Raw genomic sequence first — 57,671 nt, forward strand, 5'->3', positions numbered from 1 at the left:
GATCAATTTGTCAAAGAGCTCAATCAGGGGTTACACCCTGATTATCGCGTCAACATTTGGTCGAAGTTAACTTCGACCAAAATGTTATATGTTAACTAAAAACGTCAACCATATTCAGGCATCTACAGGTGCAGGGTGCAGTAAGCTGTTTGTGAACTGTTTTAATATCAAATTTATTAGTAGTCTATGAGATTTAATTATACTCAAGACTCAAGACTCAAGACTCAATACTCAAAAAAATGAGCCTCTCCATCAAAACCATTTCCGGGAAAGAGATTGAGCCATATCTGGAGGATCTGGCGCATCTTCGCATCGGTGTTTTTCGCGAGTTTCCCTATCTCTATGACGGTTCGATGCAGTATGAGGAAGCGTATCTGCGTACATACACAGAATCGGGAGATAGCGTGGCCGTGCTGGTTTTCGAAAAGGACACACTGGTGGGTGCCTCTACAGGCGTACCGATGAGCGATGAATCGGAAGAGTTCAGGCGTCCATTTGAACAGAACGGCTACAATACGAACGCTATATTTTATTGTGCGGAATCGGTGCTGAAGAAAGAGTATCGGGGCCGGGGTTTATACCATACTTTTTTTAGTGAACGGGAACGTCACGCACAAAAGCTGAACCAGTTTAAACTGATCAGTTTTTGTACCGTTTTACGGCCTGCCGATCACCCTCTGCGGCCCGAAAATTACACCCCCCTTGATACCGTTTGGAGAAAATTCGGCTATCAAGAACGATCCGAACTCAGAACGGAATATTCATGGAAAGATGTGGATGAAGACTCCGAATCAGTAAAGAAAATGGTGTTCTGGATGAAGCGTATCTAGGTGGGTCAGGGTTTCCCGAGTTCCCGGGACTGCGAATGGCGCAGCAGGTTCAAGGTTTCCCGAGTTCTCGGGACTGCGAATGGCGTGCAGCAGGTTCAAGGTTCAAGGTTCAAGGTTCAAGGTTCAAGGTTCAAGGTTCAAGGTTCAAGGTTCAAGGTTCAAGGTTCAAGGAAAATTTGCCAATCTTTATGTTCTATATCAAAATATATCAGTATTTTATGGTCTTATTTTTTATTGCAACCCGCAACCCATAGACATTGCGCACTGAAATAGAGATTTTCCATTCATGACTTCACAAATCCCGTTTGCATTCGATGTACCCTCGGTTTCCGATCTGACCAACCGCATCAAAACCCTTCTTGAAAACAATTTCAGGGATATACTGGTTGAAGGCGAGATCAGCAATGTATCTCAAAGCCGAAACGGGCACTACTATTTTACCGTGAAGGATGATGATGCACAGCTACCCTGCGTAATCTGGCGCGGCATGGCCCAGCGATTGAACGTGGATCTTCGTGATGGTCAGCAGGTGGTTCTGGGCGGCGACCTTCAGGTTTATCCACCTCACGGACGATACCAGATGATTGTATCGCTGGTTCAGCAGGCAGGCACGGGCAAGCTTCAGCAAAAATTTGAGCAGCTCAAGCATAAGCTGGAAGCGGAGGGGCTTTTCAGGGATGACCACAAAAAACCCCTGCCTCCCTACCCCTTCCGAATAGGAGTAATCACCTCCTCCACCGGGGCAGCATTTCAAGATATCCGGTCTACGTTTGAGCACCGATGGCCGGCTGCCACGCTCTATCTCTACCACGCAAGCGTTCAGGGACTCAATGCGGCCGGCGAACTGGTCCGGGGCCTTGATTACTTTGCTAATGAGCCTACCCCTGTTGAGCTCATTATTATCGGGCGCGGCGGGGGATCTCTCGAAGATTTATGGCCTTTCAACGAAGAACCTGTTGCCCGGGCCATTTACAACAGCCCCATTCCTGTTATCAGTGCCGTTGGCCATGAGGTAGACTACAGTATCAGTGATTTTGTGGCAGATGCACGCGCGGCCACCCCTACACAGGCGGCCGTAATTGCCGCTCCTGACATAGACGAGCTGCGCTATCAGATTGAGGACTATACAGAATTCCTTGGTACCTATATGGATCAAAAATTTTCAAGGTACAGAGAGTATATTTCAACACTTGCAAAATCGCATGCGCTGCTTGTGGTACAGGAGAAACTGCGATACCATAGAAACAGGACAGACTCTCTTGCTGAAAAATTATCAAGATCCATCGAGAGAAAAATGAATGCTGAAAAAAATCGTCTTGGGATGTTTCAGGCCGCCCTGAGTCAGAATACTCCGGAAAGAGATATCCGGACGGCCCTGGATCAAGTTGAGCGCCAGGAAGAGAGGCTACGTTCGCACATCGACCGGCTGCTTGTTCGTAAGCGGACAGCTTTGAGGGAGATGCACTCACATTTAAACGGGTTAAACCCAAATGCCCCTCTCGAAAGGGGATTTGCCAGGGTCCATCAGAATGGTGTTTGGATTCGATCCTCAAATAATTTTTCACCCCAAAAACCGACGGAAATTGAATGGGGTGACGGAAAATTGAGCCTGGGCAAAACCTGATCTGCGGAGTATCGGCATCCTTCAGGATTTATATGTGGTTATCTTCTTTATTTATTAGATTCAAGCCGTCGAGACCATCCTACAATTCTACCAGTACATGAATACACTCCTGGCCGGATATAAAGGCGAATCATATACGATTCTGAAAAATGCCCTCAAGCGACGGCAGCACACCGTTACATCCGGAGAACCGGATGAACAGTTGTTGGAGGAGCTTTCCCGCCGGAATTACCCCCTTATTATTTTAAGTGACTTTTCGGAAGAGGCCCTGCAGTTCAGCCGGAATATCCGCGCTCTCGAAAGCGGTAAGCGATACACCATTATTGCCGTGATATCGGTTGATCATCTGGATCAAATACACCGGCTGCTTGACGCAGACGTGGATCAGTATATTGTGGAGTCTCTGTTTGACGAGCAGAGGCTGGATGTAAGGCTTGCTTTCGCCGAGAAGATGGCCCGAAACAAGGAGGGTCAGTATCTCATTGAGCAGAAGTTGAAGGAGAGTGAAGCCCGGTCGCGAAGTATCCTGCGCACCACCGTGGACGCCATTATTACAATTGATGACCGGGGAACGATCCGTACCTTCAATCGTGCGGCCGAAAAGCTTTTTCAATACACGGCATCCGAAGTGATAGGTAAAAATGTTCATGTTCTCATGCCGCAGCCTTATCGCCGTGAACATGATGATTATATGGAGAACTATCACAAAACGGGTAATCGAAAGATTATCGGAATCGGACGCGACGTAACAGGAAAAAGAAAAGACGGAAGCACATTCCCGATGTACCTGGCCGTAAGCGAGGTAAATGTGAACGGACAGCGTCTCTACACGGGAATCATTCGCAATATCACTGAACAGCGAAGGCTGGAGCAGGAAGTTTTGCGTATCAGTGAGCATGAACGGCGGCGGATCGGCCAGGATCTGCACGATGGCCTCGGCCAGATGCTAACCGGAATAAGCCTGATAAACCGCAATATTGCTCATTCCCTGCATGAAGAAAACCATCCGCTGGCCGGTGAGATCGATGAGATCACAAATCTTATTAAAGAGGCGGATGAATTTGCAAGAAATCTATCGCGCGGCCTGATCCCCGTTGAATTTGAAGGAGATGGTTTTAATGCAGCGCTTGAACGACTGGTGCAAAATGCGGAAAGGCTGCTGAATATTTCGTGTACACTGACCCTGGGCAGCAACATTCATTTTGATGACAACACCAGCCTGACCCATCTTTATCGGATTGCCCAGGAAGCAACCAGTAATGCGGTAAAACACGGAAATGCCAGCGAGGTTCACATAACGCTCCGGGCCAACGACGAAAAACTTACGCTTCGTATCGACGACAACGGTACCGGATTTGCTCCGGACTGGGATGAGAAAAAAGGTCTCGGCGTTCGGATTATGATGTTCCGTGCACGCCTGATCGGTGCAAATGTGGAAATCAGTGACAGCCACCTGGGCGGGGCTTCCATACTGGTTACCCTGCTGCATGTAGGATCAACTTATTCTATTAAAGACTAACAACCATGAGCACAAACAAGCTAATATATATCGTAGATGATCATCCCCTGATGCGCAAAGGCCTGGCGATGACACTGGAAAAAGAGGTAGGATTTGAAGTTTGCGGCCAGGCGGAATCAGCTGAAACAGCCCTTACCGAGATTCTGAAACTTAAACCTGACGCAGCGGTCATCGATATCAGCCTGCCCGGAATGAACGGCATCGAACTGGTTAAAAACCTCCTCCACCAGATGCCCGAACTCAAGATATTGATTGTATCGCGGCATGATGAAGAGCTCTACGCTGAACGGGCACTCCGTGCGGGAGCAAAAGGATACCTGATGAAACTGGAAGCTGTAGAGGTGCTTGTAAGCGCTGTACACCAGATATTGAACGGAGGTATTTATCTGAGTGAAAAGATTGGCAATAAGCTGCTGATGAAGCTGGCTACCGGCAATGCTTCAAAAAGCGACAATCCTCTCGATCTGCTCAGCGACCGTGAGCTGGAGGTGTTCGAAATGACCGGAAAAGGCCTCTCTACGAAAGATATTGGGGAGAAACTGCATATTTCCGTCAAAACCGTTGAAAGCCATCGGGCCAATATCAAGGAGAAACTGCATATCGACTCCGCCAATGAACTGATGAGGCATGCTGTGAAATGGGTGGAAGAAAGCTCAAAATAATTCATAAAGAACCGTGATTCTCATCATATCATGAATCTAACCCGGTTCGTGCCCTTTATGGTACTCGCTTTACATCGCCAATTACCCGGATAATTGTTCCATTGGTTGCGATATACTTGTCCTTGTGCCGTTTTTGATCCTTTTTGTACAAAAAGAATCTGAACCGTTCTTGCAGCAGACCGGCAACGCCCAACGTTACCCACCCGTAATTTCCACTATCACGGTATTACCTGCACTTGAAATAGGTCAATAAATTGATTTTATTGTTTTTAACAATGCCAATATACCCCGATAATACTCAATTCCACCATTCCTCTGCCATGTTTCTCTAGGGGAAATCCCTACCGCCATCAGGAAACTCCCCACTCCCTGATCAGAATCTAACCGCTAACCGCGAGCCAATCTTCTGTTGATATTGACACCGTTGGCTGCAGCCGTTGCAGCCGGCTGCTATTACCAACAACCAAACAACAAAAGAATTTCTACCTAATAAACTTTATTAACTATAAATAACAGAACAATGAAAACAACATTACTCTCTTTATCCGTGCTGCTAATGGCTCTCTTTATGTTTGAGACTACCAATGCGCAGCAAACCAGAGACCTCCAATATTACAGATCTCCGGACAAAACCGGAATTAACGTTTTTGAAACAAGCAAAGAAACTGACGTTGAATTCGACGGACTCAAAGTTCGCATCGGCGGTGCTAATACATTACAATTCCAGGCTTTACAAAATGACGATGACATTCCTTTCCAGCTTGAGCCCAATTTCAATCTGGCTACGTCAAACCTGGACATTGATGTTCAGCTCGAAAGAGGACTGAGAATGCACCTCAGAACCTACCTCTCATCCAGACACCATCCTGAAGCCTGGGTGAAGGGCGGATATCTGCAGGTAGATCGGCTTGATTTTATCAGTGAAGGATTCGCGGAAAACCTGATGGATAAAGTAACCATTAAAGTGGGCCATATGGAAATCAACTATGGTGACGCTCACTTCAGAAGAAGTGATAATGGACAAGCCATATACAATCCTTTCGTAGGTAACTACCTTATGGATTCCTTTACGACAGAAGCAGGTGGTGAAGTGTACTATCAAAGCAACGGATTCCTTGCAATGATTGGAGTTACCAATGGTAAACTGAATCAATCAACAATAGCTCCCGATCCTGCACTCGATATTGGAACCAATCCCGCCTTTGTAGGTAAATTGGGATATGACAGCCAGATAAATGAAGATCTGCGTGTTCGTCTGACCGGTTCTATCTATACCAACTCTCAGGCAGAAAGATTCTACCTTTATGCAGGTGACCGTGCCGGTGGAAGATACTATAACGTAATCAGCGGATCTGATTTCAATGCTCGGGTCGTACCTGGCTTTGCACTTTCAGGACGCGCCCCCGGTGGCCCTATCGGCGGAGAGATGACAGCAATTATGATTAACCCGTTCGTTAAGTTCCAGGGCCTTGAGTTCTTTGGAATCTTTGAAAATGCCAGCGGTAAGCGTAATTCAGAAACAGACACGCGCACATTTAATCAATATGCTGCTGAAGTACTCTATCGCTTTGGAGAAAATGAAAACGTATACATCGGTGGTCGTTATAACGCGGTATCCGGCGAATTGCCAGGAGGAGAAGAGATCGACGTTACCAGATTTAACATCGGTGGTGGTTGGTTCCTGACCAACAACGTACTCACTAAGGTCGAATACGTAACACAGAATCAGGATTATTCTGGTGCAACAACCGATCTGGGCTTTAGCGGATTAGTTATTGAAGCAGTAGTTAGCTTCTAACACCAAAACCAAGAAAAAAGCACAAAGGATTGCGGGGGCCGACCTCGCAATCCTGTTTTTTAACAATCCTAAATACCGGATTCATGTATTTCAAATTGATTACAACCACACTTCTCGCATTCGTTTTCCTTACGGGATCATTACTTGCACAGAATGCATCAGATACAACAGATACCCAGGAAAGAACCCTGACCGTTCAGGGCACTCCGCAAATGAAAATTGACGGTACGTCCAATATCCGTGATTGGGATGCAGATATCACTGAGATGGATGCAACCCTGGTGCTACAGGACGGAGATGAGCTTTCACTCGAAACCCTGACACCGGAATCCTTCAAAAGCCTGGAGATAACCATACCGGTTGAACATATTGAATCGGGCTCACGCGGTCTTACAAAGAATATTCACAAGTATCTGAAAGAAGATGATTATCCGAATATCACCTTCACATTAAGTCGTATTACCGATATCGTGCGTGAAAACGGTACAGCTCTGATCACCGCTGAAGGTGTGATTACCGCTGCCGGGAAAGAGAACCCTGCTACTATGACCGTTACTGCCAGCATGAACCCTGACGGATCCATCAATTTCAGCGGAGAACAGCAGCTGCTGATGACAAGCTTTGACATTGATCCGCCTACTGCAATTTTGGGAACCGTTCGTGCCGATGACGAATTTCTTGTTCTATATGATGTGAGCTTCAATTGAACTGGATCGACGTAGGTTGAATTCCTTTGTCAATCAAGCAAAGTCGGTCGACGTTGAATATTTAACCAAACAAACATCATGAAATACCGGCTTCAATCTGTCCTGTTTTTTGCGGTTCTCTTTTTTGCCGCAGGTACTATAAACGGGTCGCTTATTGCGCAGATCGAATATGTTCCGCAGGACAGCAGCCGGCTTTGGATTGCAGGGCAATCGAACGTGAATCAGTTTGAATGTGAATCACGTGAGCATCGTGGTGAAGCCATCATCTTTCAAACCACAACAATCACCGGGGATACGGTAACTGTGGATGAAGACGCCACGAAAATCATGCTCGAAATAGATGTTGAGGGCATTGAGTGCGGACGCAACAGAATGAACCGTGATCTTCGCAATGCGCTCAAAGCGGATGACTATCCGAATATCACCTTCGTGTTTAATGAAATTGTAAGCATTAGTGAAAACGGGCATTCAAATTCCGTTGAGCTGGAGGTGAACGGGTTACTGACGATAGCGGGTGTAACCAGGGAGGTGAATGTGCATCTCACCGGATATACACTCGATGATAACAGAGTCCGGGCCGAAGGCAGCAAGGAGATTCTTATGACAGATTTCGGAGTTGAACCGCCTACGGCGATGTTGGGACTGGTAAAAGCTGACAATGAATTAACCGTGCATTTTGATCTTATCGCCGCAAGAAAAGCTGATTGAAAAGTAAACCGGAATGAGACGATTAAAAAAATGGATTGATGAAATCCGTGCCGAGAATAAAGAATACGCAGCAGCCAACTGGATGTGCCGTTACTCGGGCGACACTGCTGAATTTATTGTACACCCGCATGTGGTTTACAATTCAGGCCGCTTCAAGCATACCGTAATCCGAATCGGCATGATTCTTACGCGGCTTTCAAAAAAAATGGAAGAAACTGGATACGTTTTTCACGTTCAAACTTTCCCCTCTCTTGAAGATCTGAAAATTGTGGCTTCCATCAGGCTGAACGTAAATCTCTCTCAGGGAAATAATAACAGCAGCCACTTAAAAAAGCCGTCCGCTGCGGAGGAGAAAAAAGCACCTTCCGCAGCTGAACTTCTGAACAGAAGGGCACGTCACCACAGGTTGGATGTTACCCCGATTGGCAACGAAAAGAAGCTCCCCGAACTCGATTCTTCATCACACAACAACAGCAAATGGTACCTGATTGGGAGCAGCAATGATAACCCCTTTACATGGCTGCATGTGGGTTTCTTTGCTCAAGAAATTTTCCTTTCATCCGGCTTTTCCGACCCCGGAGAATCTCCACTTATTATCAGCGGACCTGAGCTGAATGAAATACGTGAAGAACTGGAGATCGATGAACCGCCGACATTCTTCCACGCCTGTATTGCCATCATCGCGGCCCTGCCTGAACCCAACGGAAACAGGTAACCGGGCCTTTCTAAGCAGGTTACTGTGATTTACAAGGGGTCATCTTTCCTTTCGAAGCATCTTTACAGTTCGGCAGATGCTCATTTCGTTTGTCATCCGGATTCAATAACCGAATCGATCTCCATCTGTCCAAGCAATGTTTTGTGAACCGGACATTTTTTGGAAATTTCCAGGAGCCTGTTTAACTGATCCTGATCCAGATCTCCCTTTATCGTAATCTCTTTCTCAATCTTGTCGATTTTAGCCTTGGGATCCTTACAGTCGGTACAGTCTTCCGCATGATCCTTAAAGTGCCTTAACTCCACATACATATCCTCAACCGGCCATCCTTTCCGATCGGCATACATCTTGAGTGTAATTACCGTACATGAACCGAGCGACATCAACAGATAGTCGTACGGATCCGGCCCTTCATCGCCACCCCCTTTTGATTCCGGCTCATCAGACAAAAGCTCATGATTTCCCGCAGTAAGAGTGGTTTTATAGTTTTCCCTGCCTATGTGAACATGTACAATCTTTTTTTTATGATTTTCTGCCATTGAAATCTTTTTAATGGATTGGTTTTACTTGATTCTCCGTATCGAATGAAAAAGCTATAAAAATCTACCCTAAATCTGAAGGTTCGGCAGAATAGAATAAACTGCAACCCATAGCGGCAGCTGCAGCATCAGACTAAACCATACAGACCCGATTTTTTACTGCCTCACAAACCAATGTATCGGCGAGCAGATAACAGTTTACTAACAATTGTTTCATCCAGACCTAATATTACAGGAATAATGTGATAACAGTTTGTGCTTTTCTTCTTATAAATAAATCATCTGCACATGAATAAACGACCTCTCGATATTGCGGTAATATCCGATGTACATCTTGGCACGGTCGGCTGCCATGCACTCGAACTGCTTCAATACCTGAATTCCATTGATCCAAAAATGATCATCCTTAACGGTGACTTTGTGGATATCTGGAACTTCCGAAAGTACTACTGGCCCGAATCGCATATGATGGTTCTGCGAACCCTTCTCACGATGATGACAAACGGCACCGACATCTATTATCTCACGGGTAATCATGACGAAGTACTCCGGAAAGTTTCCAGTCTGCAGCTGGGCCCCTTTTTCATCAGGGATAAACTCATCCTGGAACTAAAGGGAGAAAAAGTCTGGATTTTTCATGGCGACATATTTGATATCACCATGAAGCAGAGTAAGTGGATTGCCAAAGCGGGAAGCCATGGATACGACCTGCTCATTCTGCTCAACCGTTTCATCAACAAAATTTCTGAACAAATGGGCCGCGGAAAGCTCTCCCTGTCGAAAAAGATTAAAGACAGCGTAAAAAAAGCAGTTCGTTTTATTGATGATTTTGAAACCACCGCGATTGATTTGGCGATAGACCAGGGCTATGATTACGTAATATGCGGCCATATTCATCAGCCAAAGATACGGGGTTATGAAAATGAAAACGGGTCCGTGATCTACATGAACTCGGGCGACTGGATAGAAAACCTGACCGCACTCGAATATGACGGAGATGAGTGGAATCTCTATAAATACAACGAAGAGGAGTTTCTCGGCCAGCAGCGCATTGAAAAGTGGCTGGAGCGAAAACGTGACAGCAGAAGCAAGGAGGTGATTATAGGATGATGAAGATACTCTATGGCATTCAGGGCACCGGCCACGGACATATCAGCCGGGCGCGGGAAATTGTGCCACTGCTGGCAGAGAAGGCAGAGCTGGACATCTTAATCAGCGGCACCAACTGCAAAATGACCCTGGATGGGAAAACGGCAATCCGAAAGCAGGGTATCAGCCTCGCCTATAATTCAAAAGGTAGTGTCTCATATCTGAAGACCGCTTTGGGTATTCAGCCCATTCGTTTTTTGCAGGATATCTGGTCGACCGACCCATCACATTATGATCTGGTCATATCCGACTATGAGCCTGTCACTGCGTGGGCATCGCGAACCTGCGGCACACCCTCGATTGCGCTGAGCCATCAGGCTTCATTTCTGTCTGAAAAAAGTCCCAGGCCTTCAAAAAAGTCCGTTTTGGCTGAACAAATATTGAAGAATTTTGCTCCCTGTGACATTCCGATCGGATTTCATTTCAGAAGATACGACTCGTTTATTTTACCACCCGTAATTCGAAGCGAAGTGAAGGAACTGCAGCCTGAAGAGGGAGATCATATTACCGTTTATCTTCCTGCATTCGACCCGGATGAACTTACCGGAATACTTGGCAAAATACGGGAAACCAAATGGCACCTGTTTTCACCCGCTTGTGATAAGCCGTATCAAAACGGAATCGTAAACGTTTTTCCGGTTGGCAATAAACCCTTTCTTGAAAGCCTTGGGAAAAGCCGCGGTGTGATAACAAGCGCCGGTTTTGAAACCTGTGCGGAAGCCATGTACCTGGAAAAGAAGCTGTTTGTAATCCCAATCAGGAATCAGTACGAACAGCTCTGCAATGCTGCATCATTGAAAGAGATGGGTGTAACGGTGGCCGACACTTCTGATAGCGGATTTGTGAGTACGCTGCGGAATTGGCTCCGATCGGCAACATCAGTAGCACTGCCCGAAGCGGCAGATATTCCCGACCTGCGCAATACTCTCTTCGGTTTCGCAGACGCGCCGCCTGTTTCCGGACAGCAGGTCAGATTGGATTCAGTGGCTGCGGATGCAATCTGACCCGGAGCCCTTCGCCCCGGGTGAGAGAGCCGCAAATAGCTAGTACCTCGGGAATTTGATCACAAACGCATCCACATAGTCTGACTGTATTCCGCTCAATAGAGTTCTTGCCTGTGACGCATTTCCAAACGGACCAATCAGAACTCGTCTGAATTGCTTGTACTCGTGGATAAAAACACTATTTGAGGGATTTACGATAACACCTTCCAGAGTGGCAACCACTTCGTGCCACTTCTCCTCCGCTACCGTGTCATTCGGGAAGGAGCCGATCTGTATGTAGGTGCCGTCGGGCGGAGATGCTGCTCTGCGAATCTTTGTTTTTGCCGGTGCAGGCGATATGGCCGCAGCCGCAAGCCGCTGGCGCTCCTGCTCTAATCTGGCCTGTTCCGCAGCCATAGCTTTTGCCTGCAATCTGGCCTCTTTCATGCTTCGGGCAAATTCAAGTGATTTCAGAACAAATTCCGGGTGACGAGCAGCCGGACTCTCCATGAACGTTCCAAATTCGGTTAGCCAGGCCATGTCGGCTGGCTCAGATGAAGATGATTCCATTTCGGATTCCGCCTTTTCATTGACGTCGGCAATGCCAGTTTCAGGTGACGGTGTTGCAACGGAAGCCGGTAATGGCAGCATTGACGAGCGGCTTGCACGAGAGGATGGGGCACCGGACCAGGACGCCAGTTTTGTGCCTTTTCTGCCAAAGTTGAATCTCAACCCAACTTTCACCGCCGCAAATTTATCGGAACTGGCACTGCCTGAGAACCCGTCCAGAAGATTGCTTCCCGCCAGATTATAGTCGTACTGAACAAATAGATCTGCGCCGTTAAACAGGTAAAAGAGTGCACCGGCACTGCTGCTCAATACCAGCGACATATCCTCGCTATCCAGTCCATCGGCAGACAGCCGGCTCCTCATCAGACCCATTCCAATTGCAAAATAGGGGTTTACATACCTGCTTCCGGCCCAATTGAGGTCCAGGAGCCCGTTCAGGTGGGATACACCCCGAAACGTGGCGTATAGATAATCTGTAGTAAATGCAGGATCATCCACAAACTGGTTTTCAAAACTGCCCGTATTAAACGCCGCCTCAAAAGACCATGCGGGATTGAAAGCGTACTGAATTGCGGCTCCGTAAACTGATTTCTGATTGGACTCAACATCAAATTGCCCCATCAGCGGCCCCAGTGTACCACCGCCTGATGATGCAAAAGTATATCCGCCATTCAGCTTAATACTGAAATTCCGGACCGGACTCTCGGTCATCTGGGCATTTGCAGAATGGGTAACGCCCATGAGCAGATATGAAAAGAGCAGGGAAACAGTGATAAGGAACAGGGAAGGTTGGATCTTCTTACACATGATAAACATTGCCTTAGGTTACATACTGGAGCTGTCAGGCCTGCTTAATGGCCTGGTGATTTTCTCACTGACCCCATCAAAGGATCAGCAGATTGAGACGTATGCCTAAAGATTATCCGGAACCCACTCTGTTACAGAATAAAAATCGGTATTCAGAGTCGGTCCTGAATGGTTTTTACCAGTTTATCGGGTTCATCAGTTCCTATTCGCGTCGTTTTTCCATCTTTTCTCAAAATTTCGACATTTTGAAGGCCGGAAACATTGTACAGCATCCCTTTCCATGGATTCCAGCGGATGCCAATGCCTTCAAGAGGATGCGAGTGCCCTTTGCTTACATTTTTCACTTCACTCAGTTTAATCCGGTACTTCCATAAACCGGGCCCGAAATACCATACAATCTCATCCTCATTCACTTTAACGGTAAGTGACGAAAATATGATTGTTGCCACGCTCATGAGCACAATTGTGAGCTGAATAATTACTTTTTCAGCTTCACCAAACACTCCATTCAGGTACACCGCAATCAAAAAGATGATTGCCGGAATCATCAGTGAAAGAATAAAATACCCGGTTTGTGTGTGGCGATATCCCAATTGTGGTGATTACTTATATATCAGATATGGTTCGCGTTGTCTCAGAAAAGGTTCGATTTCAAAATCAAGCGTAACCGGGTCCAGTTCTCCAGTCAAAATACGGTCGATCTTGCGCGTGCCGGCCAGCCTGTACAAAAACGGGTTTACTTCGGCATCCGGCGTTGCTTCCATGAGGGTTGCAAAGATCTTTAAACCTGTCCGCACCGGATCAAACTGATAGGAGTGCAGCTCCACATATAAACCCCTGCACTGTTCGCCTTCATGTTTAGGGTTTGATGCAACACCCGGTATGGATTGCGGCGTGAAGCTGTGCGGTAAGAGATGAACCCCGTTTAATAACGAAAGCTCATCCCAGTCCATATCGTCAAGGTCCGTTTGCGGACTCCCAAGCGTTAGAAAAGGATTGTCGGTACCGCGTCCTTCCGAAAGTGTGGTTCCTTCAAAGAATACCGCCCCCGGATAAAAAAAAGCGTTGTCAAAAGCCGGCAGGTTGGGTGAAGGCGGGATCCATTCCAGTCCGGTATCAGGCCACTTCATAAGCCGCTTCCACCCCTCCATTTTAATAACCCGAAGCTCCGGTTTCCGCTCTGAATCCATCCAGCCTTCGCCGGCGATCATCATGGCCATTTCTCCGATGGTAAGTCCGTGCGCAACCGGTATGGGATAGGGCCCTACAAACGATTCAAATTCCTCTTCCAGAGTCCATCCGCTCACATAATTGCCACCGAGCGGATTGGGCCTGTCGAGCACCCATATGTCAACCTCATTGTCTGCAGCCGCTTCCATCACCAGGCCTAGAGTTGCAATATAGGTGTAGAAACGTGCCCCTACATCCTGTATATCAAACAGCAGCAGGTCGATGCCTGACAACATCTCAGAGTTTGGCTTTCGGGTGGTGCCATACAGTGAATAGACAGGCAGGCCCGTCGCCGTGTCGATGTTATCCTCAATGAGATCACCCGCTCCCGCTTCACCCCTGAAACCGTGTTCAGGTGCAAAAAGGGCCCTGACATTCACACCATGTGAGAGCAGCGTATCGAGCATATGGGTATCGCCGATCCTGGACGTGGGATTCATGACCAGTCCGACACTGAGCCCTTCCAGCTCGTCAAGGTAGTTATCCAGCAGAACTTCAGAGCCTGTCTTAACCCTGTTATCCAAAAGGGAGATCGCTGATGGGCGGTCGCATGAATGAAGAAGCATGGATGCTGCAACCAGGAGCATCAGAATGATTAAACGGTACCGATAGAATATCCTATTCATCATGATTTTGTAAATATACAGAAATAAAAAAAGGCGAAGATAACTCTCCGCCTTTGATTGATGTGCTTCAAATCGAACCGGGTCTGTACTATGCCTTATTGGCAACAACTTCAGACTCTGAAAAGAAATAAGCGGACTCAATTTTGCCGTTCTCAACCGAATCGGATCCATGTACGATGTTTTCTCCAACGCTGTCGGCGAAATCGGCACGGATTGTACCTTCATCTGCTTCTGCGGGATTGGTGGCACCAATCAGTGTACGGAAATCGGCTACAGCGTTCTCTTTTTCAAGAACCATGGGTACGCATGGCCCGCTGCTCATAAATTCAACAAGTTCACCAAAAAAAGGTCTTTCCCGGTGAACTGCGTAAAACCCGCCGGCTGTGTCGCTCGTTAAACGGACCATCTTCATAGCCACAATTTTGAATCCTGCTTCCTGAATCCTGCGGGTTACTTCACCGATCAGGTTCTTTTTAACACAGTCGGGTTTCAGAATAGTTAGTGTACGTTCTGCTGCCATTCTATAAATTAATTTTTTGTAACAATTGCTGGTTTGAATTCTCTTATAAAAACAGCCGTCAAGATACGGTTTCAGGGGTACAAACACGAACTAACGCTTAAGAAAACTTCGAATCAGACCATCATGAGCGACCGTGCTTTTTCTTTTGAGTGGGTAATCAATTCCGGGCTGGATGCCGGAAAATTGTGGAATATCATTTCGGACACGAATTACCTTTTCAAAGCAATTGGCCACATTTCCGTAAAAGAAAACAGCTTATCGAAACACCAGAACAGCACCGGTTCGTCACGATATGTTACCTACGACCAGCTACACAGACCCGAAGTATGGAGTGAGGAGATCTGCGAATGGGAAGCCCCGTTCTTTCTGACTCTGAAGAGAAGCTATGTTCGAGGTTACCTCAAAGAGCTTACCTGTTCAGCCCGGGTATCTGAAAGCATTACGGGTTCGCGGGTCACATTCTCCTTTTCCGGGTCATCAAGAGGCCTTGTTGGATACATTCTGACCCGCGCAGAGCTTATCTGGGGTATGAAGCGGCGTCTTAAGAAGATGATATCAGGATATGAACGCGCCATCAGGGAAGAGCGATTCATGCGCGAGTCGGAGCCGCTCGGTTTTATTCCGAAAAAGTTTCAGAGAAAGGAGTTTACCCGGAAGCTCTCGGAAGCATCAGAATTACCCGCTCTTTCCGGAAAACTGATCTCCTTGCTGATACAAGCCGATGAACAACTCATAACCGGGCTCTCACCGGTTAAGCTGGCCCGACTGTGGAAAGAGCCTGTTCACAAAATCGTGGATCTGCTTATTCACGCCGCCGGCCTTGGCATTCTTAATTTCAACTGGGAGGTGTGTTGCCCGGAGTGCTCAGGTCCTGTACAAGAAGCTATCACACTTAAAGAGGTCACGGAACCGGTATACTGTAAAGATTGTGGTACCGGCGTTCATGTCGACTTCCACAGCACACTACATCTCACCTTCAGTCCGGCCCCCACTTTCCGGCGTGTATCCGGCAAGAAGTATCATCTGAACAGCCCGGCAGACCGGCCGCTCGTTAAACTCCGCACCGTTTTGCAACCCGGTGAAAAGCGGTTTGTTCGGATCAATCTTGATGAAGGAAACTATCGGATTACCTCGAACGGTACAAAAGGTGCGGTAAACGTTACCGTTCAGAAAGACGGCGCCCCCCATGCATCCATAGTGTTTTCGAACTGGGACCTGGAAGATCAGCGGCTAACGCTCATTAGTGAACCGTACCTGATACTCCGAAACAAGACGGAAGAGCCGATCACGGTGATCTGTGAGGATGTTCATCCCGACAATTATTATGTGGCTGCCAGTGAGGTATGTTCACTGCCTCAGTTTCGCCATCTTTTCCCTGCAGAGCTGATTCGGGATAAGGAGAGCATTTCCGCCAATAATCTTACGGTTCTCTTTACCGATCTGTTCAACTCCACCGACCTGTACAGCGCCAATGGTGATCAATCGGCTGTGAGTCTGGTTATGAACCACTTTGATGTTCTACAGCAGGTTATTTCAGAGGAGCGCGGATCGATTGTGAAAACCATTGGTGACTCCGTGATGGCTGTATTTCCACGCCCTATTTATGCATTGCGGGCATTTAACCGGGCACAGGACATTTTCAGCCACAGCGACAGTACAAATAGCTCCATTCACCTTAAGGGCGGTGTACACAGCGGCAACTGTGTGGCCGTTACATTGAACGACCGCATCGATTATTTTGGCAATACGGTAAATATTGCCTCAAGGCTGGTGGATCACGCACGCGGTGACGAGATTGTAATTTCAGATGAGGTATATACCTGTCCGGATCTGAGAAGCTTTCTGATGACCAAACGGCGGAATGTAAGGATCCATCATTTTGATGCTGAATTGAAAGGATTTGATGAGCAAACGTTTGAAGCCAAGCGCATATCCCTGAAGAACTTTTTGTTCAGCTGACATCGAACCTGGCCGCCCGGTCACACCGCTCGTTGTCAATGACATACTAGTCATACTCACGAGCAGCTTTCCTGTACGTATTTTGTTCACAAATACATTACGTCAAAGACCATCATCTCTGCCTGCTGTATCTAAAAGGGCTTTTATCTGCAGAATTCACGCCGATCTTTTCTCAAATTATAGCCATATTGTTCAGGTAACCGTAAACCGGAGTAGAGACGTCAACCACTATGATGCAATCCCCAAAACCTCACCCAAGTATCGCTTCGAAAACCGTATTGATGGGCGAAAAGAAGCGAATCGGGCTTGTAGCCCATGATTATCGAAAAATTGATCTGATCGATTGGGCCGACTATAACCGCGACATTCTGATGCAGCATGATCTGTATGGAACCGGAACCACCGGCGGGCTGATAGCCGAGAAGCTGCAGCTGCCTGTTCATCGATTTATGAGCGGTCCGCTCGGCGGCGACCTGCAGATCGGTGCGGCTATTGCGGAAACCCGTCTTGATATTCTGATTTTCTTCTGGGATCCTCTCCAGGCGCAGCCGCACGACGTGGATGTGAAAGCCCTGCTGCGAATCGCCATCGTCTATAACATTCCACTAGCCTGTAACCGATCGAGCGCTGATTTTCTCATCACATCCGAACTGATGGGCGAAAATTACGAGCGATACCTGGTCGACTATGGAGACAGACTGAAAAGCCTCAGCAAGGAAGAGTAAAGTTGCGCCGGAAAATCCGGGGTGCATCAGAGCGCGTAAGTAAATACCTGTTCAATGCAAACACTTGCTTCAGACTGCAGGCATCAGCCACAGGTATCAGTTATCAGGCTGCCGTGATTAATGACAGTGCTGGTGGGCATCCGACCATACCGTGCCCTCCGGACACTGGGTTCCGCCCGAACCGCCGGTTATTGCGATTCCCACAAATACGAGCCCAAGAATGACTGCTGCCACAATGGCAATCATGCCCAGTTTGGACGAGCTGCCTGACTGATCTTTCTCAAAACAGCAATTCTTGTATTTTTTGCCGCTTCCGCAGTGGCAGGGTTCATTTCGTGCAGGTTTATGCGCCATGATAAGTTCGCTTTAAGTTCACAATAAAAGAGTATACCGATTTATTTGAAATTTGGATAGTCTGAACTATTCTGCTGTGTGATAACCGTAGAAGCAATTATGATGTGTTAGCATGGCGTTTCCAAAAACTATTTCATTTTCAGGAACCTGATGCCCGCCTGCTTTTTCCTTACCTTAGGGCAAGACTTCATAAAATTCCTGCAAAAAAGATCTGAAAAGCAGTTATGAATCAACTTGGCCGCGAAAAATCCCCTTATCTTCTGCAGCATGCCGATAATCCTGTAGAGTGGTATCCATGGGGGGAAGAGGCCTTCGAAAAGGCGCGCAATGAGGATAAGCCTGTATTTCTGTCTATCGGTTACGCCACCTGCCACTGGTGCCACGTGATGGCACATGAGAGTTTTGAGGATGATGGTGTCGCAGAACTGATGAACCGGACATTTGTGAATATCAAGGTGGATCGGGAGGAGCGGCCCGATATCGACAACACCTACATGACGGTCTGCCAGATGATTACCGGTCAGGGCGGGTGGCCGCTTACCATCATTATGACGCCGGAAAAGGAGCCTTTTTATGCCGCCACCTATCTGCCCAGGCATTCCCATCCCAACCGTATCGGTATGTACGACCTGGTTCCTGCCATTAATAAAGCATGGAAAGAGGACCGTGACCGTATTCTGGAATCTGTGGATCGAATCAAAAAGGGATTCAGCCGCAGCCTTGAGCTGGGCCGCTCAGGGGGTTCCCTCACGGAAAAGATTGAACAAGAAGCATTTGATTCACTGAAACAACGATATGACCGGGTTCACGGAGGATTCGGGGGTTCGCCCAAATTCCCCTCCCCTCACAACCTTACCTTCCTGATTGATTACAGCCGGCTCACCGGTAATGATGAGGCGTCTGAGATGGCGGCCCATACCCTGGAACAGATGAGGCTGGGCGGAATCTGGGATCATGTCGGCGGCGGTTTTCACCGCTATTCAACGGATGAGGAGTGGCTTCTCCCCCACTTCGAAAAAATGCTCTATGACCAGGCGCTCATGCTTAGGTCATATGCAGAAGCTTTTAAGCTGACCCATAAGAACCTTTTCCAGAAAACGTCTGAAGAGATTGTGCAATATCTGGACGAATGCCTCACCTCGCCCGGGGGTGGTTTTTATTCCGCCGAGGATGCAGACAGCGAGGGTGAAGAAGGCACATTTTACGTGTGGAGGAAGGGCGAAATCGAGGACATTCTGGACCCCAAAGATGCCGCGATTTTCTGTGATCTCTATGGAGTTCAGGATGACGGCAACTATTATGACGAAGCCACACGGCAGAAAACCGGCTCCAATATTCCGCACCTCTCCGGTCCGATACCCCGGGAGCTTGAAGAGCAGGTGAGCGGGATGCTGAGAAAGCTTCATGAGCATCGAAGGAACAGAGAGCGGCCGCTGCTCGACGATAAAATCCTCACAGACTGGAACGGACTGATGATCGGGTCGATGGCCCGTGCAGGCATACTTCTGGAAAATCCTTCATTCATTGAGCGTGCAGAAAACGCCTGTACCTTTGTGATTCATCAACTAACGGACGAAAATGGCAGTCTGCTTCACCGCTACCGAAACGGCGATGCGGGAATAACAGGGATGGCCGATGATTATGCTTTTTTTATACACGGGTTGATCGAGCTTTATCAGGCAACCTTCAACCCTGATTACCTGGAGCGTGCCGTTCGGCTGCAGAAAGAGTTTACGCGCGATTTTTACGATGACAAACACGGCGGGTTCTTCTTCACACACGCTGGGGCTGAAAAACTGCTGGGGCGCCAGAAAGAGATCTACGACGGAGCCATACCCTCCTCCAATTCGATGGCTGTCATGAACGGCTACATCCTCTCACGCCTGACTGGAAACATGGACTTTGAAAGGCAGGCTTCTGCTACCCTGAACGCATTCTCGGAACAAATGTCGGATGCTCCAGCCGGCTATGCGCACGCAATCCATGCACACATGCTGATGGGCCATGACAGCCGTGAAATTGTGATCTGCACAGAAGAGAGGGGTGAGATCAGTGATCGGTTGATTCAGATCTGCCGCGAATATTCAGGGCCGGGAAGCACCATACTGCTCAAAACGAAGCAGACACAAAATATTCTCAACCGGGTTGCACCCTACACGAAACCTTATCCCGTGAAGAGAGAGATTGCCGTGTATGTATGCAGCGGTTTTGCCTGTAAAGCCCCTATACACACACCCGAACAACTGATTGAGATTTTATCCGGTTAGCATGATTAACCTTCCCAAATAAATTTTATTTTCATGAATATTACTTGTTGTCGCAATCAACATTCTATCATCCAAACAGACACCAGTTACCAGACATGAGCAAAAAAGAAAACGGTTCCATTACCTATTCAGTAACTAACAAGATCGGAACCATTGAGTTCTACCATCCTAAAGGAAATTCGCTGCCAGGCGTACTGCTTCGGAAATTGGCTGATACGGTTCAGGAGGCCGGTAAAGACGGTAACGCAAACGTGATTGTTCTGCGAAGCAAGGGCGATGGAGCCTTTTGTGCCGGGGCCTCTTTCGATGAACTCCTTGCGGTTACCAACATGGATGAAGGCAAGGAGTTTTTTATGGGATTTGCCCAGGTACTGAATGCCATGCGTACATGCCCGAAACCTATTATCGCACGAATACACGGAAAAACGGTGGGCGGCGGAATCGGAATAGCTGCAGCCTCCGATTTCACTTTTGCCCACACTGATGCCTCCATCAAATTAAGCGAACTGGCGCTGGGTATCGGTCCATTTGTGGTGGGGCCTGCCGTAGGCCGAAAAATCGGGGTTTCCGCGTTTTCCACACTCGCTTTTGATGCACGCACATGGTACACGTCCGAATGGGCACGTCAAAAAGGGCTCTATAATAAACTGCTTGCCACCATCGACGATCTTGATGATGCAGTTGATAAGCTGGCCCGTGAACTGGCAGGCAGCAATCCGGAAGCCATGCGGGAGCTCAAGGAGATCACCTGGCAGGGTACCGGCCACTGGGATGCTACCCTGGAGCAGCGTGCAGAGATCAGCGGACGGCTTGTTCTCTCCGACTTTACGCGCGAATTTATCAAGGAGTTTAAGAAGAAGTGAATTAGGAGTTAGGAGTGCCTGGAGTACTTGGAGTATTGAGTAGTGAGTAGTGAGTATTTAGATACAAGTAACAGGATCGTTTGACGTTTCACGTCTGACGTCTCACTTCTCATCCACCAGGGCGGGATTCTCGGTCATTTCGTCCTTGGGTTCTTTTACGAGGAACCAGGCCAGGGCTGAAAAACCAACAGTTACGCTGCAGATGATCAGAAGCACGGTTTTATTTGGTGCTGCATTCATGATGTCGCCGACTGCAAAGCTGGAAACCAGCTGCGGCAGCACAACCGAGAGGTTGAAAAGCCCCATGTAGAGCCCCATCTGGTTCTGGGCAATTTTTTGCGACATAATCGCAAACGGAAGGCTGATGATGGACGCCCAGCCCACACCGACGACAATCATCAGGATGTAAAGGGTCCACGGTGAGTTGCCCAGCGCCCACATCGCGGCGTACCCGATTGCCATAATAACCAATGACGATGCGTGAGTCTTCACCCTGCCGAACCGGTTGGCCAGCGGTTCAAGCGCCAGCACCGGGATGATGGCCGCAACCAGGTTCAGCGAGAAGAAGCTCCAGTTCACCACGCTTCCTACCTGATCCGCAATCAGGTCGGGCATCTGGTAACTCACAAAGGCAAAAAAGTAGATAAACATGCTCTGAACGCCTATCCAGGAAAAAGAGTGAGCCGCCAAAACCTTCTGAAAGCCAATCTTCCCTGCTTCCTCTTTTGACTTCCCTTCTTCAGATTTCAGCAGGGCCTGTAGAATCAGAATGACGGACAGCCCCAGAGCAAACAGTTCAAAATAGTAGCCGGGTATTTCAAAACCGCTCAGCCGTTTGATGATGGCGTAGATGCCATAAAGCAGAAACCCCCAGAGTGGCCGGATGCTGATCAGGATCTGTTTGAGCGATGCATCATTCACGCTGCCGGGCAGTGAGGATTCATCGGAATTCTGCTCTTCCATCGCAATCGCATCTTCATCCTCTCCATAGCGGCCAAGGTACTTTGGCTCTTTGATGAAAAAGGGCGGAATCACCGAAAAGAAGAAGACGAGCACCACGCCAAAATAGATCAGCTCAATGTTCCCGAATACCGCGCCTATGAAATAGGAAAGCACGCCGAACGTCCCGGATACCGTCTGCATCCAGGTGTACCCTTTGGTTCGCGCCCTTCCCTCAGGCGTAACATCCGCAATAATGGAGCGGGTAGGGTTGAATGAGACGTTGATCGAAAGGTCTAGGATCATGGAAATGAGCACCGCAAGACCCAGCACCGCTTCCAGCCCCAGGCCCGCCTGAATCACCCCGATGTTTGGAAGCGCCAGGAGCATGAGGGACGCCAGGGTACCGCCGATCACGATAAAAACACGGCGCCGGCCGTTCCAGACCCAGACGTTGTCGCTGATGATCCCGATAATCACCTGACCCACGATACCCGCAATCGGACCGGTAGCCCAAACCAGGCCTATATCAGAGATATCCAATCCGTACTGATAGGTCAGCAGCCAGCTCAGGGCGGCAATCTGCACGGACAGGGCAAACCCCATCGCCGTAGCGGGCAGTGCCAGCAGCGCATAAAACGTGTTTGAAAGCTTTTTCTGGATATCAAGCATGGTTCAATCCCCTCAGTGATTGGTCAGTCAGTTTTCAGAATGCAGAACAATAGGCAAAGAGTAGTAAAAAATACAGTGGATTTATAATGGTGCAGGATGCAGTCTACTACGCTATCTACTACGCTAAAGCTTCGCAGATCAGGAAAGCTTCCTAGACCAGGGGGTTCAGGGTTCAGGGTTCAGGGTTCAGGGTTCAGGGTTCAGGGTTCAGGGTTCAGGGTTCAGGGTTCAGGGTTCAGGGTTCAGGGTTCAGGGTTCAGGGTTCAGGGTTCAGGGTTCAGGGTTCAGTTATGAAATTGTGTTTTTACAATTGTCCTTTCAAAATTAAATTCGAAATGGATTGAGGCATTTTTCTAAAGAAATGCGCATATGTTACAAAAGATGCAGCACTCTCTTTGTTGACGTCTCAGCAACAGATTTCAAAGGAATTCTCACATTATTTTCAACACTGTAAAACATGCCGGGAGGCCTTTTATGAAAAAATGGTTCACTCTATTCATCGCACTTATCACCACGCTTGCCTTTGCGTCGGAGGCTCAGTCACAAATCCTCAAGCGGTTAAAAGACAGGGTTCAGCAAAAGGTGGAAGACAAGGTTGAACAGAAAGTAAATCGCGAAATTGATCAGGCTGCGGAGGAGATGGTTGAAAAATCCTGGAACTCCATTTTTGGAGAAGGTTTCAGTGCGGGAGACAGCAGCAGCGGCTTTTCCTTTCCGATGAACAGCAATGTAAACACGGAGGAGTCGTACAGGTTTGATGTGGTAACGACCATGGAAATTGAAAACACAGACCCAAATGGCGACCGTCAGCCGCCCGTCACCATGTATATGCACTTTAATGAAAACGAGAACTACAGCGGTACACGTTTTCGCGGTGAAGAGATGGATCAGCAGGAGGGCGATGTGTTTATGATCTACGATGTGAAAAACGAAGCACTGGTGATGCTGATGGAGAGTGAGGACGAAAAATATGCCCTGGCCTACAATTGGGGCGCCGCAAATGAATTTGCTGAAGAGTTGGAGGCGGCGGCCATGGATGGAGGCAGTGACTATGAAACAGATGGAGATGCTGAGTATGAACAAGAGGACGAATGGCCCGGCTATGAAAAAATAGGGACGAGAACCATTGCGGGAAGCGTCTGCGAGGGGTATCGATCCGAGTCAGACTATGAGCGAACGGAGATATGGGTTTCACAGGATCATGACGCCGGCCTACAGCGAATGTTCCGGGCAAACAGCGGCACCAAGCATCTGAAAGGGAAGGTGCCGGATGACTACCCCATGGGCATGATCATGGAGATGACGCACGAAAACCTGGAGACCGGCGAAACCACCGTTATGCGGGTAACCGATGTAGCGCGCAATGCAAATGTAACACTTTCGATGAGCGACTATCCCATGCTCAGTTTTGGCGATATGATGAATCAGCAGTAAGACAAGGTGCAGAGTACAATCTACTACGCTATCTACTACGCTAAAGCTTCGCAGATCAGGAAAGCTTCGTAGACCAAGGGGTTCCAGGGTTCAGGGTTCAGGGTTCAGGGTTCAGGGTTCAGGGTTCAGGGTTCAGGGTTCAGGGTTCAGGGTTCAGGGTTCAGGGTTCAGGGTTCAGGGTTCAGGGTTCAGGGTTCAAATAAGAAGATGATATAATCTGAGATCCAAGTAGCAATGTGATAATTCATGTTTCACATTACCAGTCCGGAGGACGACACAGACGAGCGGGGAATTTATTCCCCGGGGTAAAGGCTTCAGGCTATCCCGAAGTCTCGGGTCTGCGAACCACACGCAGCAGGGCTACAGGCTACAGGCTACAGGCTACAGGCTACAGGCTACAGGCTACAGGCTACAGGCTACAGGCTACAGGCTACAAGGGTAATGTAGTAGTCATTTTTACATCCCGAAGTTTGCGACCACGCCCACACCCCCACTAAGTGCCGCAGGCACGAACCATGGCCGATCTTACCAAAGCATTACACCTAAAATCAATCCATAAACCAACCGAAAAACAACCTTCCACTGACCACTAACCACAATCAAAATCCCACTGACACACTGTTCACTGACACACTGATAAACTGACCTCACCCCCTCCAAGATATTCCGCTCAAAGCTCCCTATATTTAAGGATGAAAGAAATCTGCCAATCCTAAAAAATCTATTGCGAGCTATGTCGAACGCCTATTTTGAAATCCGGGAACCCATTAATGAACCCTACCTGGGTTATGCCCCCGGAAGCGCTGAGCGCGCTGCGCTGAAAGAGCGCCTGAAAGAACTAAAATCCGAGGAAATTGAAATTCCCGCCATCATCAACGGGGAAGAGGTAAAAACCGGCCGGACGGCCGATGTGGTAATGCCCCACAATCACGCCCACAAGCTGGGTACCGTTCATTATTGCGGCGAAAAAGAGGTAAACCAGGCCATTGAAGGTGCCCTGGAAGCACAGAAAAAGTGGGCGGATACCCCCTGGCAGGATCGCGTGGCAATATTTCTGCGCGCAGCCGATATCATCACCGGGCCGGAGCGTTTCACCATGAACGCAACTACCATGCTGGCCCAGTCCAAAACGCCTCAGCAGTCGGAAATTGAAGCCGTGGGCGAACTGGCCGACTTTTTCCGGTTCAACGCCTGGTACCTCACCAAAATCTACCAGGATCAGCCCTACTCCCCCGACGGTATGTGGAACCGGGTGGAGTATCGTCCGCTCGAGGGATTTGTCTTTGCGGTAACCCCGTTCAACTTTACCGCCATTGCAGGCAACCTCCCCGCAGCACCTGCCATGTGCGGCAATGTGGTGCTCTGGAAGCCGTCGCCGGAATCGATCTACTCCAGCTGGTATGTAATGCAGGTACTAAAGGAAGCAGGCCTGCCTGATGGTGTTATTCAATTCCTTCCCGGCGAGGGCGCAGACGTGGGCGATCCGGCTCTGGCCAGCGAGCATCTCTCCGGCCTGCACTTTACCGGTTCAGTGGGCACCTTCAACCACCTCTGGAAGACGATCGGTAACAACATTGAAAAATACCGCACCTACCCCAGAATCGTAGGTGAAACCGGCGGCAAGGATTTCATTTTTGCCCATAAGAGCGCCGATGTAGACCGGCTCGTGATCGCCGCCCTGCGCGGTGCCTTTGAGTACCAGGGACAAAAATGCTCTGCGGCATCCCGCATGTACGTGCCCAAATCGCTATGGCCGGAGTTCAGCGACAAGCTGGTGGCCGAAGTGAAGAAGATCAAGGTGGGCGATGTGGAAGATTTCTCCAATTTCATGGGAGCCGTGATCAGCAGGAAAGCATTTGAAAAAATCACCGGCTACATCGACTACGCCAAAGAGGCAAAGGATGCAGAGATCATCGCAGGCGGCACCTACGACAGCAGCAAGGGCTGGTTTGTGCATCCGACCGTGATTCACACCACCGATCCGCATTTCAAAACAATGGAAGAGGAGATTTTTGGCCCGGTGCTGACGGTGTATGTGTACGAGGACAAGGATTTTGAGAAAACCCTCGACCTTTGTGACAACACGTCGCCCTATGCCCTCACCGGTGCAATCTGGGCACGGGACCGCTACGCCCTGAAGCAGATGGCCGACCGTCTCCGTCAGAGCGCGGGCAACTTTTACATCAACGACAAGCCCACCGCGGCGATCGTGAACCAGCAGCCGTTTGGCGGCGCACGCAAGTCGGGCACGAACGACAAGGCCGGCAGCATGGTCAATCTCTTCAGATGGTTATCCATGAGATCCATGAAAGAGACCTACCAGGCTCCGCTCGACTGGACCTATCCGTACATGGGTAAGGAGTAAAAGTATTCCGGGGTTTCCCGGAAAAACCCATCGGTTTCAAAACCTGGCAGCGTGACTGATTTTTTACAGTGCGCTGTCAGGTTTTTTTGTTTGCTCAAACACTTCATCGGATGATTCTTTTACGAAATAACATTCCAACTTATCAAATACCACTCCATTCCGCAGAAAGTCATCCGATGAATTTTACGGTTCTCATCCTATCGGTTTCTCGTGCCGAAGGCATCCCTTTGGGGCAGATTCACGCTGATGAACCGCAGATAAGCGCAGATTAATATTAATACTCTGCGAAAATCAGCGAATAACTCAGCAAAAATCTGCGTGAAACCATAAGAGCTTTTTAAATCAATTCATCGACTCTCTTCAATACTTACTCATAATGTGTACGGGTATATCAGTCCGTTGCCCCGTTGCCGGTTTGCAGCTCTTTCCAGATGCTCATCCGCAGATCATATGGGTTTGGTTTGGGTCCGCGGAATATGCCAAGGGCATCCTTGCGGGGTTAAAGAAATTCCCCCCATTCCAAAGTGCCTTAGGCACGATCCATTTCCGCTTCCATCTAATTCAACCCATTTCGCTCTCAGGATGGGGGCCCTCTCACATGAAAATGTGATAGCCCTTTATTTATATAAACTATCCTATTAACAATGCTTTAATGGTATTCCAGACCCCGGCAACCCGCAACCCGTTCCGCCGTTGAAATAAGTAGTTCATCAAACAAAACCACAGAAACCAACCTGCCATGAAAAAGCTGATTAAATTTATATTTGCCGCCGTTTCCATCTTTCTGTTGCTCACATCCTGTGGTCCAAGGGGACCCGTAGGACCAGAGGGGCCACGCGGACCTCAAGGACCAGCCGGACCTACCATTCTACCCACATCTTTTGAGTTTGAAGTGGACCTGCTGCAGTCCAACGGCTTCGAGTTCTTCCAGGATATCCCCTCACAGATTGAGATGCTGGAATCGGATGTGGTTCTCGCATTTGTGTTCGAGGATTATATCGAAGAGCAGGACCTGGAAGTATGGAGAAAGCTGCCGGTCATCGAGTTTACTCAAAACGGTACACAGCTGCTCGACTACGATTTCACCTTTGTGGATCTCAGAATATTTCTGGATGCCAATTATCCGCTGGGCGCTGCAGACGAGTATGCGGGATTGCTGATTCGGGGCGTGCATGTTCCTGCCGACTTCGTGAATGCAGGCAAGATGAAGAGCGCGAAGGATGCAGACACCTTCCACGAGCTGGAGTCGCTGCTGGGTGTGGAGATTCAGGATCTTGGAAAAATAAACTAGCTTACTTAAAACGAAGATTAATTGAACTAATACTCCCCTCCTTTTCAAGGAGGGGTCGGGGGTGGTTAGACAGAATTTTTACTGATGATTGAGTACGGAATTAGTTGATAGGCCTTGTTCAACCACCCCTAAATCCCCTCCTTGAAAAGGAGGGGATTTAATTAATCACCTATTTTTAACAGACGGCAACCATCAGAGATGAGACGCTGGCTTGACGGGGAAAACTGAGAACACCAGAGCAAAGCCCCTCCGTGATGCAGTTTGGTCATGGAGGGGTTTCTTTATTTACCGCCAGGTCGCGGAGGGCGCGGAGTTTTTATAATCCTGTAGATAATAAGGTGAATTGACGCTCCCCTCCTTTGTAAGGAGGGGCCGGGGGTGGTTACAGATATTTGAACATGATACAAACTGAAAAATTTGCTCATAAACCTGACTCAACTACGCCTTCATCCCCTCCTTGAGAAGGAGGGGACTTTTCGCTGCCAATGTCACTGATTTTTAAATCGAACTAACCTTCACTTTAACCAACAAACCGGATTCTATACCTCAATCAATCTAAAGACAGAATTCGTAAACGGTAATCTTGGTTCCTTCTTCGCCGGTTCTTACGGTATACATTCTGTCGCTGCTTACGTGCAGTATTTCTTCGTCCTCACCGGGGAGGTCAAAGCTGCCCAGGGGATTTCCCTCGTTATCAAGAACAAGGTATTCGGGGGTATCATACGTATGCAGCCAGAAGTTTCCTGCGGGATCCACCTTCATGGAGGCGGCTACCGGTTTGGTTTCAGGCATATGAGTTGAGGCGAGGGACCGGAACTGCGGCCCTGCAGCTTCCAGTGCGGCGCTTCGCTCCTCCTGCGTCACCGGCTGGTTGGGAACCGGAGCCCTCACTGAATCGACCAGGTTCAAGCTCATATCGTACACCTCCACGTTAAAACTGTCGTTCCAGGCCATATAATATCTGCCGTCCTTGCCTGCGGCCAGCAGCGTGGTTCGCCCGAATGGAATTCGCCGCATCGTCAGCTCGTCCGTAACCAGGTTGTTCATCTCCCTGAACTCCAACCGTTTATCGCCGGTTAATCCGGAATCCAGATGGGCCGGTGCCAGTTCGTGAATGTACCAGTACACACCGGGTTCCGGCATCTGGTTTTTGCTCTGCCGGACAATGACATTGCCGGCGGCATCCACCGCCTCGGCTCCGAATCGCGATCCCTCAATGGTCATAAACGATTCAGGCACCCAGGTATCCCCGGATTCCTCATACACCGCGGTGCGATTGTTGAACATGTCAAAAATGATCAGGCGGTCGTTCTCATCAATCATAAAGCGCAGAATCGCCCGAAAATCCGCAGGACCCGCTCCTTCCTGCCCGAATGCAGTCAGAAATTGCCCGTCGCGGCCGTAGACGTAAATCCTGTGGGCTCTCTGATCCACCAGAAAGATCCTGCCCTCTGAATCTGTATCTATGGCGGTGATATATTCAAAAAATTGACCCTCCGGCTCATCGATGGTGAAGAGCCGTTCCAAGCCAACCCCCGGCAGCTCATCCGTTCGGATCTCTGCTGCACTGTCCATATCCCGATCCGAACTGCAGGATATGAATAACGGGATGCTTAAAATGATGAGTAACTGTTTCAGAAATCGATTCATAAATCTCAGGCTTCGTTCAAAATTTATTTCACCTCAGAGGCGCGGAGGACGCTAAGGAATAATGTTCTCTTATCAATTAGAAATATTTCTTTTAGAAAAAAGAACGAATCGAACCCACCTCAACTCCATAGAAATTATGATAAAAGCTTCCTTAAACTTTCTCTGCGCTCTCAGCGTCTCCGCGGTGATCCTTCTCCGCGGCCTCTGTGGCTCCGCGGTGAATAATCTCTTTGGGTTCCGCTTTCTCCCAGATGCCCATTGTGAGGAGGATCAGCGTGAGGCTGGTGCCCAGGCCCCAGAGTACCACCACGGCCAGGTCGGTCCAGAAGGCGTTGGTGCCGATCAGTATCAGCGGGAGCAGTCCGCCCATGGTCGTCAAGGATGTAATCAGCACCGCACGCATCTTGTTGCGGTACACCTTCACCCAGCTTCGAAGTCCGTGGATACCCGCCGCCCGGCAGCGCTGTTTTTCATGAATGAGCAGAATGGAGTTGTTCACCACCACGCCCACGGCAAGCAGCGTGCCCGCGATTGCACCCTGGTCGAAATTGATGTCATGGAACAGGGCTCCCGCCATCACCCCGATCAGACTCATCGGTATGGCCAGCAGAACCACGAGCGGATCGCGCCAGCTCTCCAGAAGGGCCGAAACAATCATCCAGACGCTCAGAATGGTCAGCATCAACAGCAAAAGGTAGTTCTGCAATTTCTCATCCTCACCCCACGACCAGAAACCGGATCCAAACTGAATGGACGCACCCACCGGAACGGGAACCTCCTCCAGCACCGATTCGATGTAGTTGGAAGCAAGCCGGGGCGGACCCAGAAAATCGACCGTGAGGGTGCGGCTGTAGGACTGATCCTCCCGAATGATCTGCGACATGGTTTTCTCGCGGGTCAGGTCGGCAATCTCGTCAATCTTGAAAAGCTTCTCACCGGATATCCGTGCCCGGTCGAGGAAATCGGATTCGTACTGTGTCTGTGCCTGGTTGGTGCCGATCAGATACATCCGCTCACCGTTCAGCTCCACCTGTCCGCGCACGTTGGTCGGGTTGATATCGAGCTGGAGCGACTCCAGCACATCGCGGCGGTTCAGATCGCGCATCGAGAGCCGCTCATCATCCAGATTCAGTACATACTGAAACAGATCACTTCGGCCCCACCCCACGCTGTGGATGTCCACCTCCTGCACGCGCTGATTCTGCATCAGCCGTGCGGCGATGTCCTCTGCCAGAAGCAGCAGCTCATCATAGGAGAAACCCCTGAGGGTTACGCGCTGTCCGGAGATGCCTCCTCCGAATCCGGTGCTGTGTCCGTCGCCCAGGCCGCTCACCGAGATGCCGGAGTTCCCGATTTTGGTAGCCAGAAAGATCGCTTCCGAATAGAACTGGTACGGTTCTGTACGGTACAGATATTCATCCTTGAGATGGAATTGCAGGCGTGCACCGGAATACTCCGAAATATCCGCTTCAAAATAGGTAAACGCCTCCTGGTAGGGGATGGCGGTAAGTTCAAAATCCCGCACCATCTTGTCGATCTCTTCAATCGGTGTGCCCTGGGGAGTCCGGATACTCACAAAAATACGCTCCCCTTCAGATCGGCTCCAGGGTGTTCCGAAGTAGGTTTCATTGAAGAATTTATAGGTGAGTCCGCCCACCCAGGGATCGATATTGCTCCGATTGTCAAAGTAAGTGCGCGTGAACTCTGGCCACCAGGTCTCCTCCCAGTCCGGTTCGGTGATCGTAAAAAGCGGAATGCCGAACAGCGCCACGACGCCGACATAAAACAGCCAGCGAAGACGGTACCGAATATAAAAACCGCGGATCATGACCCGGTTTAAAATCTTGCTCACTTTTCTCTTGAAGGCCCCATCCCGTTTAACCGATTCCGATTGCACCAGCCAGATCAGTGAATAGGGAATCCAGCTCAGTGCGATCAGGACCGATGACACGAGGGTGAGGGTGAGTGCGACGGCAAGCGGCACCAGGAAGAGCTGGAGCTCCTCCATCGCAAAAAAGAGCGGAATGAAGATCCCCACGGTGGTAAGCGTGCTGCCGAATACCGGCACCAGCGTGTAGGGCAGCTCTTTTCGAATGTGATTCAGCCTTTCGGACCGACCGGCCGGCAGTTTCGGGTTGAGCTGCTCAAACACCACAACGGCATTGTCGATGATCATACCAAGCGCAACCGTGAGCCCTGCAAGGGTCAGTACATTGAGGGTATAATTCATAAAAAAGAGAATGCTCAGGCTCATGAGCAGGGAGAAGATGATACTGCCCAGAATCACAAAAGGCGCCCTCAGGCGGCGAATAAAGAGCAGCAGGATGATAAATACAAACAGCAGGCTGAATGCCGACTGGTACTGGAGGTCGCCGAATTGAGCGCGCAGGTCGTCGGTGGAGTCCCGTTCCAGCTGGATGGTGATATCGGGCGGAAGATTGGATGAAATACGCTCCATTTCCGTCCGCACCTGTTCCGCAAGGCCCATCGCGTCCGCACCGCTTTCGCGAACAAAAATGAGCGTGAGCGCCGGCTTGCCGTTCAACCTCTTGATGCTTTTAACGGGATAGTCCTCTATCCCTATCTCTGCGATGTCGCCAAGCAAAATCTGTCGGCTGCTGCCGGGAACGGTCAGCTTCATCTGCCGGATATCGCCGATAGACTCGAATTGCGGGGGAATAAGCATGCTCATCCGGCTGCTGGTTTTCTCCACAAATCCGCTGGATCGCCAGTTCAGCCGTTCCCTTATCGTGTTCATGATGGAGGATGAATCAAATCCGTAGCGCTCGAGAAGGGTGGTATTGAAGCGCAGGGTCAGGGCCGGATCCATCGCCCCCTGAATCTCTACGTCTGCCAGCCCTTCCAGTCCCAGCAGCTGCAGGCGGATCTGCTGAACGGCCAGCTGGTAGAGGTCGTTGGTGGGCCGCTCACCGCTCACCGAGTAGGCCATGAACGTTTCCTGGTCCTGCAGCTCACGCGGAATCGACCGGCTGATACGAGGCTGCAAAATCTGTGGCGGGAACTCCTCCCGGAGCCCATAGAGATACTCCTGCAGCTCAAGCACCCTGTACTCCACGGGTGTTCCCTCTTCAAAGGTGATGGTGACGCTCGAGCGTCCCTCCTGCGACACCGACCGGATTTTTTCCACATTACGAAGGCGCGTGGCCACAGACTCCACCCTGCGGGTCACCTCCTGCTCTATTACCTCAGGGGAGGTGCTGCCCCAGCTGTAACTAACCGTCACCGACGGCAGACGCAGGTCGGGCGCCATCTCCACGGGGATGTTCATCCACGCCACCACGCCCACCAGTGCGATGAGCATGTAGCTGAGGGAGATGAAATATTTTCGGCGGAAAATCTCGCGCATGGTTACTTGTTAAAGCTTCTTAGTTTACTCCCCCTTAAAAAAGGGGGGCGGGGGGATGTTCATCATTCTAATATCAATACATTTAACATAACATCATCATGAAATGAACTGTAAAACTTTATTCTCTAAAAATCCCTTTTGATTCTTCATAATCCCTAACCCATCCTTCTATTGACATTAATACATTATTCATGTCTTTCTTTACTTCAATGTCATCAAATCTGAGGACAGTCAATCCAATTGATTCAAGCCAGTGCTGCCGTGTCATATCTTTTTGAAAGGATTCTTCATTGTGCGAATCGCCATCAATTTCAATTACCAGTTTTAGTTTGTTGCAGAAAAAATCAACAATAAAATTACCTATAGGCTTTTGTCTCAAAAAACAATATCCCAACATCTTATCACTCTTGATCTCTTCCCAAAGGAGAATTTCTGCTAGAGTCGAGTTATTTCGAAGTTTTCTAGCAAGTGGTTTGAGTTTTGGGTTGTAATAAATTTTCATAAGTACATTCAGTTCAACACCAAGATTAAACACCCCTCTAAATCTCCCCTTGTTAGGGGAGACTGTTATCTTCTCACTTCTACCTTTTCACTTTTCACTCTTCCACCTCCTCCATCACCATCTGACCCGCCATCCGCGGCCTCACATTCTGCAGGTGGCTCAGGGCGAAGTGCCGGTCAACGGCTACTGTATCGCCGGGGGCGATCTGTTCATGGTTGATGATGGCCCACTCGGATGTCTGATACTCGGGATCCACGTAGACCCACTCCACGCGTTCACCAATCAGCTTGAACAGCAGGGTTCGTCCGCCGTCACGCTCCAGGATGGCCGACCGCGGTACGCGTGCAATGCCTTCATGCTGCTCAATCTGTATTCTTCCTTCCACGGTCATGCCCGGCCGCAGTGCACGGTCGCTGTTATCCACTTCCACGACCACCTGACCCGTTTTGGTTTCCGTATTCACCACCGGCGAAAGCGCCCTCACGCTGCCCTGTTTCCGGATACCGGAGGGTGTTGAAAGATCCACGGCCATGCCGCGGCTCAGGCGGTTGAGTTCCGCTTCGAGCACATCGAATCGAATCAGTACCGTGGTGTCGTCGATGAGGCGTCCAAGTTCGGCACCTGCACCAATATAGGCGCCGGGCGTGATTCGTTCGGGTACCGACAGTTCACCGCTGAATGGAGCCAGAATAGTGGTGTACGACAGATCCAGCTTGGCCCGCTCCAGGGCTACCTCGGCCGCGGCCAGTCCCGTGCTGATGCGCACCATCCGATCGCCGTCCATCTGCTCAGAATCATTTCTGCCCTGCCGCTGACGGGTTTCAATGTTATACGCCACCAGGGCCGACTCATACTCATTCTGTGCCTGCAGCAGCTGGTATTGCCATTCTTCGTCGTCAAAAGCGAGGATTACCTCTCCCTCCTCCACTCGATTGCCGTCATCCAACTCGCTTTCCGTAATAAACCCGCTGATACGGGGACGAATTACGATCTCGCGCAGCGGCTCCACCACCCCCTGGCTTTCGATGTAGACATTAAGGGGCTCGTCATCCGCCATCGCAAAAATGACGTCGGGCCGGATATCCACATCATCCGGCCGTTCGGGGCGTTCAGGATCTTCGGCGCCGGAGCATGCGGTAATTATTAATAAGATTACAATTGATGAGTACGTTGATAATTTCATTGTCGGTGTTTGAGTGAAAAGGCAGAAGTGAAAAGTGAAAAGGGTTTCTCGTGGGTGTTAAAGTTTTAAGAACTTTCATTCGGATTAGGGTTCTCCCCTCCTTTCCAAGGAGGGGCCGGGGGTGGTTCCTTCAAATTTCTTCATTTATATCAATCTTACATTCACTGGCACGTTCTTTAAAAAGATCTTCCAGATATACGATTACACTCTCATAATCCTCTTCAAAATCCAGATTTTCAATTCTGATAACTTTGATTCCTTCAGCCGTTAGAAATTCATCTTTCATCCTGTCTTTTTTGACCGTCTCTTTGAAATAATGGACATCACCATCAATTTCTATAGCCAGTTTCAGTTGCGGGCAGTAGAAATCAAGTATGTAATTCCAATTCCATACTGTCTCCTCATCTTAAAACCCAACATCTTCCTGCCTTTCAGGTCATTCCAAAGACGAACTTCCCATTTGGTCATGTGATTGCGCAGATACTGGCGCTGTTTCTTTGTTTTCTTCGGATTTAACATTTGGTCATTATCACAAAATCTTCTTTGAGAACGTGACTGTGGTCAATTCTCAACCACCCCCGGCCCCTCCTTGGAAAGGAGGGGAGCGTTCGAAGTCCATTCATGGTTTTCAGTAATCATATCACTTCTGCCTTTTCACTCCCCTTTTCCACCCACCCGAAAATTACCGGAATCAGATAAAGCGTCAGCGTGGTGCTGGTAATCATGCCTCCCATCAAAGCAAGGGCCAGGGACTGCCGGAAGGCGTAACCCTCCCCGAATGGAATTAACATGGGAACAAGGCCCAATATTGTGGTAACACTGGTCATCACTACCGGACGAAACCTGTGCCGGCCGGCCAGTTCAATGGCTTTACCAAGGTTTCCGGTATCTTCGAGGTAGCGGCGCATAAAATCCACCTTCAGGATGGAGTCGTTCACAGCAATACCGGTGAGTATCAGTACGCCCATAAACGACATCGCATTAAGCCCCGTACCGGTAATCCACATGATCAGCAGCGACCCCACCCAGGCAAACGGCACGGCCAGGATGATGATCAGCGGATACTTCAGGTTTTCGAACTGGATAGCCAGAATGATGTAGATAATCAGAATACTGAGCAGCAGCAGGGCGGCCATGTCGGTCATCAGCCCCTGCACCATCAGCGCGTTGCCCGCCACCTGCACCTCGGTTCCGGTTGAACGGATAAAATCGCGCACCGCGTCCATGGTTTCGCCCCGGTTCCACCACCACTCGGCAAGGGTCCAGTCGGCCACATAGCTGAGCACTGGCGTCTGGTCCACCCGCTCCAGCTGTTCGGGCTCTCTTGCCCGCTCAATTTCGGCAATATAGCTGAGTGGAATTTCACGGCTTCCCAGGCGAAGCGTGATATCGGTTGGGTCATATATCTGCCCCTGCTGGCCCAGAAGCCGGATGCTGATTCGTTCATCCTCGCGTGCCCAGTCGCTCACAAAACTGCCTCGGGTTACCGACTCGAGGTAGCGGATCACCTCCTGCTCGCTGATACCCAGCTGCAGCATGCGGTCGATCCGGAATCGCAGGTTCCAGATATCCACCTCCTGCTCGTACTGCTTTCGAAACTCCACTGCCAGGCCCGCATCGCGCAGCGACTGTTCCAGGCGTCCGGCTTGTCGCTCACTCTCCTGGCGGTTCATTCCGATCAGGCGAAACAGCACGGGCGGCTGATCGGCCCCTATCAGCGCACTCCAGCTTTGGGTATCCGATACGGGCTCCACGGTCCACTCCGGAAAATCCTGATCAAAATCAGTCAGGATGGCGGCGGCCTCTTCGGCGTCCTCATAACCGTTGACGGGCACCGTGACGGTAAACTTATTCAATCCTTCCCGTGCCAGATTCGCCAGGTTGGTCTGATCGGTGTACCCGCCCTCCATCTGGATGCGTCCGCCGCCGAGGCCCGCATTTTGCAGGCGGAGCAGGAGCGCATCGGACGCCTGACGCGTGGACGGTAGCGATGTGTTTCCGGGCAACTGTATGCGCCATGTAACCAGCGACGGTTCGTCCTCAGGCAGCATCGATTTGGGAACCACCGTAAAGGCATAACCCGCCGCAGCTACCAGCAGCAGTGCGCCCATAAACATCCATAAAGGACGTTTCAGTACCCGCTGCAGGCTTCCCTCATACCGCTCCAGCAGGTTGTCGAAAAATGCGCGCGTGTTGAGCTGGCCATCGCCTTTTATTCCGTTTTCATCATCTTTCCTTTTACGGCGTTCCAGAATCTGAACAACCAGAACCGGCAGAATCACCAGGGCCACCATGAGGGAGGCCAGCAGGCTGATGGAAAGTGTGTAGGCCTGATCCTGGAAAAAAGCCCCCTCAAATCCGCCCAGGAAGATGAGCGGCAGAAAGACGGAGATCGTTGTAAAGGTTGATGCCGTTACCGCGAGGGCAATCTCTTTGGTACCCCTGGATGCTGCGCGCTTCACGGTTTTTGTAAGCGGCATGTGCCGGTTGATGTTTTCGAGAACCACGATGGCGTTGTCGAGCAGCAGACCGATCCCCAGGGTGAGTCCGCTCAGCGAAACGATGTTGAGCTGGATGTCGGATACGTACATCACAAAAAAGGTGAGAAAGATGGAGACCGGGATGGCCACGCCAATCGTAAACGGGGTGCGCACATCATTCAAAAAGGTGAACAGAACAAAAAAGGCAAGAACGCCGCCGATCAGAAGCGTCTGAAGCAGGTTGGAGATCGCTTTGCGGATAAAGGTAGCGTCTTCGCGCAGTATCTCCATGCTGATGTTGGGATAGAGTTCACGCATCTGCTCCAGCAGCGGCATGAGGGTGTCGAACACCTCCACCGTATTGCTGCCAAACTCCTTTTTCACGAGCAGATTGAGCACTTGCTCGCCCTGAAGGGTTGCGAAAGAAGTGGGATCGGTCTCTGCCAGCTCTACTTCGGCAATTTCACCCAGAGTCAGGATGCGACCCTCTCCCAGCAAGGTGAGCGGCATCCGTTCGAGCTCTTCCAGCTCGCGTATGCGGCTCTCTATCTTGAGCGAGTAGCGATACCAGCCGTCGCGGATCTCCCCGCTCGGACTCATGATATTGGCCTGCTGCACCAGGTTCTGCACCTGACCCAGCGACAGCCCGAATCGGTCGATCTCCCGCGGCAGGTAGCGGATCTGCACTTCCGGCTCTACGGCCCCCACCGTAACCACCTGCGCAATGCCTTCGGCTTGTTCAAGGCGCCTCGAGAGCACCTGCTCGGCCCACCGCTTCAGCGCAAGGCGGGTTTCAAAATCGGCATTGGGACGGTCTTTCGAGGTGACCGCAATCACCGCGATCGGTTCATCGGCCGTGGTATTGAATATGAGCTGCGGACGCGAGGCCTGGTCGGGCATGATGTACTGAACCTGATCCAGTTTCTCCCGTACGTTGAGGAATGCGAGGTCCATGTTGTGGCCCCAGCGGAAACTAAGGTAGATCACGCTCTGCCCCTGCCGGGCAAATCCGTGCACCTGCTCGATGCCGGGAATGGTGCTCAGCACCGCCTCCAGCCGGTCGTTGATCCGGTTTTCAATCTCGCGAGGCGACGCACCCTGCCAGTCGGTACGCACCACCAGGTTGGGCGAATCCACGTCGGGCAGCAGATCCACCGAAAGCTCATTGAGTGCGAGCCCGCCAAAAATGAAGGCAGCCAGGATCAGGATAATAGCGGTTATGGGTCGGTTTAGGAGCAATGCTTATGATTTGATTTAAGGACCTGACAGCGTCCCGGTGCTTTTCCGGGTCCTATCAGCGTCCGGTGTTTAAGTTGGCAGTTGGCAGTTGGCAGTTGGCAACTTTGGAATCATGATTTAGATCTTCATAACATTATGGCCTCAGATGGCAGTTGACAGTTGGTTCCGAAGCCTCGAGACAGCTTGGCGCCTGTAGCTTGCATCCTGAAGCCTGAAGCATGCACCCTACGCCTTGTGCCATGTGTGCAACGAAAAGAATAGTATAAACTTCTGGAAACTGCAACAGTTTATTTATAGACGAGATGGAAATAAGGAAAGTTTTAATTGAGCTGTCAGCTTACAGGTTTCAGCTTTCAGCTGATCTGTATGTTGTTAGTAGTCAGTGGTCAGTTGTTTGCCCCGTAGGGATCACTTCGCGGGATTTTCCCCGTCTCACGTTTGACGTTTGACGTCTGGCGTCTCAAGACTCACGACTCAAATCAAACCCATACCGCACCACCTCCCTCAGCCCATCCTCATTCACTTCCAATACCCAGAGTGTTCCGTCCCGGATTTCCTGGATGCGATGATCCGGATTCCAGGGAAAGACGGCCAGCAGCTCGCCGGTGTTTGACAGAACGTGGTACTGCGTGGCGTCCGGGTCATCCGTGCGTCGTTGTACCCAGAGACGGCCTTCGTCATCGGGCATGAAGGTTGTCCACGAGGGCCACGTTTCGGGCATGTCGTCGTTCTCCACCATGCTCTTCCAGGGCTCGGTGCGGTCCCGGTAATCTTCCAGGATCTCATTGCGGTTTAACGGCGGATTTTCATAATCGTAATAGACCGCCCTTCGGTACTCCCCATTCAGATCATAGTATTTGAACAGAAAATGCTCGTTCCAGCCGTGTATGATTCCATCTTCATGCACCTGTACGACCGACGATCGCTTATAGGGAACCGACATAACCGACATGCTGCCGTCGCCGTGGTGTACCAAAGCCTCCGATGCCGGAAAGTTGTACACCTCATCACCTGCAAATTCGCCGGTAACGGCGTTCATCATCCTTCCCCGGATGCGGCGCTCCGAAGGATCAGCATTCGGCCTGCCTGCACGAAAGCCCATGCTGAGATGTGCCAGTATCAGATTATTATCCGGTACAAGCGAAAATGAACTGAATGATTGTGGAAATGCAGCCTCCTCGTCCGACGGAACCGATACCGAAAAGTCACCAACCACCTCAAATGTATCCGGATCGTACCGGGTAATCCGGCGGTTTCTCCGATCGTAATGGTAAAAATAGTTTTCGTCCGACTGCATCACCCCCACAGCCCTGTACTCACCTGGGCCATCACCCTCTCGTCCAATCTGCCGGTTGTAGCTGCCATCCGGATTGAAGAGGTGAATGGCCGTTTGGCGGCTGTCTCCGATAAAGACCCTTCCGCGGGGATCCACGTGAACCATGAGCCAGTCGCTGAGCAGAACATTTTCCGTATCCCCGTAGACCGTTTCGGGAATCAGTTCGATTTCACGCACTGGCTCGGTATCAGCCGGAAACACCGCCAGGTTTTCGAGGGATGCGATTTCCTCTGGCAGTTCTACATTCGGGGCGGAGCAGGATTGAATCAACAGGAACAGGGTGACTGCCACGGAGGCACAGAAGAGGAGTTCTAATTTCGTGGTTTTCCGTGTTTCTGTGGCATTCCTGTAGAATTTGTTCATAGTACCGGAATTTTATGAGCTCTCAGCTATCAGGCTTCAGATGTCAGCCAGTTGTTTGTTGATAGTAGTTCTTCAGATTTTGATACTTTTTATTCTACAAAATTGAATATAATTCTACAAATGTAGAGTATTTTGGGCTAGGAGTCAGGAGTTGGCGAGTACTTGGAGTCTTTGGAATTTGGATTTTGGGAATTGATAATTGGTATTACCCCGTCTGACGTTTGACGTTTTACGTTTGACCTTTGACGTCTGCCTCTTCACTAAATCATGAGCAGAAACAAACTCATTCAAGCTTAACCGCAGCGGACGCAGAGGAGTCGCGGAGGGCGCGGCGGTGGGTAGCTTTCAGCTGATTTGTATGTGGTTAGTAGTCAGTGGTCAGTTGTTTTGAATTTTGAATTTGGGATTTGGGTTTTCCTCTTCTCCCGTTTGACGTTTGACCTCTGACCTCTGCTTTCTTCTTATATCTTTAAAAATAAGCTTTCCGGCACTGGTCAATTGATCTGTACCGTAAATCTCCTGATGACCGGAACGTCCTCTACATGTCCGATCAAATAATAATTTCCTTTCTCATCCTGCCAGTTGATAAATGACTTGGTCCTTGAAAAGCGCCTTTCATCCATCGTAGTCAATAAATCATAATGCAGGATTTTCCCATTCGGGTCAAATACCTGGGCATACATGTCCAGATAATGATAACCTGATTCTTCGGTAAATTCTTTGTTCTCACGCCTGATTCCATAAAAATGTATCAGACTGCCGTCTTCGAGAGAAAAAATGCCCATATTGATACTCAAAATACGACCCATATAGGGTCCGCCGCTTGAATAGATGATGGAAGATCCGGGCAACAATCTCACCTCCCTGTACTCTTCCTCGGAGTCTAATATAACGTAGGGTTCTACATCCGGTATGGCACCCTGCAGGGTTTTGCGGTATTCCCATAACCCTTCTTCGTTCTTTGCGAATTCGTACAAGTTACCAGTAAAAATGGCGGGAGAGTAATAAAACCTGCTGTTGTCATTTGCCAATGTAAAACTGCCCGGGGCGTACATCGTTTCAAGCCACAGATACCTGCCTTGAATATCTAATGCGTTATAGGGAAAAAACGAATAGCGACGTTTCTGGAAATCCTCGCTGTAAACATGAAAAAGATCCCGGTTTTCTCTTTCAATTTTGGACCATGGGCTGGCGTCTAAAAAAAGAGCCAGCATATAACCGTCCAAATATTGAATGGCTGTGGGGAAAAACTGGTCTGACAAATTATATGGATATGAGTCAATTAAGTCACCCTCAGAAGATATGACTGTATATTGCAGATTTCCCCTGTCCATAACGACCAGGTCATTCTCAGGTGTCAATTCCATCAGTTCTATATCCTGAAATTCACCCGGGCCCCTTCCGCGACCGCCCAGGCTTCGGAGGTAGTTTCCATCGCTATCAAACACCTTGATTGTAAGGTTTCCCCGATCGGCAACATAAATGTTATTTTCCGCGTCAGTTCGTACAGCAAGTGGCCTGCCAAACTGATTCTCAAAAGGCTGTTCCTCCAGGCCAATTATCAAATTGGTTTCCATTGAGAGGGTTCCTGTGGGTTCTAACCGGCTGACGTTTTTCGCATCTTTTTGGCAGGAAAACAGTAATAAAAAGATGAGTAGAAACGGAATGAACTGCATTTTACTGTAAAAGAAAAGCTTCTTAAATAGTGTGAATGTAGTCATCGCAATCATTTCGGAATCTTGATAGAGTATTGAGTTATTAGATCAATTCCGGATAACACTATACCGTGATACTTTTGGCTGCCCCCCTAATTCTAATACATAAAATCCATCACCAGCTGGGTCTGCAATCATATCAATTGGGAAATACTCCTCAGATTTACTTGTGTATATAAAAGTTTCTTCATGACTTAGACTACCCCCATTGAAGCTGAATTTATCAATCATGACATCTTTATTTTGACGCATGATATAGATGTTTTCATCTATTACATCAATTGCACGAATTACTGCTTCCATTTGCTGATTCATTGATTCAGCCGGTATTGTCGATAAAATGTCTTCATCATAATTATACAGACCCTCGAAATCATTTAGATTTACTTCAAATTCTTTATTTCCAGATAAATCATAAATTTCAAGTACCGGAAAGTAGATATAGGCAACATACAATTTTTGACCACTAATTTTCATTGCCGGCCAATGCGCACCTGAAGGCAAGCCTGAGTTTTTATACTTCATCTCCCCAAATTGCCGTACTTCATTCCCTTCAAAATCAGTTACCACAAATAACGAGTCCTGTACCAAATTTGAACTCATTGATAAAGATGAAGGAGAAAATGAATACATCTTTCCGTCATGAACAGCCATAGAAATTGATGAATGTAAATGTTGAAATATAGACTGCAATTCACCATTTGAATCAAAAATCTGGGTTCTCTTATTTCCTTGGTCTTCTACGACAACAATGCCAGTATCAGCTGAAATAACAGAAGCATGTGTTAATTCACCCGGTCCCCTCCCTCTGGACCCAAACTCACGAATAAAATTACCTTCCATATCATACTGGATAACTATAGACTTATACGGGTCACTTACATAGATAAATTTATCGTAATCCGATGCAAGTTTATAAGGATTTGAGAGTAAACCCGGACTATCATGACCAAAACTATATACAAGTTGGATATTACTTTTTCGATTCTCAGTATTGTGATTATCGGAATCACACGAAACCAGTATTAATGCGGCAAAAACTATATTGCAGACAAAAATTCTCATCATTCAAAAATGCTTAAACCTATTAGCTGATCCGTATGTAGTTAGTAGTCAGTGGTCATTTGTTTGCCCCGAAGGAATCGTTTCTCGGGAGTTGGGAGTTAGGGGTACTTCGAGTGCCTGCCCCGAAGGGATCGCTACGCGGGAGTTATGGAGTACTTAGAGTTATTGGAATTTGGATTTTGGGATTTTGAAATTGGAATTTCCCCGTCTCACGTTTGACGTCTGACGTCTCACGACTCATGACTCAATACTCATGACTCTAGACTAAACCCATATTTCACTACCTCCACAATCCCCGTCTCTTCATCCGTTTCGCGGATATAGACATGTCCGTCTTTCACCAGTTCCATCATGTCGGTGGCGGGACGCACAAAGGCCGCCAGTTTTTCTCCGGTTTCGGCCAGCACCCAGACCTCGTTTTCCTCTTCATTCACTGTTGGCAGCGTAAGCCAGATGCGGTTTTCTTCGTCCGTCTCGATGTCCAGGAATGCCTGGCGAGTTTCGGGGATATCCATGCGGCGCAGGGCGTCTTTCATAGCTTCGTCTTCGTAATCGGCGATCATGCCGTCGCGGTCGAGGGGCGGACTCTCCCGGGAATGGTAGATGGAGCGGATCACCTCGCCTTCCAGATTCCTGGCGTGCAGCAGGATCCTGTCGGAAAAGCCCGAGACGATCTCTTCTGCGGGCGACACATCCGCATAGGTGCTGCCCATGAACGGGAGAGACATTATCCGGATGTTGTTATCACTCTGAAGCATATGCATCTCTGCCGGCCGGAATTCGATGAACCCGGATGAGAGCACATTCCCATCCCCGTCCACGATTCTGGGGGTCCGGCCCATCAGAAATTTCTCCCCGTCGCGCTCCATCTGGTTGTAAAAAACCAGGAATCGTCCGTCGCTCAGCGGTTCGGCTTGCACAGGAAATCCGCTCAGGTCATCACTTCCCCCGCCAAGCGGGTGAGTCCGCAGAAATGTGCCATCCTCCGGATTGAAAACCGATATGCGCTGCTGGTTGATGTCGAGCACATAAAGTTCACCGTTGTGAATCCGAGGCTGATATGCGGCGTTGAACTCTCCCGGACCTTCTCCGCTGCGTCCGATTGAAAAGCGGTACTCCCCATCGGGATCATAGGCATGTACCGTGGCTTCCGACTGATCTGCCAGATACAGGTTCCCATTGTCATCCACAGCGATACCCGATATGGAACTGATAAAGATCTCATTTGTATCCCCGAACCGGGCCTGCTCGGTGAGGGAGATGTCGTATTGCGGCTCTTCCTGGCCGGAAAAAACGGCCACGTTCTCCATGGCGGCGATATCTTCAGGTACTTCAACTTCCGGCGATGAGGAGCAGGAGACGAAGATCAGGATGAGGGGTAAGAGAATAAATCGGAGATGAAACATGGAAATGATTATTTATTATGTATGATTTGTTGTGAGTTGTCGGTGTTCAGTTGATAGTTATTAGTTGTAATGCCAGTGGGAGTTAGGAGTTTGGAATTTGGGATCTGGGGTGTGGGATTTCCTCGTCTCACGTTTGACATTTGACGTCTGCCCTTTGCCTTTTGCCTTTTGCCTTCTGCCTTCTGCCTTTTGCCTTTTGCTTGCTCCTCGTAGCCTTCTTAAACTACGAAGTAGTTGGCGAAGTGGAGCCTTTTCACTAAAATCATAAATCTAAACAAAATCACGCCTATCTAACCGCAGCGGGCGCAGAGAAGGCGCGGAGAACGCAGTGGGAGTTTGGGATTTGGGGTTTGGAATTTCCCCGTCTCACGTCTGACGTTTGACGTTTGACATTTGACGTCTCCCGTCTCAAGACTCATGACTCAAGACTAATCCCATATTTCACCACCTCCACCAATCCCGTCTCCTCATCGGTTTCTCTAGCGTATAGAAATCCATCCCGTACATCAATGATCGACCACTCCCTCGGGCGGATTACCTTGCCGGCAGCCTCTTCTGACTCCGGATCCAACACCAGCCAGGTGTATGTATCGGGATCCTCCGTGAACAGTGAAACCCATATTCTCCCTTCATCATCCGTCAGCATATCATCGAAAGCCGGCCAGGTCTCCGGCATGTCGTCGTTTCGAACCATGCTGATCCAGGGTTCTTCCCTGTCGGCATACTCAGCAAGCACATCGGTACGGCTCAACGATGTGTTTTGATATGGCACGTAAATCGCTTGCCGGTAGCTTCCATTTGTGTCATGCATTTTGAACAGTAAATCATCTGTCCATCCGTGAATTATGGTATTGTCTCCATCAAACGAAATATGAGATTTGCGATTATAGTCCGTACTCATAATGTGCACACTTCCTTCTCCTCTTCTCACAAGAGCCTCGCTGGCCGGAAAAGTGTAAACAGTCCCCTCTTCAAAATTTCCTTCCTCCCGTTTCAGAACTCTTCCACCAATCCGGGGTTTCTCAGCCGAATCTCCTCCGGTTGAATAGCCCACTCCAAAATGAATCAGGTAGGTATCCGGATTCAGTACGGAAAAGGTACCCGGATACTGGAGGTATCCGCCTTCTGCATTCATCTCGTATGGTATAACCACATCATCCACAAATTGATAATCATCAAGGCTGAACCTGGAAATGCGCAGGCTGCTGCCGTCCAGTACATGAAGAAACTCACCGTGCGGCTGAACCCAGGATATCCGGCGGAATTCGCCCGGACCGTCTCCTTCCCCGCCGATCTCAGTGAGGTGTGAGCCATCCGGCTCGTATACATGAATCACATATCGGTTGCCGTCCGCAATGTACACACGGCCCTGATCATCAACAGCCACACGTCCCATCCGTCCAATAATCACCTCATCCGTATCTCCGAACCGTGCAACCCGTTCCGGATTCAATTCGGGTACTTCCTCAACCGAGGCACTGATCACAGTGAGATTTTCGAGGGAGGCAATCTCTTCGGGAATCTCGATGTCGGGTGTGCCGGAACAAGAGGCGAGGAACAGGATGAGGGGCAGTAAAAGGAGACGGATTCGGATCATGAAATTGATTATTTATGATTGATGATTGATGATTGGCTGCCGGCTATCAGGTTTCAGCTGTCAGCAGTATAGGTTCTTGTTTTTGGTTGGTTGTCAGTTGTCTGTTGTCAGTTGGAGTAAAAAATTTTTCAGCTCATCAATCACAAATTGAAATAAGTATCAACCAAACTTAACCGCAGCGGACGCTGAGAAGGCGCGGAGTTCGCTGCGTGTTTGGAATTTGAAGATTGTGATTTTCCCGTCTCACGTTTGACGTTTGACGTCTGGCTTTTGCCTTTTGCCTTTTGCCTTTTGCCTTTTCACCAAAATCATCAATCCCCAATCAACAATCACAAATCAAAATCGTACTTCACAATCTCCGCCAGTCCTGTCTCCTCATCGGTTTCGTAAGCATAGATAAACCCGTCCTGAATGTGCCTGATTGCAGTGGACCGGGGCCAGGTGAATGTAGCAAGCGGAGAACCCCCGGGGCCGAATACCATCCATTTCCACTCTTCACTGTTTTCCGTAACTCCCGACACCCAAAACCTGTTTTCGTCGTCAACGTGCAAGGCATCAACGGCCGGCCAGGTTGAAGGCATATTTTGATTTCTTAAATGGGACTGATCCTGTTCGCTGCGATCCTTCACTCTACTCATTACATCACTGCGGTCCAATGAGGCCTTCGGATATGGATAATAGATGGCCTGTTGATATTGTCCTTCCATGGAGTAGGATTTAATGAGCAGATGCTCAGACCAGGTGTGATAAAGTGTCCCGTCAGAATTCATCGCGATGAGAGACTTTCTTCCATAAGGGGCCGGAAATGCCCTCATAAAACCCTCGCCGGAAATTACAAGCCATTCGTTTGCAGGAATGGTTAAGAATGCATCCTCTTCAAACCGTTCGTCCGGGTTTAGTACGGCACTCTCCCAAACCATCTCATCGGCATCCCTGTCCCGCATAAAGGGTCCCGTAAAGAAAATGAGGTAGCTGCTGTCGGGACGGGCGAAATAGGTGTAGGGAAACCCAAACTCAACCGGGGCACTGTCTTCCGAAAAGCTGATACTGGAATGAAATTCAAGCGATTCCAGAGTGAACCGGCTTATCCGCCTTGGAGACGCATCCATCGCATGCAGAAAACCGTTTGAAATCCGCAGCGTACCCAGACTACGAAACTCTCCGGGGCCATCCCCCTCCCTGCCTAATTGTCTTATCCGGTTTCCGTCAGGGTTAAATACATGAATGACTTTTTGATCTGTATCATTTAAAAATACCCGGCCATTTTCATCAACCACGCTTGAACCGATACGCCCGATCAATACATCTTCTGTCTCACCGAACCTGGCCACACGTTCTGGGTTCAATTCGGGTACATCTTCAAACGAATCCGTAACAACGGTAACATTCTCCAGCGAAGCCACCTCTTCGGGGATCTCGACGTCGGGTGCACCGGAGCAGGAAGCCAGGAGCAGGACAAGGGCTATCAAAAAGGTACTGAGTCGAATCATGGAATTGATTATTTATGAATGGTTGTGTGTTGTCGGTGGTCAGTTGTTAGTTGCAGGGTACTTATAGTTCTTAGTTTTGAGTTTTGAGTTTGGAATTTGGAATTTGGGATTTAGGATTTGGGATTTCCCCGTCTCACGTTTGACGTTTGACGTCTGACGTCTGACGTCTGACGTTTGAAAAAATCATTTGTTGCGAAAACAGTGTTTTACCTGAGTCATACCACCGTACTATATAGATAATAAATCCAACGCCTGCAACCCGGATTTGCCGGATTCCTGCCGCCTGCAGACATCTGTCCCCGCCGTTTTTTCTTCATCACGCAAAATTTCCGCTCACGGCAGAACCAATTGGCTGTCAAAAGATTTTAACCTTTCCGTGAAATTTTATAAAAAGGTTTGAGGCTCACCCGTCTATACCTAATTACATTATACTTTTTGAGATGCCAAGTTTTTTTATTAATCTCGCTCTGCAACCAATCTTATCTCTATTCTGACTATGGGGTCACTTCTACCTGGCTACGAACACGATATTTTCGTCAGTTATCGGCATCACGATAACAAATACGACGGGTGGGTTACGGAATTTGTTGAGAGGCTTCAGCAGGAACTGAATGCAACCCTGAAGGACCGGCTGACCATCTATTTTGACAAAAACCCTGAAAGCGGGCTGAGCGACAATCATGTAGTGGACCAGTCCATCGGTAATAAGATCAAATCCCTGATCTTTATTCCGGTCATCTCCCAAACCTACTGTGATACATCATCCTTTGCATGGAAGCAGGAGTTTAAAGTATTCAAGGATTTTGCGGATAATGACCGCTTTAAACGCACCATCCGGCTTTCAAACGGCAATTTCACCTCCCGGATACTTCCCGTTAAAATACACGATATCGATGTTACCGATCTTCGGCTGCTTGAAACGGAGCTCGCGGGAACACTGCGCTCCATTGATTTTATCTACCGTGACGCCGGCGTGAACCGGCCGCTCAGGCCCGTGGATGACGACATTCAGGCGGGAACCGCACAGGCCAGGATTCTCTACAGGAACCAGATCAACAAGCTGGCCTATGCCATCAAAGAGATTGTACAGGGAATCAAGGATATTGACCGGCATCTGCCTCAGGCCGTAAATCCGTCCACACTCTCTTCTCCCGAACCGTCAAAGGGTGCCTTTTCATCCTCTCACCCGTCCGCTTCGAAGGTAAAGGTATTGGATCAGAGCGGGCCCAGCGTCTACCTGGCGTGGACTTCCAGCGACCTGAAGGAGGAGCGCGAAGAGATGGCCATTACGCTGAAAAAGGCTGGATTTAATGTACTGCCATCCACCGATTGTCCGGCCGATGACGAATCCTTTAAGGAGAAGGTTCGGGAAGACATGGCACGCTGTTCTTGTTCGCTTCACATGCTTGGCGGTGAATTCGGCAGGCGCTTCGAATTTGAAAGCGAGGTCTCCTTCCCGCAATTCCAGTTCCTGGAAGCAAGAAAAATGATTGAATCGGGCGAAACGGATTTCAACTGTTTTATCTGGATGCTGCCGGAAGCTTCGGCCGGCATCAAACCTGATCAGCGCAATTTTATCAACTTTATCCGCAACAACATTACCCAGAACATGATGTTCTCCAACAGCATGGGGCCGATGCAGCTGGTCGACGACATGCGCGTGGTGATGAAGAAAGAGGAAGAGGAGCTGTTCGACTCGAAGGATACGGAGATCTTCTTCATCTACAATCAGCAGGATGAGGCGGAAGCTAAAATTATTACCGACCACCTGAGCACGGAATACCCGGTTGAGATTATGAACATCCTGCCAGACGGTGAAGACAAGTACCGGGAGATCAGCACTCAGCAAATACCGAAGAGCAAGCTGGCGGTTGTCTATTTCAAATATGCCGCCGACTGGGCACTGCCGTTTACCAAACAGGTCTGGAAAACCGTGGGCGGTGCTTCTTCTCCCACTCCCCTGTTCCTTGTTGGAGAGGATGATCCGAGCAGCAACAGGGCGCGAAATTTCAAAGCCCCCAAAGTGGTCTCGTCAATTGTTCCAAAAGAAGAAGTACCCGCTGAGGTTAAGAAGGTGTATATCACCGTAAAGGATATGAGTTAGGTTCTGCCCTATGTTTGATGATTATCAGATTTGCCCCTATACCGGACTGCGATCCTTCACGGAGGAGGAGTCGATCTATTTCAAGGGGCGGGAAGATAACATCGAACAGGCCATCGAGCAGCTGCAGCGCAACAAGTTCCTCATGCTTACCGGTGCTTCCGGCGACGGAAAGTCTTCACTGGTGTATGCAGGCATCATCCCCAATGCACGCGCCGGTTTTCTGCGGTCCAGATATACCGATTGGGTGGTTGCTGATTTCCGCCCCGAACGCAACCCGTTTAAAAATCTCTGCAAAAGCCTTGCCGAACAGCTCGAGATTGAAAATACCGATACGGTTGAATCGGAGCTGAAACACGGGTTTTCCGCACTGATTGATCTTTACAAAAATTCTCCGCGTCACCTCGACACCGAATCTGCCGAATGGACCGGTGCCGACGATGCGGGCAAAGCGGCCCTGAAGCGAAAGTCGGCGAACCTGATGATCCTTGTTGATCAGTTCGAGGAATTCTTCACCAACCCGGAGAACTACCAGCACGGGGCTCCGTCAAGGGAGTCTAACCTGGTGCTTAACCTCCTTCTTGAAACATCGCGCATTGCCCTTGAGGAAAATCTCCCCATTTATGTGGTGTTTACGATGCGCTCCGATTTCATCGGTCAGTGTTCCGCCTTCAGGGGACTGCCGGAGTATATTGGCTTTTCCCAGTTTTTTGTTCCGCGCCTCAACCGCACTCAGCTGCAGCAGGTTATTGAGGAGCCGGCCGTTCTGAGCGGCAACCGGATTTCCCGCAGGCTTACCGAGCGCCTCATCTATGATCTGACCGAAGGTGTGGACCAGCTCCCCATTTTGCAGCACGCGCTGAACCAGATATGGCATGCCGCTGATCAGGGCAGAGAAGAGATGGACCTGATTCATTATGCAATGGTGGGCGGAATGCCGGCGGATGAACTGCCGCAGGACCAGAAGGAAAAATTTCATAATTGGTTCAACAGCCTTCCTCAGGAGATTCGGGACTGCTATCATGAACCGAGCCTGCAGAATGTACTGGATACGCATACCAATAAACTCTACCTCGAGGCCACCGAATACTACAAGCGTGAATCGGGTAAGGATATCTCTGTGGAGGACGTACGCGCCGTCATCAAAACGGCCTTTACATGTCTTACAAAAATAGACCAGAGCCGTGCCGTCCGCAACAGGATGACCCTTCAGGAGATTACCGATATTCTGAACCGTCCCGGAATGGACACGGAGCAGGTGGGTGCCGTGCTCAACATTTTCAGAGAACCCGGCAATACGTTTATACGGCCCTTTATTGCTGAAGACACGGAGGACAAAAAGCTTAAACCGGACGACGTACTCGACATCACGCATGAGAGCCTGATCCGGAACTGGCACTATCTGGAAGAGTGGGCGCTTGAGGAGTACGAGGACTACACGGTGTACCTGGATTTTGAAAAGCAGCTCAACCGCTGGGTCGACAACAATAAATCGAGCGGGTATCTGCTCTCAATCGGCCCTCTCACATTCTTTGAAAACTGGTACGAACGGGTGGAACCCAACAAGTACTGGATTTCAAGATATCTGCCGGATGAACTTGAGCGTGAAAAGAAGCTTGAAAAAGCGGAGCGGACCCTGTCGAATGCTCGGGACTTTCTCCAGCAGAGTGCCCGGCGGCATGCCGTAACCCGCACCTTTATGAAGTACGGTGCCAAAAAAATCGGTGGTGTTGTTTCCGTCATCCTGCTGCTGGGGCTGGGTGCGTATGGCGCCTGGAATGCCTACCAAAAGCAAAACAGCTCGGTACTTGAATCCATTAAGGAAGAGACCATTGCGCTCGCAAACCGGCCCAATCTTTCGCTTCAGTCTACCGTACCCCCTCTGGTCGAAATGATGATCATGGATGCAGTAACCATTCCCGAGATCCTGGAGGGAATTCATGAACAGGACCAGAAAATCAGGGTTGCCAACGGCATTGCCTCAAACCTGCTGCTTCAGGGAAGAAGCCAGCCTGCTGCGTTTACCTTTAATGCATTAAGCAAAGCAGACAGTCTGCTGAACGTATATCGTCCGGAAGCACAAAGCGTTGAAGAACTTACACAGACACTCCGGTTGCTCTACGATTTTAGCATCACCGCCGAAATGAACCATTATTATCTGCAAAGCGAGGAGTCAGCTGCATTGGTTCAATCGAATGCGGAACGCTCAGCCGAGTGGGCAATGCATATTTTAATGGAGCAACCGGAAAGTTTCTCAGATATTCAGCATCTGCATCTGGCGATTGAAAACGGCCTGAACAACCGGGTTTTCAGTGCTGAAGAGGTCAGTGAAATGCTGTCCGTGCTTTCGCCGTTTGAGCCTGGAGAGCGAAGCAGCTGGGTGATGGATAGTTACCCACCCGACAGGGTGCTGATCCGCGGAGCACAGCCCATATACGGAAACCGGCATAACGGCCTCTATCAAATGATGGCTTATCTCTATGCGGCAGCAGATGAACCGGGGCTCGCCATGCAGAGCGTTGACTCCATCCTGGTAAATCAGAGTACATTTTTTGAAAACGATTATGATTCCCACAGTGAAAATGCAACTCATATAGCCGCTGTATTCTACACGTATGATCACCTGAATGCTCTTGATAGATTTGTAGATGAATATTCATCACGTGCCAACTGGTCGCCCGCCGATTATTACAACCGCCTGGTTTCCAGAACCTATTTAGAACTATACCTGGCTGATCATTTCAATTTCTATACCGGGTCACCCCGATACTACGGTAATCCGCATCTGAAGTTCATGTCGGATGAGATGCTTACTTTCTTTTTTACCAAAATGAGAGAAGATATTCTGCAAAAAAACAATGCGGACGACAGAAACTTTAGACTGGCTCTTTCATACAAGAACGAGGGGATTTTAAAAGCATTCCGCAATGAAATCAGGATGAACCCTGCAGCAAATACATCACTTGCTTCCCTGTTTGATAAAGCCATCACACACTATCGGCGTGTTCCGGAGAGTTATCTGAACCAATCAATTACAATTCCTCTGACCTCCAGCCTGGATATTGCCTCATACCCCCGCAAGCATCTGTTTCTGTTTCCGGATATGAGGATGCCTTTTTACTTCGGAGAACCGAGAGCCAGAACATTTTCATACAACAGCGCTGCATTTCCTGCGTATCTGATCGAAACCGGCTTATTCGGCGATCTCTATTCCGAGCCCGATACACACCGCTATTTCGAAACCTGGATGCAGGATTATCATGCGTCCATGATCTCCCGGGATTGGCTTTTCAGAGAACCTATTGCAAGTTCCACTCTGGAAATCCTTGCCGATCAGCTTGAGCTTCTCAATGCCGCTGAAAACGCAGATCTTAACCTTCTCTACATACACCTGGCCGATGCCGCTTTCCACCGGGGTAACGCTGAAATCGGGCTCTCTCACCTGCGGATGATCGAAACAGACCGGCTGCTCAACTCATTTCAGTATTCGCTGCCATTCTTCATCAATACGCACTCGATGGAGATGGTGGCCCATGCCGTGGCTCATGCCACCCTTCACGGTGAGATTGACCTTGCCCATAGCCTGGTCGACGTATTCCAGCAGCAGGTGAACCGGTCCTCGCTCTACGGATTCGCAAGCCAGCAGCTGTCCCTGAACTATCGCGCGGAAGATGCCGCGATTCAGCTGATCGACTCCGCCCGAACGGAGATGCTGCGCCTTGATAACCCCTCAGTTTTTCAGCCAAACCGGCTGATTCTGGCAGCAGCCATGATGTACCAGGATCCTGAAAACAACCGGGAGGAAGCCTATCAGGTCATTAAGAATTCAGGGAATAAATTTAATGCCATGTTCTATTTCACCGAGTCGCATGGTTTCAATGAGGAATTTTTTGAGGGAATCAGCCACATTCCAGACCTGGTATCCAGCGCGGACAGGCTTGGATTTTATTACTCAATCCTGCATGGATATAACATAAATGGGGAGATAGGTCCCGAATGGGAAGCCTATTACAACAACCAGTTTGTCTTCATTCGAAGATTCCTGCCTTACATAGCGGAGGGTTCATAGATGTTTGATATGCAATCCATATGTCCTTACACCGGCCTTCGGTCTTTTACTGAAGAGGAGAGCCTCTATTTCAAGGGGCGGGACCAGCAGATCGATCAGATCACCGCACTGCTTGAACGGAACAAGTTTCTGATGCTTACCGGTGCGTCCGGTGAAGGCAAGTCTTCTTTGATCTATGCGGGTCTGATTCCAAATGCACGGGCAGGCTTTTTCAAAGCGCAGTACAGCAATTGGGTGGTTGCCGATTTCCGCCCCGAGCGCACTCCGGTCAGTAACATGGCGGAAGCTATCTCCGACAAGTTTATGATCAATCCTGCCACGGCCGAAACGGAACTCCGCCGCGGATATTCGTCCCTTATTGACCTCTATACCAGTTCCAAATTCTACGTTGATAAAAACAGCGAAGAGTGGAAGGACGCATCCGATGAGAAAAGAGCGGAAATGCAGAGATCATCCGCCAACCTTCTCATCATTGCCGATCAGTTTGAGGAATTTTTCACCAATCCCGAAAACTATTACAACGAGGTGCCGTCGCAGGACTCTCAGGTGGTGGTAAACCTTCTACTGGAAACCGCGAAGATTGCCCTGGAAAAGGATATTCCGGTTTATGTAGTCTGTACCATGCGTTCCGATTACATCGGGCAGTGTTCTGCGTTCAGAGGTTTACCAGATTATATCGGATTTTCACAGTTTTTTGTCCCCCGGCTGAAACGAAAGGATCTCAAGCAGGTAATCCTTGAGCCGGCCGAGTTAAGCGGAAACCGGATTTCACAGCGCCTTGTGGAACGGCTGCTTTACGATCTATCCGAGGGTGTGGATCAGCTCCCCATCCTGCAGCATGCGCTCAAACAGATCTGGCGTGCAGCCGATGACGGCAGCGAGGAGATGGACCTTATCCACTACGCCAAGGTGGGAGGCATGCCCGCAAATGAGCTGCCGGAAGAGGATCAGCAGAATTTTCTCACATGGTACAAAGAGCTGCCGGAGTTTCAGCGCGGCTACTACAAGGATACGGGGCTGAACCGTGTTATCGAAATTCATGCAGACCTGCTGTTTGAAAACGCCTGGAATTATTATTCGGAAAACTATCCGGATCATCCCATATCCAAAAAGAGGGCTGAACGGATCATCTCCACAGCTTTCAGCTGTCTCACCAAGATCGACAACAGCCGCGCCGTCAGAAACCGGATGAGCCTGCAGGAAATTACCGATATTATCGACTCTCAGGGCATATCAAGTGAGATTGTCGGCAGGGTGCTTAAACCATTCAGGGAAGAAGGCAACTCCTTTGTCAGGCCTTTTTGCACCGATGATCCCGATTCCTGTGAACTTTCCGGCGATGCCGTGCTCGACATCACCCATGAGAGCCTGATCCGGAACTGGACCAGGCTGCGTGAGTGGGCACATCGTGAATTTGAATTCTACTCTATCTACCAGGACTTCAAAAAGCAGCTCGACCGCTGGAAAAACAGCGGAAAGAGCAGCAACTTCCTGCTGCCCATCGGTCCTCTCTCCTTTTTCGAGAACTGGTACGCCGAATGTCGGCCAAATCCGAGCTGGATCCGCCGGTATTCTGAAATAGAGGGCGACAAACAGGCCGAACTGGAGAGCGCCGGTCACCAGCTGCAGGATATCCGGGAGTTTCTGAAACGTAGCGCCCGAAAAGTTGCGATACCTCGTGCATTTATGAAATACGGCGCAAAGAGGATTGCAACCGGTTTTGCTATTTGGGCCATGATTATTCTATCGATTATATACTGGATTGATGCAGAGCAGAAACAGAATGATTCGGTTGTTGAAACCATACAGGAACGCTCGGCTTCGCTCCTTCAAAGCAACGAAGTGAACTCTGAAATTAAAGCGAACAACCTGCTGATCAGTGAACGCTATGAACCCGGATCACTTGCTGAAAGCATTTCTGAGTTCAATCCTCGCTCCGCACTTACTCTCTCTGTGGATCTTTACAGGCAGCTTCTGATGTACAATAAATACGACAAAAGCGATCTGAAAGGGGATCTTATTCAACAAGCACGGGAACGAATGGATGCCATGCTGGATGCCGGAACAGATCCGCCCTTTCTGCTGAATGAGCTGAACCAGTTCACCACCATGCTGGCTTACGACAACTATTATAATCCGGAAATACAAACCGAGGAAATTTTGCGGAGCTACGCGGATGAAGGATACAATCTGGCCCTCTCCTTCTTCAGCGATACATCTCTCTTCCGGCCCACGATCCCGATCGAACTGAATTACGCGATTCAGCAGTGGCTTACATTCGGCAGCGTTACCCCTGCGAAATCTGAGGTTATCCTCGACCTGATATCACCGTTTGAAAACGCCGAGGCTGAAGAGATGTTTCGCGTCTATTACCCGCGCGGCAGCTACGAGATCAACGGCCGGGTAGCCAACAACTTCAACGGAGGCTATCACACCCTCGCCTCTCTCTATGCTTCTGAAGGAGACTCGGACCATGTAATTGCGAGCTTTGAACAGATCCGTGACTCCGGTCAGGATGAGTATTTCATCGGCAGCCTGTTCAACAACTACAACCATATTCTGGCCATCTTCTACCAGTTCGGGCACGACCGGCAGGCTGCACCAATGGTTGCCTGGCTGGGTGAGAACTACGAATCGAATGTGCCGCTGACCATCTACCGGAACTCCGTGATCCGCGCCGGTTATATGAGTGCTTTTTATCGTGTGAATGTTCAGAAAAATATCTTCCGTGCATTTGGCGGCTACTTTTTCCCAAATCTGACCCTGGCCGACCGTGAAGTGTTTGATTCGCTTGCAAACAGATATGAATCGATGATTCGTGCCATTCCGGACGAAAACGAAAGAAACTACACTTTAGCCATCAACAAGAAACGGCGGGCCGTATACAACCATAAGTATGCTTTCGACCGGGGTTTGATTCCCAGGCTGGATGAACTGACCGGCCTTCTTGACGAAGCCGTTGAGCATTTTCGTATGGTTGATGAATCTTTTCTGGATGAGGAAATTCCTGTAACCTTGCCCTATTTCGGGGAAGGCGTGCGGAGCATACAGATCAAAAGACGCAATCTGTTTATTTATCCCGACTATATGGAGGGATGGTTCAGCCGAACCTACCACTCGGATCTCTTTTTCAATTACATACACCGGAACGAGCTGATAGAGGAGTTTTACCGAACGCCCGAGGAGCTCGACATGATTCACCTGTGGCTTGCCAAGGCGTACGAGAAAAAACCGAACATGGAGTATGTCAAGTTTGACAATAATTATACGCTATCTGATGAGGTTCATTCCCGTATCCTGTCCGTCATTGAAGAACATGCTGTTGGCCCGTCCTTCGACCTGAACCTTCTAAGCCTCATCATGGCAAACAGGGAGTTCGACAAAGGCAACACAGAAGAAGCCTTGGAGCATTATGCCCGTTTTGACGAAGATAATTTCCAGGCTTCCAGGGACCGCTATGAATACATTGAAAAAACCTTTTTCATGAATCAGATGAAAGACATCGCCGTGAATCTGGCAGTCGCGGGATACCATGACGAAGCGCTGGCCATGGCTGAACGATTTGAAGCGGAACATGAGAAAGCCTATGCCTATATATTCATTGCAGAAAATGTCTACCTGGAGGCTCAATCTCCCGAATCCTTTGTTTATCTTGACTCAGCCCTTACCAAAGCAAGCCGTGTCGACTTTTCACAGTTCGATTACGGAGTGAACAGGCAGATCGACATTCGTCAAAACCTGATCCTGCTGCTCTCCAGAATAGGCGGGCGCGAACTCAATGAGATTTCGAACGATGTGCTTCGCGAGATGGTCGAGGATGTTAAGTTTTCAGGAATCTTCAGCCGGGTATTTGGCGTGGCAGAGGAGGGCAATTTCTACAGGGCCATGACGGCCATGCCACCCACGTTAACGGAAGGTCAGGAGCTCTTCCTGCAGTCACTGATTCTCCGGCAGGCTGCTGTAGCACAGCAGACAGCTGAGGAAGCAGCTCGCTGGGAACCCATGGATACCTTTTTCACCCACGATTTCAACTATGTATTCTACCTGCCCAACTAATCATGAACAGATATAACACGCTATATTATCTACTGATCCTGCTGCTGATTACCGGTGCCTTTGCCTCGATGGCCCAGAACGGGTACGGCATCAAGCTGATGGGTGGCGTGGCAGCAGCGTTTAGTCTGCTTTTTCTGGTTCAGGCGGTGGACTATGTTCAGACTGGAAAATCAAAAATATTTCCGCTGATCGAACT

At 49.4% G+C, this 57,671-nt stretch carries 40 protein-coding genes and 1 pseudogene (1 of these 41 running past the window's edge); 22 read left to right on the forward strand and 19 right to left on the reverse strand.

The annotated features are described in order from the left end of the window. Positions 1–239: 239 nt before the first annotated feature. The 8 genes from DDZ15_RS16045 to DDZ15_RS16085 all read left to right on the forward strand — a co-directional run bounded on the left by DDZ15_RS16045 (position 240) and on the right by DDZ15_RS16085 (position 8,563). Positions 240–830: a GNAT family N-acetyltransferase gene (locus DDZ15_RS16045; RefSeq protein WP_109648144.1), complete on the forward strand. Its 591-nt coding sequence runs from the start codon at positions 240–242 to the stop codon at positions 828–830. A 286-nt stretch (positions 831–1,116) separates the two neighbouring features. After that, entirely contained in the window at positions 1,117–2,454 is a 1,338-nt protein-coding gene (gene xseA / locus DDZ15_RS16055; RefSeq protein WP_109648146.1) for an exodeoxyribonuclease VII large subunit, read from the forward strand. Between the two features lie 97 nt (positions 2,455–2,551). Beyond that, positions 2,552–3,973, forward strand: a complete 1,422-nt coding sequence (locus DDZ15_RS16060; RefSeq protein ID WP_109648147.1) for a sensor histidine kinase — start codon at positions 2,552–2,554, stop codon at positions 3,971–3,973. 5 nt (positions 3,974–3,978) lie between these two features. Next, positions 3,979–4,635, forward strand: coding sequence for a response regulator (locus DDZ15_RS16065; protein WP_109648148.1), 657 nt, complete (start codon positions 3,979–3,981; stop codon positions 4,633–4,635). A gap of 520 nt (positions 4,636–5,155) precedes the next feature. After that, positions 5,156–6,433, forward strand: coding sequence for a hypothetical protein (locus DDZ15_RS16070; protein ID WP_109648149.1), 1,278 nt, complete (start codon positions 5,156–5,158; stop codon positions 6,431–6,433). A gap of 83 nt (positions 6,434–6,516) precedes the next feature. Beyond that, positions 6,517–7,140, forward strand: coding sequence for a YceI family protein (locus tag DDZ15_RS16075; RefSeq protein ID WP_109648150.1), 624 nt, complete (start codon positions 6,517–6,519; stop codon positions 7,138–7,140). 78 nt (positions 7,141–7,218) lie between these two features. After that, positions 7,219–7,848: a YceI family protein gene (locus DDZ15_RS16080; protein WP_109648151.1), complete on the forward strand. Its 630-nt coding sequence runs from the start codon at positions 7,219–7,221 to the stop codon at positions 7,846–7,848. A 13-nt stretch (positions 7,849–7,861) separates the two neighbouring features. After that, on the forward strand, positions 7,862–8,563 hold the full coding sequence (locus DDZ15_RS16085; protein ID WP_109648152.1) for a hypothetical protein: 702 nt from the start codon (positions 7,862–7,864) through the stop codon (positions 8,561–8,563). Positions 8,564–8,655: 92 nt separating this feature from the next. Here DDZ15_RS16085 and DDZ15_RS16090 read toward each other — a convergent pair whose 3' ends face one another. Then, positions 8,656–9,102, reverse strand: a complete 447-nt coding sequence (locus DDZ15_RS16090; protein WP_109648153.1) for an OsmC family protein — start codon at positions 9,100–9,102, stop codon at positions 8,656–8,658. 288 nt (positions 9,103–9,390) lie between these two features. Here DDZ15_RS16090 and DDZ15_RS16095 point away from each other — a divergent pair, with 288 nt between their 5' ends. After that, entirely contained in the window at positions 9,391–10,212 is an 822-nt protein-coding gene (locus DDZ15_RS16095; RefSeq protein ID WP_109648154.1) for a UDP-2,3-diacylglucosamine diphosphatase, read from the forward strand. Beyond that, a complete protein-coding gene (locus DDZ15_RS16100; protein ID WP_109648155.1) occupies positions 10,209–11,255 on the forward strand; it encodes a glycosyltransferase family protein in 1,047 nt (348 codons plus the stop codon). The genes DDZ15_RS16095 and DDZ15_RS16100 overlap by 4 nt, the downstream gene beginning before the upstream one ends. Positions 11,256–11,294: 39 nt before the next feature. Here the strand turns inward: DDZ15_RS16100 and DDZ15_RS16105 are convergent, their stop codons facing one another. The 4 genes from DDZ15_RS16105 to DDZ15_RS16120 all read right to left on the reverse strand — a co-directional run bounded on the left by DDZ15_RS16105 (position 11,295) and on the right by DDZ15_RS16120 (position 14,987). Then, positions 11,295–12,611 (reverse strand): SPOR domain-containing protein, encoded by a 1,317-nt coding sequence (locus DDZ15_RS16105; RefSeq protein WP_158278752.1) that lies wholly within the window; start codon positions 12,609–12,611, stop codon positions 11,295–11,297. Positions 12,612–12,763: 152 nt separating this feature from the next. Then, a complete protein-coding gene (locus tag DDZ15_RS16110; RefSeq protein WP_109648157.1) occupies positions 12,764–13,204 on the reverse strand; it encodes a hypothetical protein in 441 nt (146 codons plus the stop codon). A gap of 9 nt (positions 13,205–13,213) precedes the next feature. Further along, positions 13,214–14,470 (reverse strand): exo-beta-N-acetylmuramidase NamZ family protein, encoded by a 1,257-nt coding sequence (locus DDZ15_RS16115; RefSeq protein ID WP_158278753.1) that lies wholly within the window; start codon positions 14,468–14,470, stop codon positions 13,214–13,216. Between the two features lie 85 nt (positions 14,471–14,555). Then, on the reverse strand, positions 14,556–14,987 hold the full coding sequence (locus tag DDZ15_RS16120; protein ID WP_109648159.1) for a nucleoside-diphosphate kinase: 432 nt from the start codon (positions 14,985–14,987) through the stop codon (positions 14,556–14,558). A 33-nt stretch (positions 14,988–15,020) separates the two neighbouring features. Here DDZ15_RS16120 and DDZ15_RS16125 point away from each other — a divergent pair, with 33 nt between their 5' ends. Together DDZ15_RS16125 and DDZ15_RS16130 are read left to right on the forward strand one after the other, a co-directional pair. After that, positions 15,021–16,946, forward strand: a complete 1,926-nt coding sequence (locus DDZ15_RS16125; RefSeq protein ID WP_158278754.1) for an adenylate/guanylate cyclase domain-containing protein — start codon at positions 15,021–15,023, stop codon at positions 16,944–16,946. Positions 16,947–17,179: 233 nt separating this feature from the next. Continuing rightward, positions 17,180–17,671 (forward strand): methylglyoxal synthase, encoded by a 492-nt coding sequence (locus DDZ15_RS16130; RefSeq protein ID WP_423242078.1) that lies wholly within the window; start codon positions 17,180–17,182, stop codon positions 17,669–17,671. A gap of 117 nt (positions 17,672–17,788) precedes the next feature. Here DDZ15_RS16130 and DDZ15_RS16860 read toward each other — a convergent pair whose 3' ends face one another. After that, a complete protein-coding gene (locus DDZ15_RS16860; RefSeq protein ID WP_199222992.1) occupies positions 17,789–18,025 on the reverse strand; it encodes an SEC-C metal-binding domain-containing protein in 237 nt (78 codons plus the stop codon). A 224-nt stretch (positions 18,026–18,249) separates the two neighbouring features. Here DDZ15_RS16860 and DDZ15_RS16140 point away from each other — a divergent pair, with 224 nt between their 5' ends. Together DDZ15_RS16140 and DDZ15_RS16145 are read left to right on the forward strand one after the other, a co-directional pair. Beyond that, positions 18,250–20,292 carry a thioredoxin domain-containing protein gene (locus tag DDZ15_RS16140; protein WP_109648162.1) on the forward strand — a complete coding sequence of 681 codons (2,043 nt, stop codon included), beginning with the start codon at positions 18,250–18,252 and terminating at the stop codon, positions 20,290–20,292. A 95-nt stretch (positions 20,293–20,387) separates the two neighbouring features. Continuing rightward, complete coding sequence (locus DDZ15_RS16145) at positions 20,388–21,155, forward strand: enoyl-CoA hydratase/isomerase family protein (RefSeq protein WP_109648163.1); 768 nt, start codon at positions 20,388–20,390, stop codon at positions 21,153–21,155. A 102-nt stretch (positions 21,156–21,257) separates the two neighbouring features. Here DDZ15_RS16145 and DDZ15_RS16150 read toward each other — a convergent pair whose 3' ends face one another. Beyond that, positions 21,258–22,766, reverse strand: a complete 1,509-nt coding sequence (locus DDZ15_RS16150; protein ID WP_109648164.1) for an MFS transporter — start codon at positions 22,764–22,766, stop codon at positions 21,258–21,260. A 474-nt stretch (positions 22,767–23,240) separates the two neighbouring features. Here DDZ15_RS16150 and DDZ15_RS16160 point away from each other — a divergent pair, with 474 nt between their 5' ends. The 4 genes from DDZ15_RS16160 (at position 23,241) to DDZ15_RS16180 (ending at position 27,856) form a co-directional block, all read left to right on the forward strand. Continuing rightward, complete coding sequence (locus DDZ15_RS16160) at positions 23,241–24,200, forward strand: LolA-like protein (protein ID WP_109648165.1); 960 nt, start codon at positions 23,241–23,243, stop codon at positions 24,198–24,200. 236 nt (positions 24,201–24,436) lie between these two features. Next, complete coding sequence (locus DDZ15_RS16165) at positions 24,437–24,697, forward strand: hypothetical protein (protein WP_109648166.1); 261 nt, start codon at positions 24,437–24,439, stop codon at positions 24,695–24,697. Between the two features lie 236 nt (positions 24,698–24,933). Beyond that, the gene (gene pruA / locus DDZ15_RS16170) at positions 24,934–26,565 is read left to right on the forward strand and encodes an L-glutamate gamma-semialdehyde dehydrogenase (RefSeq protein ID WP_109648167.1); all 1,632 of its coding nucleotides are present in this window, start codon (positions 24,934–24,936) and stop codon (positions 26,563–26,565) included. A 739-nt stretch (positions 26,566–27,304) separates the two neighbouring features. Further along, positions 27,305–27,856, forward strand: coding sequence for a collagen-like triple helix repeat-containing protein (locus DDZ15_RS16180; protein ID WP_109648169.1), 552 nt, complete (start codon positions 27,305–27,307; stop codon positions 27,854–27,856). A gap of 555 nt (positions 27,857–28,411) precedes the next feature. On the opposite strand, the gene DDZ15_RS16185 is transcribed toward DDZ15_RS16180, so the two are convergent. The 12 genes and pseudogenes from DDZ15_RS16185 to DDZ15_RS16240 all read right to left on the reverse strand — a co-directional run bounded on the left by DDZ15_RS16185 (position 28,412) and on the right by DDZ15_RS16240 (position 47,249). After that, positions 28,412–29,506: a 6-bladed beta-propeller gene (locus DDZ15_RS16185; RefSeq protein WP_109648170.1), complete on the reverse strand. Its 1,095-nt coding sequence runs from the start codon at positions 29,504–29,506 to the stop codon at positions 28,412–28,414. Positions 29,507–29,657: 151 nt separating this feature from the next. Next, the gene (locus tag DDZ15_RS16190) at positions 29,658–32,873 is read right to left on the reverse strand and encodes an efflux RND transporter permease subunit (RefSeq protein ID WP_109648171.1); all 3,216 of its coding nucleotides are present in this window, start codon (positions 32,871–32,873) and stop codon (positions 29,658–29,660) included. A 118-nt stretch (positions 32,874–32,991) separates the two neighbouring features. Then, positions 32,992–33,375, reverse strand: coding sequence for an endonuclease domain-containing protein (locus DDZ15_RS16195; RefSeq protein ID WP_109648204.1), 384 nt, complete (start codon positions 33,373–33,375; stop codon positions 32,992–32,994). A 94-nt stretch (positions 33,376–33,469) separates the two neighbouring features. Further along, on the reverse strand, positions 33,470–34,558 hold the full coding sequence (locus tag DDZ15_RS16200) for an efflux RND transporter periplasmic adaptor subunit (protein WP_109648172.1): 1,089 nt from the start codon (positions 34,556–34,558) through the stop codon (positions 33,470–33,472). A 130-nt stretch (positions 34,559–34,688) separates the two neighbouring features. After that, a pseudogene (locus tag DDZ15_RS17110) lies at positions 34,689–35,077 on the reverse strand (endonuclease domain-containing protein). Between the two features lie 116 nt (positions 35,078–35,193). Beyond that, positions 35,194–38,277 (reverse strand): efflux RND transporter permease subunit, encoded by a 3,084-nt coding sequence (locus tag DDZ15_RS16210; protein WP_109648173.1) that lies wholly within the window; start codon positions 38,275–38,277, stop codon positions 35,194–35,196. Positions 38,278–38,737: 460 nt separating this feature from the next. After that, positions 38,738–39,976, reverse strand: coding sequence for a 6-bladed beta-propeller (locus DDZ15_RS16215; RefSeq protein WP_109648174.1), 1,239 nt, complete (start codon positions 39,974–39,976; stop codon positions 38,738–38,740). A gap of 494 nt (positions 39,977–40,470) precedes the next feature. Further along, on the reverse strand, positions 40,471–41,553 hold the full coding sequence (locus DDZ15_RS16220) for a 6-bladed beta-propeller (protein WP_158278755.1): 1,083 nt from the start codon (positions 41,551–41,553) through the stop codon (positions 40,471–40,473). Positions 41,554–41,739: 186 nt separating this feature from the next. Continuing rightward, positions 41,740–42,759 carry a 6-bladed beta-propeller gene (locus DDZ15_RS16225; protein WP_109648176.1) on the reverse strand — a complete coding sequence of 340 codons (1,020 nt, stop codon included), beginning with the start codon at positions 42,757–42,759 and terminating at the stop codon, positions 41,740–41,742. 248 nt (positions 42,760–43,007) lie between these two features. Continuing rightward, positions 43,008–44,162 (reverse strand): 6-bladed beta-propeller, encoded by a 1,155-nt coding sequence (locus tag DDZ15_RS16230; protein WP_109648177.1) that lies wholly within the window; start codon positions 44,160–44,162, stop codon positions 43,008–43,010. Positions 44,163–44,577: 415 nt separating this feature from the next. Continuing rightward, complete coding sequence (locus DDZ15_RS16235; protein ID WP_109648178.1) at positions 44,578–45,759, reverse strand: 6-bladed beta-propeller; 1,182 nt, start codon at positions 45,757–45,759, stop codon at positions 44,578–44,580. A 329-nt stretch (positions 45,760–46,088) separates the two neighbouring features. Next, positions 46,089–47,249 (reverse strand): 6-bladed beta-propeller, encoded by a 1,161-nt coding sequence (locus DDZ15_RS16240; RefSeq protein WP_109648179.1) that lies wholly within the window; start codon positions 47,247–47,249, stop codon positions 46,089–46,091. Between the two features lie 496 nt (positions 47,250–47,745). Here DDZ15_RS16240 and DDZ15_RS16245 point away from each other — a divergent pair, with 496 nt between their 5' ends. The 4 genes in view from DDZ15_RS16245 to DDZ15_RS16260 are tightly spaced (at most 10 nt apart) and all read left to right on the forward strand, a layout consistent with a single transcriptional unit that may run on beyond the window. Continuing rightward, positions 47,746–49,353, forward strand: coding sequence for a DUF4062 domain-containing protein (locus tag DDZ15_RS16245; RefSeq protein ID WP_109648180.1), 1,608 nt, complete (start codon positions 47,746–47,748; stop codon positions 49,351–49,353). A 10-nt stretch (positions 49,354–49,363) separates the two neighbouring features. After that, on the forward strand, positions 49,364–53,419 hold the full coding sequence (locus tag DDZ15_RS16250) for an nSTAND1 domain-containing NTPase (protein WP_109648181.1): 4,056 nt from the start codon (positions 49,364–49,366) through the stop codon (positions 53,417–53,419). Then, complete coding sequence (locus DDZ15_RS16255) at positions 53,420–57,475, forward strand: ATP-binding protein (RefSeq protein ID WP_109648182.1); 4,056 nt, start codon at positions 53,420–53,422, stop codon at positions 57,473–57,475. 2 nt (positions 57,476–57,477) lie between these two features. After that, on the forward strand, positions 57,478–57,671 hold the start of the coding sequence (locus tag DDZ15_RS16260; protein ID WP_109648183.1) for a hypothetical protein. It continues 610 nt past the right edge of the window; only the first 194 of its 804 coding nucleotides appear in the window; the start codon lies at positions 57,478–57,480; its stop codon lies beyond the right edge, outside the window.

Source organism: Rhodohalobacter mucosus, assembly GCF_003150675.1.
GTDB lineage: Bacteria > Bacteroidota > Rhodothermia > Balneolales > Balneolaceae > Rhodohalobacter > Rhodohalobacter mucosus.

Bases quoted from the DNA above. Each gene is read 5' to 3' on its own strand.
- DDZ15_RS16045 (WP_109648144.1), top strand. From the start codon at position 240: ATGAGCCTCTCCATCAAAACCATTTCCGGGAAAGAGATTGAGCCATAT.
- xseA (WP_109648146.1), top strand. From the start codon at position 1,117: ATGACTTCACAAATCCCGTTTGCATTCGATGTACCCTCGGTTTCCGAT.
- DDZ15_RS16060 (WP_109648147.1), top strand. From the start codon at position 2,552: ATGAATACACTCCTGGCCGGATATAAAGGCGAATCATATACGATTCTG.
- DDZ15_RS16065 (WP_109648148.1), top strand. From the start codon at position 3,979: ATGAGCACAAACAAGCTAATATATATCGTAGATGATCATCCCCTGATG.
- DDZ15_RS16070 (WP_109648149.1), top strand. From the start codon at position 5,156: ATGAAAACAACATTACTCTCTTTATCCGTGCTGCTAATGGCTCTCTTT.
- DDZ15_RS16075 (WP_109648150.1), top strand. From the start codon at position 6,517: ATGTATTTCAAATTGATTACAACCACACTTCTCGCATTCGTTTTCCTT.
- DDZ15_RS16080 (WP_109648151.1), top strand. From the start codon at position 7,219: ATGAAATACCGGCTTCAATCTGTCCTGTTTTTTGCGGTTCTCTTTTTT.
- DDZ15_RS16085 (WP_109648152.1), top strand. From the start codon at position 7,862: ATGAGACGATTAAAAAAATGGATTGATGAAATCCGTGCCGAGAATAAA.
- DDZ15_RS16090 (WP_109648153.1), bottom strand. From the start codon at position 9,102: ATGGCAGAAAATCATAAAAAAAAGATTGTACATGTTCACATAGGCAGG.
- DDZ15_RS16095 (WP_109648154.1), top strand. From the start codon at position 9,391: ATGAATAAACGACCTCTCGATATTGCGGTAATATCCGATGTACATCTT.
- DDZ15_RS16100 (WP_109648155.1), top strand. From the start codon at position 10,209: ATGATGAAGATACTCTATGGCATTCAGGGCACCGGCCACGGACATATC.
- DDZ15_RS16105 (WP_158278752.1), bottom strand. From the start codon at position 12,611: ATGTGTAAGAAGATCCAACCTTCCCTGTTCCTTATCACTGTTTCCCTG.
- DDZ15_RS16115 (WP_158278753.1), bottom strand. From the start codon at position 14,470: ATGATGAATAGGATATTCTATCGGTACCGTTTAATCATTCTGATGCTC.
- DDZ15_RS16120 (WP_109648159.1), bottom strand. From the start codon at position 14,987: ATGGCAGCAGAACGTACACTAACTATTCTGAAACCCGACTGTGTTAAA.
- DDZ15_RS16130 (WP_423242078.1), top strand. From the start codon at position 17,180: ATGCAATCCCCAAAACCTCACCCAAGTATCGCTTCGAAAACCGTATTG.
- DDZ15_RS16860 (WP_199222992.1), bottom strand. From the start codon at position 18,025: ATGGCGCATAAACCTGCACGAAATGAACCCTGCCACTGCGGAAGCGGC.
- DDZ15_RS16140 (WP_109648162.1), top strand. From the start codon at position 18,250: ATGAATCAACTTGGCCGCGAAAAATCCCCTTATCTTCTGCAGCATGCC.
- DDZ15_RS16145 (WP_109648163.1), top strand. From the start codon at position 20,388: ATGAGCAAAAAAGAAAACGGTTCCATTACCTATTCAGTAACTAACAAG.
- DDZ15_RS16150 (WP_109648164.1), bottom strand. From the start codon at position 22,766: ATGCTTGATATCCAGAAAAAGCTTTCAAACACGTTTTATGCGCTGCTG.
- DDZ15_RS16160 (WP_109648165.1), top strand. From the start codon at position 23,241: ATGAAAAAATGGTTCACTCTATTCATCGCACTTATCACCACGCTTGCC.
- pruA (WP_109648167.1), top strand. From the start codon at position 24,934: ATGTCGAACGCCTATTTTGAAATCCGGGAACCCATTAATGAACCCTAC.
- DDZ15_RS16180 (WP_109648169.1), top strand. From the start codon at position 27,305: ATGAAAAAGCTGATTAAATTTATATTTGCCGCCGTTTCCATCTTTCTG.
- DDZ15_RS16185 (WP_109648170.1), bottom strand. From the start codon at position 29,506: ATGAATCGATTTCTGAAACAGTTACTCATCATTTTAAGCATCCCGTTA.
- DDZ15_RS16190 (WP_109648171.1), bottom strand. From the start codon at position 32,873: ATGCGCGAGATTTTCCGCCGAAAATATTTCATCTCCCTCAGCTACATG.
- DDZ15_RS16195 (WP_109648204.1), bottom strand. From the start codon at position 33,375: ATGAAAATTTATTACAACCCAAAACTCAAACCACTTGCTAGAAAACTT.
- DDZ15_RS16200 (WP_109648172.1), bottom strand. From the start codon at position 34,558: ATGAAATTATCAACGTACTCATCAATTGTAATCTTATTAATAATTACC.
- DDZ15_RS16215 (WP_109648174.1), bottom strand. From the start codon at position 39,976: ATGAACAAATTCTACAGGAATGCCACAGAAACACGGAAAACCACGAAA.
- DDZ15_RS16220 (WP_158278755.1), bottom strand. From the start codon at position 41,553: ATGGAAACCAATTTGATAATTGGCCTGGAGGAACAGCCTTTTGAGAAT.
- DDZ15_RS16225 (WP_109648176.1), bottom strand. From the start codon at position 42,759: ATGATGAGAATTTTTGTCTGCAATATAGTTTTTGCCGCATTAATACTG.
- DDZ15_RS16230 (WP_109648177.1), bottom strand. From the start codon at position 44,162: ATGTTTCATCTCCGATTTATTCTCTTACCCCTCATCCTGATCTTCGTC.
- DDZ15_RS16235 (WP_109648178.1), bottom strand. From the start codon at position 45,759: ATGATCCGAATCCGTCTCCTTTTACTGCCCCTCATCCTGTTCCTCGCC.
- DDZ15_RS16240 (WP_109648179.1), bottom strand. From the start codon at position 47,249: ATGATTCGACTCAGTACCTTTTTGATAGCCCTTGTCCTGCTCCTGGCT.
- DDZ15_RS16245 (WP_109648180.1), top strand. From the start codon at position 47,746: ATGGGGTCACTTCTACCTGGCTACGAACACGATATTTTCGTCAGTTAT.
- DDZ15_RS16250 (WP_109648181.1), top strand. From the start codon at position 49,364: ATGTTTGATGATTATCAGATTTGCCCCTATACCGGACTGCGATCCTTC.
- DDZ15_RS16255 (WP_109648182.1), top strand. From the start codon at position 53,420: ATGTTTGATATGCAATCCATATGTCCTTACACCGGCCTTCGGTCTTTT.